Origin of the sequence: Paenarthrobacter sp. NPDC089675 (genome assembly GCF_044749185.1) — a bacterium.
GTDB lineage: Bacteria > Actinomycetota > Actinomycetes > Actinomycetales > Micrococcaceae > Arthrobacter.
Genome location: NZ_JBIVHM010000001.1, coordinates 742,160 through 799,830 on the forward strand (window position 1 = coordinate 742,160; position 57,671 = coordinate 799,830).

The following is a 57,671-nucleotide window of genomic DNA, read 5'->3' on the forward strand; positions in this document are numbered from 1 at the left end:
CAAGTCACTCCCGGAACTGTCGGAGCAACCGCTCCTCCAACCCTCAGGACAGCTCCAACCCACAGGCCTCCTGCAACCTACAGGACAGGGATGGCTGAAGAATGCCAAACTCATGCTGGAAGTCGGCAAGGAAATCATGTCCTCAAGCGGGCAAGGAGCCGCAGACCTGGCCAAACTGCTGTCCAACACAGAAGCGCTCGCTGACAAATGCCGCATGGACCCGGTCAGTGACATGGGCTGGAAACGTCCTGTTGTCCCCGAAGCCTCGATCATCGGAATAAACCAGCATCCAATGATCGAACTGACCCAACGCTGCGAAGCAGGTATCACCAAAAGATTCCCCGGAATCAAAGGAAAAGAATATGAGGTGATGCGCTCGCGGTTGGAGCACGAACTGGAAATCATCAAGGGGTTGGGTTTCGCCTCCTACTTCCTGACGGTGGCTGAAGTATCAAAAATGATCCTGGAGATGGGTGTGCGGGTAGCAGCACGCGGCTCAGGGGCCTCAAGCCTGGTCAATTACCTCATCGACATCAGCCAGGTGGATCCCCTCAAGCACGATCTCATTTTCGAGCGGTTCCTCTCAGGCCACCGCTCCACCCTTCCGGATATCGACATTGACGTCGAAAGCGCAGAACGCCACAACGTTTACCGCAAGATTTTTGACCGTTTTGGTGCCGAACGGGTCACGCTCATGAGCATGCAGAACGGCTACCGTGCCAGGGGTGCCGTCCGTGATGCAGGGTTGGCCTTGGGGATGGATGAAGGCGAAATCGGCGAGATCGCCAAACAGTTATGGCGCTTCTCTGCCCGGAAGTTCCGCGAGGCGCTGGTGGAGAAACCGGAGCTCCGCGACTTCGCCCAACGTGTTGAAACGGGCAGGGACCGGATGGGGGAGAGCCAGCAGCTGGACCTGTTGGTTGACCTCACTGAGCGTCTGGACCGCTTGCCGCGGCATATCTCCATGCATCCTTGCGGAGTCATCCTGGGGGACGCCACACTCTTGGACAGGACGCCTGTACAACCGAGCGGCTTGGGCCTTCCCATGAGCCAGTTCGACAAGCACGACATGGACCCCATGGGAATGCTGAAGCTGGATGTCCTGGGAGTGCGGATGCAAAGTGCCATGGCATTTGCCGTGCGCGAGGTCATCCGGCTCCATCCAAGCAAGGCCGAGGTGGTGGAAGCAGGCGGACATCCTGCGGGACCGGGGGGAGCGGGACCTGGCTACATCAACGAGGAGGGGCGGATTGACCTGAACGCTGTGCCCTTCGATGACGAAGCAACATTCGAACTGATCAGGAGCACCCACACCCTCGGTTGCTTCCAGATCGAGTCGCCCGGCCAGCGCGAGCTGATCGGCAAGATGGCGCCGCGGGAGTTCAACGATCTCATCATCGATATCTCACTCTTCAGGCCCGGACCCATGAAGTCGGACATGGTCAGGCCGTTCCTGGAGCACAGGCATGGATTTGCTCCTGAGATCTATCCCCACCCGGACCTTAAGCCCGTCCTGGAGGAAACCCATGGAGTGACCGTCTTCCATGAGCAGATCCTGAAGACCTTCAACGTCATGACCGGGTGCGGGCTGGCCAAGGCCGATGAATTCCGGAGGGCTTTGGGTGACGAAGCCCGGGAACCCGGTGTGGAGGCGTACTTCCGCAAAGAAGCCATCAAGAAGTATTCACCCGAGGTGGTGGACAAGGTCTGGGGGACACTGAAAGCCTTCGGCAGCTTTGGTTTCTGCAAAGCCCACGGTGCTGCCTTCGCTGTTCCCACCTACCAATCCGCTTGGCTGAAAGCCCACCATCCGGAGGCCTTCCTGGCTGGGCTGTGGGAACACGATCCTGGAATGTACCCCAAAAGGTTGCTTGTGGCTGAGGCGCGCAGGCTGGGCATACCCATCCTTCCCTTGGATATCAACAGAAGCCAGGCCGAATACCGGGTGGAAAAGATCGCAGAGGGGCTTGACCGCGGAAAGTTGGGAATCCGGTTGAGCCTGAACGGAATCTATGGGTTATCCGGGGCGGAACTCAAACGGATCGTTGCCGGCCAACCCTTTGATTCCCTCGCCGATCTCAGGGCCAGGGCCAGGGTCAGCAAGCCAAATATCAAAAGGCTTGCCCAGCTTGGCGCTTTTGACCGCCTGCATCAGGATTCCGGAGGGAAAGCGAACAGGGCTGACCTGGTCCAGCATCTCCAAGCGATGCAGAATTCACCGGCCAGGAAAGCCGTCGATGTGGTGGATGGCCAGTTGTCGTTGCCGATCGGTGATGTTGAGCTGCGGAACCTTGCCCCCAATCTGCCTGAACCGACCAGAGTGGAAACCGTCAGGGCTGAACTGGACCTCATGGCAATGGATGTCAGTGAACACCTCATGGAAAGCCACCGGCCTCTGTTGGACAGCTTGGGTGTCACCACGGCAGATAAGCTCCTTGGTCTCCGCAACGGCACGGAAGTCCTGGTTGCCGGAGTGCGGGTGGCAACACAGACGCCACCCATGCGTGGCGGGCGCAGGGTGGTATTCATTAGCATCGACGACGGCACCGGCTGCGTGGACAGCGTCTTCTTCCACGAAGCGCAGGAAGAATCAGGTTCCCTGCTGTTCGGCACACGCCTTCTGCTGATCCGGGGAACAACCCGCAGGACCGGCCCCAAAGGAATCAGCCTCAGCGCGAGCAAGGCCTGGGACCTCAGCCGTACCGAAACCCTGCCTTACGCTGAAATCCTGCCTCCCGGCGTCGTCATTCCCGACCACATGGCCCAGGCCGGGCCGCTTAGCGGGATCAGCCGGAACCTTGCCATTACGGGCCTGGGTAGCTGAGCTCCCGGCCGGTTCCGGACCCGGCGCGCTGCTTTGGCCGCCCCCGCGGGAACGGATACGATTGACGGTGGCTGGCTGTGGTCCCCGTACGCCACAAGCTATGAAGCCTTCACTATGAATAGGAGACACCCGTGTCAGATGCCCAACAGATCACCCTCATCGTCGATGGCGAAGAGACCAAGGTGACGGAGGGGACAACCGGCGCGGAACTCTTCTTCGAGCGCCGCGACGTCGTTGTGGCCCGTGTTGACGGCGTGCTCAAGGACCTTGACCAGCCCCTCGCCGACGGTGCGAACATTGAGGGCGTCACCATTGAATCGCCGGACGGACTCAACGTCCTCCGCCACTCCACGGCCCACGTCATGGCCCAGGCGGTGCAGCAGCTACGCCCGGACGCCAAGCTGGGCATCGGTCCGTACATCACCGACGGTTTCTATTTCGACTTCGACGTCGCCGAACCGTTCACCCCGGAAGACCTGCGCCAGCTGGAAAAGATGATGCAGAAGATCATCAACCAGAACCAGAAGTTCGTCCGCCGGGTGGTCACCGAAGAAGAAGCCCGCCAGGCCATGGCCAACGAGCCGTACAAGCTCGAATTGCTCGGCAAGAAAAACGATGCCGCAGACGCCGCCGAAGGTGTCAACGTGGAGGTCGGCGCCGGCGACATCACTATCTACGACAATGTGGACCGCAAGAGCGGTGACAGCGTCTGGTGCGATCTTTGCCGTGGCCCCCACCTGCCCAACACCAAGATCATCTCCAACGCCTTCGCGTTGACCCGTTCGTCGTCCGCCTACTGGCTGGGCAACCAAAACAACCAGCAGCTGCAGCGCATTTACGGAACTGCATGGCCCACCAAGGAAGCACTCAAGGCCTACCAGGAGCGCATCGCCGAGGCAGAGCGCCGCGACCACCGAAAGCTCGGTGTCGAGCTGGACCTCTTCTCCTTCCCTGATGAGCTTGGTTCGGGCCTCCCCGTGTTCCACCCCAAGGGTGGCATCATCCGCAAGGAGATGGAGGACTACTCGCGGCAGCGTCACGTGGATGCAGGCTACGAGTTCGTCTACACCCCCCACATCACCAAGGGCCACCTCTACGAGGTCTCGGGCCACCTTGACTGGTACAAGGACGGCATGTTCCCGGCGATGCAGGTGGACGCCGAACTCAACCCGGACGGCACCGTGCGCAAGCCGGCCCAGGACTACTACCTGAAGCCGATGAACTGCCCCATGCACAACCTGATCTTCCGTTCGCGTGGCCGCTCATACCGCGAACTGCCCCTGCGGTTGTTCGAGTTCGGCTCCGTCTACCGGTACGAGAAGTCCGGCGTGGTACACGGCTTGACCCGTGTCCGTGGCATGACACAGGACGACGCCCACATCTACTGCACCCGCGAGCAGATGAAGGACGAGCTGACCACCACGCTGAACTTCGTCCTTGGCCTCCTGAAGGACTACGGCCTGGATGACTTCTACCTGGAGCTTTCCACCAAGAACGAGGAAAAGTTCGTCGGCGACGACGCTACCTGGGAGGAAGCCACCCGCACCCTTGCCGAGGTGGCGGAGGCGTCCGGCCTGGAACTGGTTCCGGATCCGGGTGGAGCGGCTTTTTACGGTCCCAAGATCTCCGTGCAGGCGAAGGATGCCCTGGGCCGTACCTGGCAGATGTCCACCATCCAGCTTGACTTCAACCTGCCTGAACGGTTCGAGCTCGAGTACCAGGCCGCAGACGGCACGCGCCAGCGCCCGGTCATGATCCACCGAGCCCTCTTCGGTTCGGTGGAGCGCTTCATGGGCGTGCTCACGGAGCACTACGCCGGTGCCTTCCCGGCATGGCTGGCACCGGTCCAGGTGGTCGGTATTCCCGTCGCCGAAGCCTTCAACGATTACATGTTCGACGTCGTTGACCAGCTCAAGGCGGCCGGCATCCGGGCCGAGGTGGATATCTCTTCGGACCGCTTCCCCAAGAAGATCCGCACCGCCAGCAAGGACAAGATTCCCTTCGTCCTGATCGCAGGAGGCGAAGACGCCGAGGCCGGGGCCGTTTCCTTCCGCTTCCGCGACGGCAGCCAGGACAACGGCGTGCCGGTCTCCGAAGCAATTCGCAGGATCGTGGACGCAGTCAAGAACCGAGAGAACTGACGGAACGGAAATCCCACGGTGCAGGAGAACACAGGCGCTGACTATCAGGGCGATACCGAAGTAACCGACGACTTCGGCCTCGCCGGCGTTCCCGACGCTTTTCAGCGCCTGTGGACTCCGCACCGCATGGCCTACATCAAGGGCGGCCAGGACCAGTTCAAGAACAAGGATGACTGCCCGTTCTGCGTCGGTCCATCCCGGACGGACGAGGAATCACTCATCGTCCACCGCGGCAAGACCTGCTACGTGGTGCTCAACCTGTTTCCTTACAACCCGGGACATTTGCTCATTTGTCCCTACCGGCACGTTCCCGACTACACGGACATCACTGTTGAGGAGACCGCCGAGTTCGCGGACCTGACCCAAACAGCGATGCGAGTGCTGCGGAAGGTATCGAATCCCAGCGGTTTCAACCTTGGGATGAACCAGGGGGTCACCGGCGGTGCAGGGATAGCGGCGCACCTTCACCAGCACGTTGTGCCGCGTTGGGGTGGGGACGGGAACTTCTTCCCGATCATCGCCCAGACCAAGGCCATCACGCAGACGCTGGACGAGGTCCGCAAGTTGGTGGCTGAAGCCTGGCCAGGGGAGTCGAATGCTGAATAGGCACGCCCGCGGCTTTTTCACGTCCCTCTTCACACCCCTTGCACGTTGGCTCCTCAAACTAGGCGTTTCTCCGGACGCCGTCACGATCGTGGGGACCGCCGGAGTGATCTTCGGCGGGCTGGTCCTCTATCCCCTGGGCCACCTGTGGTGGGGCTCTGTGGTGATCGCTGTCTTTGCGTTTTCCGATGTTGTGGACGGCATTATGGCAAGGCTCCAGGAGCGCAGTGGCGGCTGGGGGAACTTCCTTGATTCCACTCTCGACCGCTTGGCGGACGGGGCCATCTTTGCCGGCATCACCATCTGGTTCTTCACCGGCGGGAGGGACTCGGCGATCGCGGCAGCGGCCGTGGTTTGCCTGGTCCTCGGCATGGTGGTTTCCTATGCCCGCGCCAAGGCCGAGTCGTTGGGGTACCACGCCAGCGTCGGCATCGCAGAACGGGCCGAAAGGCTGGCGTCCGTCCTGCTGGTCACGGGCCTCACGGGGCTCGGACTCCCGCCCGTAGTCCTCTTTGCCACGCTCGTCCTCCTGGCCATAGCGAGCGTGGTCACTGTGATCCAGCGGATGGCCACCGTGCACCGCCAAGCGCTGACTGGGGCCAAGGGAACTGGCATCTGACCAGACCTTGCACGGGGCGATTGTGCAGGTGACCTGCAATAGCGGCTTTTGCGGGTCCGTGGGCCGGTAATACAAGTACATCCACCCCGCCGGGTGCGACTACTATTACTAGTACTTGGTCACCTTGACCTGAAAACCCGGTGTGCGCTGAATGCGGTCCTCTGCTGTGCGTGCTGCCGGTTAGAAGGTCGTTTATCTACCCATAGGGGTTTTTGTGTCTACACCAGATGTAAGCAACGAAGCCGGTTCGTCCGCGAACAGCGTCACGGGCAGCAGCCGCGTTAAGCGGGGCATGGCGGAGATGCTCAAGGGCGGCGTCATCATGGATGTCGTTAACGTCGAGCAGGCCCGCATCGCCGAGGATGCCGGTGCCGTGGCTGTCATGGCGCTGGAGCGTGTGCCGGCTGATATCCGCGCCCAGGGTGGCGTGTCCCGCATGTCCGATCCGGACATGATTGATCAGATCATTGCCGCGGTGTCCATCCCGGTGATGGCCAAGGCCCGTATCGGCCACTTTGTCGAGGCCCAGGTGCTGCAGTCCTTGGGTGTGGACTACATCGATGAGTCCGAGGTCCTGACTCCGGCGGACTACATCAACCACATCGACAAGTGGAACTTCACCGTTCCTTTCGTGTGTGGTGCCACGAACCTGGGTGAGGCTTTGCGCCGTATCAACGAGGGCGCTGCGATGATCCGTTCCAAGGGCGAGGCCGGTACCGGTGATGTGTCCAACGCGACCGGTCACATGCGCAAGATCCGCGCCGAGATCGCCAAGCTCTCCTCGCTGCCCGAGGACGAGCTGTACGTTGCGGCGAAGGAGCTGCAGGCCCCGTATGAGCTGGTCAAGGAAGTTGCCGCGACGGGTAAGCTTCCGGTGGTGTTGTTCACTGCCGGTGGCATCGCGACCCCGGCTGATGCTGCGATGATGATGCAGCTCGGTGCCGATGGTGTGTTTGTCGGTTCGGGTATCTTCAAGTCCGGCAACCCGGCCCAGCGCGCCGCCGCAGTCGTCAAGGCCACCACCTTCCACGACGATCCCGACGTCATCGCCAAGGTCTCCCGCGGCCTGGGTGAAGCGATGGTCGGCATCAACGTCGACGAAATCCCCGAACCCCACCGCCTCGCAGAGCGCGGCTGGTAAAAGCATCCAATGACGCCGGATGGTCGCCGTGAACAAGGTGGCCATCCGGCGTCGTCGTTTAACCCGCGCCGTTCCTAATCGAGGCCCCGGCGCTTCAGGAGCGGCGCCAACCGTGCGTCACGGCCTCGGAATGACCTGAACGACTCCAGCGGATCCCGGCTGTTGCCCTTGGACAACAGCTCGGAGCGGAAGACGTCTCCGTTTGCCCGGGTCAGTCCGCCGTTTTCCTTGAACCACTCCACGGTGTCGGCGTCCAGGACCTCGCTCCAGATGTAGGAGTAGTAGCCAGCTGCGTATCCGGCACCGGCAAAGATGTGCTGGAAATAGCCGCTTCGGTAACGCGGCGGGATCAAAGGGTGGCCGATGCCGGCATCCGCCAGGGCTTGTGCCTCGAAGGACGTGACGTCAGCCGGGATGCTGTCCTGGCCAAGGACATGCCAGGCCACATCCAGCAGGGCCGCGCCCAGGTACTCCGTGGTGGCGAATCCCTCACCCCACAACTGTGAGTCATTGAGCTTTTGGACGACGTCCTGCGGCAATGGCTTCCCGGTGGAGTGGTGCTTGGCATAGTTGGCCAGGACTTCCGGCCACATGATCCACATTTCATTGACCTGCGATGGATACTCCACAAAGTCGCGGGGAACCGAGGTCCCGGAAAACCGGGGATAGGACACGTCAGAGAACAGTCCGTGCAGGGCATGCCCGAACTCGTGGAACACCGTCCGGACCTCGTCAAGGGAAAGGAAAGCCGGTTCGCCCGGGGCAGGCTTGGAAATGTTCAAGTTGTTGATCACCACGGCCTTGTTGCCGAGGAGGCGTGACTGCTCCACCAGGGAGTTCATCCATGCGCCCCCGCGCTTGGAAGGCCTGGTGAAGTAGTCACCGAGGAACAGGCCCAAACTGTCTCCGTCCTCGTTACGGACCTCCCAGATCCGGACATCCGGGTGATAGCCCTGGAGATCTTTCCGTTCGTGGAAAGTGATGCCGTAAAGTTTGTTCGCTGCATGGAAGACGCCGTTCACCAGCACGGACTCCAGCTCGAAGTAGGGGCGGATCGCTTGTTCGTCCACCTGGTACCGCTCCTTCCGTACGCGTGCCGAGAAGTAGGCCCAGTCCCACGGTTCCAAGCGGTGTCCGGCTTCCTTGGCCAAGGCTTCGGCTTCGGCCTGGGCGTTCCGCAGCGCGGGCGGAGCCAAACTGCCGAGCATATCCTGCACAGCGGCGAAGTCCGGCGCCGTTTGCTGGTCCACAACGAGTTCAGCGAAGTTGTCGAAGCCCAGCAGCGCAGCCTTTTCGGCCCGGAGCCGCACGGTTTCCAGAATCAGCGGCCGGACATCCAAGGGGCCGCCGGCCGTGCCCCTTGCCAATGACGCTTCGAGGAGGCGACGGCGGACGACCCGGTTCTCCAGCGAGGCCAACGCCGGCTGGTTGCCCGGCTGGATGAGGGTCAGCAGGTACTTGCCTTCTTGGCCCGCCGTGGTTGCCGCCTCGGCTGCGGCAGCAATGTCGGACGCGCTGAGACCTGCCAGGTCCGCGACGTCGTCCATCAACAGCGCAGCGGACTTTGTAGCTTCCTTGGCCCGTTGCCCGAATTCGGTGCCCAGGCGGGACAGTTCCGCATTGATCTCCCGGATCCGGGACTGGGCGGTGTCGTCGAGCTGTATGCCGGACTGCCTGAACTCCTTGAGATATTCCTCGACGAGGCGAGCCGATTGGGCATCGAGCCCGGACGGATCGATGGATTTGAACCGTTCGTAGAGTTTGCGGTTCAAGTAGACAGCGTCCTGGTGGGCAGCGAGTTTGGGCGAAAGGTCCGTCTCCAACGCCCGGATGGCTTCGCTCGCATCAGCGGAGACCAGCGTGAAGAAGGAAGCTGTGGCCCTGTCCAACAGTTGCCCCGATTGTTCCATGGCCACAGCCGTGTTGACGAAGGTAGCGGCTTCGGGATTTGCCGCAATCCGGGCCAGCTCGTCCAGATGCTCCGATATCCCTGCCTCGACAGCCTCCCGGTAGTGCTCGGTGGTGAGGCTTGCGAAGGGCGGTAAGCCGAAAGGCAACGGGCTGGGGCCGAACAGGGGATTGGTCATGAAGTGACTCTTTCACTTCAACTTCGTGTCATCAAGGCAGGCACGCCCCATTCCTGGAAAGCACGCCCTTAGGATGGGCCTATGGGGAAGGTCACACCTCTGAGGCGTCGCTTGTCCGCGGCCGGGCTCCGCGCTGTCGCGACAGCAAGCGGCCTGCTCCTGCTTCTCGGCGGCTGTGGGGTCATCGCGGAAACCGACGCAAGGAACACTGGCAGTTCGGCTGCTGTACCCGTCCCGGCGGCACCGGTTCCCACTCCCACGCCCATCCCCACTCCGGGGAAGGGGCCGGCTTGCCCCGAGCTCCGCTGTACATCGATCACCATCACGGGCGACATGCTGGTCCACACCCAACTATGGCAACAGGCCCGCGCAGATGCTGCTGCTGCCGGCCGGCCCGGTTACAACTTTGTGCCACTCCTGGAAGGACAGCGCCGCTACATCGGCTCAAGCGACCTTGCAATTTGCCATCAGGAAACCCCAGTGGCCAACCCCGAGGGGCCGTTCTCGGCCTACCCGTCCTTCAACGTGCCGCCACAGATCATCACGGCGTCCAAGGAAGTCGGGTACCAGGCCTGCACCACCGCGAGCAACCACACCATCGACCGCGGGACTGAAGGCCTCCTGCGCACGCTGGACGCGCTGGACGCCGCCGGTTTGAAGCACACGGGATCGTATCGCACGGAAGCGGAATCAAAGGAAATCCTGATGCTGAAAACCCCGGCGGCCTCCGTGGCGGTCATAGAAGGGACGTACGGCCACAACGGGCAGGTTCCGGAGTACCCCTGGTTGGTGGACGAACTCGATCCGGCGGTCATGATTGCCAAGGCGATCCGGGCCCGTGCCTTGGGCGCCGACATTGTCCTGGGAGTCATGCATGCAGGCGACGAGTATGCGAGCGAACCCAACGCGCAGCAACAGGACGTGGCCCATGCCTTGGTGGACAGCGGCCAGTTCACCATGGTTTACGGTCATCACACGCACTCAGTGCTGCCCATCGAGAATTACAAAGGCACCTGGATCGTCTACGGGCTCGGCAACGGGATCACTGAGTTGTCACCCTGGTACGTCGTCAACAACGAGGGCTTGCTGGTGCGGGCACAATTCAGCCAAAACAGCGCCGGCGCTTGGAGGGCCTCGGACCTTGCCTGGGCGCCGTCCGTGATCGTCCGGGACCCTTACCGCTGGTGCTCGGTGGCAAGCGACGCCCCGCAAGGTGTATGTGCTTCACCGGCCGCGGATGCCCAAACACACCAGCGCACCCAAGCGGTAGTGGAGTCCATGGGCGCCGCCGCGGCAGGCGCCCATGAACTGCTCATCACCAAGGACAAATAGCCTCTAGCGCGGCCTGCGTGCAGCGTGTTCGCGCGCGAGCCGGGCGTAGTCGTCGTCGGGCGCCCCGGGAACGAAGGTGCCGAACTTGCGCTCCGCGGCGGTCTTGATCAGGAAGTCGGCGATGGCCGGGTTCTTGGGCAGCAGCGAGCCATGGAGGTAGCTGGCCACCACGTTCCTGTAGCGGGCCCCCTCGTGGCCGTCCTTGCTGTTGTTGCCGGCACCCTTGGTCACGGTGCCGAGCGGTTCGACGCCCGGTCCCAGGGTGGTTTGGCCGCTGTGGTTCTCGTATCCCAGCACTTCGCCGAACTCGGCGGACTTGAGCGCGACATTGCCGATCAAGCGCTCGTCGGTACCGTGTGTTTCGACATCGAGGATTCCGATTCCCGGAATCACCGGCCCGGCGCTGGTCTTGAAGAACTTTCCGAACAGCTGGTACAGCCCGCAGATGACCAGCATGGGTGCGCCGTCGTCCGCCAGTCCGCGAAGGAGGTCGGCCCGGGTCTGGAGGTCGTCCTGGATCACGAGCTGGCCGCTGTCCTGGCCCCCGCCGCCCACAATGATGTCGACGTCCTCGGGGAAGGCATCGCCAACGTTGTATTCAAGCAACTCCGGGGTGTATCCGTGCCATTTGATGCGCTGCTGCAGGACCAGTGCGTTGCCCCAGTCGCCGTAGATGTTCATGTCCTTGGGATATAGCTGCAGGACCCGCAGGGTTCCCTTGCTTTGCGGGGTTTCCCGGACTTGTTCGGTGTGCTCGGTTTCCGAGGTCATGAGACCGCCTCAACAATGGTGATTTTGGCCAACTCGCGGCGGATGGCGAGCATGGCAGTGTAGGTGCAGAAGATGCGCTTGGGCTTTCCTCGGGAACCATCAATGAAGGTACGCAGTGCTGCCGTGATATCCGTTTCGACGGCGCCGAACGGAACTTCGTCGTACTGCAGGCGCAGGGCCATATCGTAGGCGCGCACACCCGTCAGGACCTCCACGCCGTTCCCGCGAAGGGACTCGAACTCGACGTCCCACAGCCAGGACATGTCCCTGCCATCGGCGTAGTTGTCATTGATGGCAATCATGGTGGCGTAGCCGCCGGCCGGGAAGGATTTGAGCCCCAACCGGAATCCGCTGGGATTCTTCACCAGCACCAGTTCCAAGGGTTGGCCATCCACCGTGAGGCTTTCACCACGGCCGAAGGCAGGTGCCACCTCACCGAGGGCCTTTACCAGCTTGGGGGTATCCACGGGGCCGGTGCCCAGGATTGACCGGGCCAGGGAAAGCGCGGCGGCGGCGTTGAAGATGTTGTACACGCCGCGCAGCCGCATATGGGTGGTGACGGTTTCGCCGTCGAACTCAAAGTCTGCGTCTTCGGCTCCCACGCGGCGGAGTACGACGTCGGCCTCAGGGACGGCGGGCACGTCACCGGCAGGGGTGGTACCGGGAGAGGCCGTGCCGGTGGCGGTGCGCATCTCGTCGTCGTTCGGGAAAGTGCTGCGCAATGATTCGTCGAGACCGAAATAGCGGATGGCGGGATGGTTGACCGCGTCCGGGCTAAGGAGCGTGTTGGAGATCCGGGCAACCCGGGGGTCCTCGCGGTTCAGGACCACTGTGTCCGTGGTCTTGGCGGCAATGTGTTCGAGCAAACGGGCTGTTTTGTCGATTTCGCCAAAACGGTCGAGCTGGTCGCGGAGGACGTTGAGGAGCAGGCTGTAGCGCGGGGACACCTTGTTCACGAAGTGGACCGCATGTGCCTCGTCCAGCTCCAGGACAGCTACATCGGCGTCGAGTTTTCCGCGCCAATCGACGTCCCCCAGCAACGACGCGGCCACGCCGCGGGTGAAGTTGCTGCCACTGCGGTTGGTGAAGACCTTCAGACCTTGGCTTTCGAGGAGTTCCACCACCATTTTGGTGGTGGTCGTCTTTCCGTTCGTGCCGCTCACAACCGCTACCCCGTGGGGCAGGGAAGCCAGGGTCCGCTGCATGAAGCCGGGGTCGATCTTCTCGACCACCAGGCCAGGAAATGCCGAGCCTCCGCCGCGTAGCCTGGACAGTCCGCGGACCAGCTTGCCGAGGGGGACGCTGTAGGAAAACATGCTCTGTAATATATCCCAGTCAGGGCATCAGGCCCGGCCCGTGGCCGGTCAGTCCCCGCGCGCCCACTATGATGGTTTGATGACCAAATCCCTTTCCGACGCTTCTTCGCGCGTGGGTGCAGGACTCCGGATCGGCGTGCTGGCGCTCCAGGGCGACTTCCGGGAGCACATCCATGCCGTGGAAGCCGCAGGTGCCTCCGGCGTGGGGATCCGTCGCCCCGCGGAACTCGACCACATTGACGGCCTGATCATTCCCGGCGGGGAGTCCACAACGATCGACAAGCTCGCGCGGATCTTTGAGGTGGCGGAGCCTTTGCGCAAGCGCATCCAGGAAGGCCTGCCCGTCTACGGTTCCTGCGCGGGAATGATCCTCCTGGCGAACGAGATCGCTGACCCGGCAACTGACCTGGACGGCAACCCGCAGCAGACGTTCGGGGGACTGGACATCACCGTCCGCCGCAACGCGTTCGGGCGCCAACGTGAATCCTTTGAGACCGATCTTGATTTCAAGGGCCTGGACTTCAGCGCAGGCGAGTCCGGCGTCGATCCGGTCCACGCGGTTTTCATCCGTGGTCCTTGGGTGGAACGGGTAGGGCCGGACGTTGAAGTCCTTGCCCAGGTTGATCCGGACCATGCAAGCCACACGGCCACTTTGCATGGATTGGCTAGAATTGTTGCAGTGCGCTCGGGCCAGCTGTTGGCCACCTCCTTCCATCCGGAAGTGACAGGCGAGAAGCGCGTGCATGAACTCTTTATTCGAATGATCAGAGGAGAAGCGTAAAGCATGTCAGGCCACTCCAAATGGGCGACCACCAAGCACAAGAAAGCCGTCATCGACGCCCGCCGTGCAAAGTCGTTCGCCAAGCTGATCAAGAACATCGAAGTCGCAGCGCGCATGGGCGGACCCGACCTCGCCGGCAACCCAGGCCTTGAACTGGCCGTCACCAAGGCTAAGAAGACCTCGGTGCCCAACGACAACATCGACCGCGCCATCAAGCGCGGCGCCGGCCTCACCGGCGAAGTGGTGGACTACACCGAGATCATGTACGAAGCCCGTGGCCCCCAGGGTTCGGCCCTCCTGATCGAATGTTTGACGGACAACAAGAACCGGGCAGCCTCCGAGGTGCGGCTCGCGATCTCCCGGAACGGAGGCACCATCGCCGATCCCGGTTCCGTCAGCTACCTGTTCACCCGCAAGGGCGTCGTGGTCCTGCCCAAGAACGGGCTTAGCGAAGACGACATCCTGATGGCGGTCCTCGAAGCCGGTGCCGAAGAAGTCAAGGACAGCGGAGACAACTGGGAGATCCACTCCGAGCCGTCCGACCTCCAGGCCATCCGTGACGCCCTGAAGGAAGCCGGCATCGAATACGAGTCGGACGAAGCTGAATTCGTTCCGTCAATGCAGGTGGACCTGGACATCGACGGCGCCAAGAAGTTCATGAAGCTCGTTGACGCGCTGGAGGACCTGGACGACGTCCAGAACGTCTACAGCAACGCTGATCTCAGCGAGGAAGTACAGGCGGCGCTCGACGCCGACTGAGTCGGCGTTACGAGGCTGCAGCGTATTCATTCACAAAGGAAGGCCCGGATTTGACTCTTCGCGTATTGGGAGTCGATCCGGGCCTTACCCGTTGCGGCATAGGCGTGGTGGACATCGAGCGGAACCGTCGCGCCACCATGGTGGCCGTGGGTGTGGTGGGCACCTCCGCCGCGCTGACCCTCGACCGGCGCCTGCTGGTGATTGCCCAGGCGATCGACGAATGGCTGGACCTCCACGAGCCGGACGTGGTGGCTGTGGAACGGGTGTTCTCGCAGATGAACGTCAGTACGGTCATGGGAGTGGCCCAGGCCTCCGGCGTGGTCATAGCAGCTGCGGCCCGGCGCGGCATCCCCGTAGCCCTGCATACTCCTTCGGAGGTCAAGGCGGCCGTGACAGGCAGCGGCAGTGCGAACAAGGACGCCGTCACCAAGCTGGTTACCAAGATCCTGCGGCTTGACGCGCCACCCAAGCCGGCGGACGCCGCTGACGCCCTTGCGCTGGCGCTCACCCATGCCTGGCGTGCCGGGGGCATGGGAGCGGTCTCCGGAAACGGCCAGTCCATGCAGACTCCGGCGCAGAAAGCCTGGGCGGAAGCCGAAGCGAAGGCGCGGCGCGCGCGGTGAATCGCCCGTGCCCTTGCTAGGGTATTCGTAGATATGTTCGGATAGTTACAGGAGTCGGTCTTGATCAGTTTCCTTCGTGGAACAGTCGCCCACGTGGGCTTGTCCACCGCCGTGATCGACCTCAACGGTGCCGGCATGAGCGTCTACGCCACGCCCCAGACCCTGAGCCACCTCAAAGTGGGTGAGGAAGCCAAGCTCTTTACGTCCTTGATTGTCCGCGAAGATTCCCTCACGCTGTTCGGTTTCGCCGACGACGACGCCCGCGAAGTCTTCGATGTCCTCTTGAGCGTGAGCGGCGTTGGTCCTCGGCTTGCCCTGGCTGTCCTTGCCGTCCACGAGCCGGAGGCCATCCGGGTAGCAGCACACACGGGGGACAACAAGGCTTTCACCAAGGTGCCGGGTATTGGCCCGAAGGTGGCCGGCAGGCTGGTCCTGGAGCTTTCCGGAAAGCTGGTGCCGCATGGCACGCGCCCCGTGAACGCGCCTGCAACGGAGGCCACGGCCGAATGGAAGCCCCAGGTGGTTGCCGCCATGACCAGCCTTGGCTGGTCCGAGAAAGACGCCACGGGCAGCATCGACAAAGCCATGGCCGACTCTCCCGAACTTGTTGAGGCGGGCAATGTGGCCCAGATCCTCAGGGCAACATTGCGCTGGCTGGGGCAGGACGGTGCCCGTGCAGGCAACCGCGTAGGCAGCCGTGGCTGAGCAGTCCCTTGTTTCCGGGGGAGAGGAACCGGAGGAGCGGGTCATCGAAGCCGCTCTCCGCCCCAAGAACCTGCACGACTTCGTAGGCCAGCACCGGGTACGCAAACAGCTTTCCCTGGTCCTCGAAGCATCACGCATGCGTGGCCGCAGCGCGGACCACGTGCTGCTGTCGGGTCCTCCCGGGCTGGGTAAGACCACCCTGGCCATGATCATTGCGGCCGAAATGAACGCTCCATTGCGGATCAGCAGTGGACCTGCAATCCAGCATGCCGGCGATCTCGCCGCGATCCTTTCCTCGTTGTCCGAGGGGGAAGTCCTGTTCCTCGACGAGATCCACCGCATGTCACGCCCTGCCGAGGAAATGCTGTACATGGCCATGGAAGACTTCCGTGTGGACATCGTGGTGGGCAAGGGTGCCGGTGCCACCGCCATCCCGCTCGAACTGCCACCCTTCACGCTGGTCGGAGCCACTACCCGGGCCGGTCTCTTGCCCGGGCCGCTGCGCGACCGGTTCGGCTTCACCGGACACCTGGAGTTCTATTCGGTGGCCGAGTTGGAACTGGTCCTCCGGCGTTCGGCCGGGCTGTTGGACCTCAAGGTCAATTCCGCGGGCTTTACCGAGATCGCCGGACGCTCACGCGGCACGCCCCGCATCGCAAACCGCCTGCTCCGCAGGGTCCGCGACTGGGCCTTGGTCCACGGAATCGAGCAGATTGACTCCCGCTCGGCTGCGGCGGCGCTCGATATGTACGAAGTGGACGCTCGGGGCCTGGACCGCCTGGACCGCTCCGTGCTGGAGGCTTTGATCACCAAGTTCAACGGTGGTCCCGTAGGCCTCTCCACCCTGGCCATCGCGGTGGGCGAGGAGCCGGAGACCGTGGAAACCGTGGCCGAACCGTACCTGGTTCGGGAGGGGCTCATGGGCAGGACACCACGAGGACGGATCGCCATGGCCTCCGCTTGGACCCATTTGGGCTTTGCCGTGCCCGCCGGGGTGTTCGGCCAAGAGCAGTTGGCGTTGTTCGATGATGAGGAAAACCACGCTGAGAGCGTAGACACCATCGGTTAACACGCTGCGTCCAGAATTTCCCTCTAGACTGGTATGACGCTCGGCACAGGATGTTGCCGTGAACAAAACGTAAGTACAGAACGGAACTTCCCTGTGGATCCAATGACCATATTGCTGTTCGTCATGCTTGGCCTCTTTGTCTTCATGATGTTCCGCCGCAACAAGAAGACCCAGCAGCAGCAGGCTGAAATGCAGTCCAAGTTCGCCCCGGGCGTGGAAGTCATGACCAGCTTTGGTCTCTTCGGCCGTATCGTTTCCATCGACGACGCCGAGAACAAGGTCGTCCTGGAGCTTTCCCCGGGCAACGTGGCCACGGTCCACCGCCAGGCAGTCACCAAGGTTGTCGACAAGCCCGAAGAAGAAGCCACGGTTGTACCGGACGACGCTTCTTCCCTCACGGTGGCCGAGGCTGACGCTCCTGCCGCTACCGAGACGCCCGAGGAAACCATTGCGCGCCTCAACAAAGAGGACAAGAAGGACAACTAGCATATTCAGCCGCGGGATCACCGCACAGGATAACTTCTACGGCAGCGGAGAGCCGCCGGCAGACGCTTACCAGCGTTGGCCGGCGGCTGTCCGGCGATAACAGGAAGATCGATAATGGCACGGACCGGCCCCAAAAACTCAGCCCGCAGGGTGCTGACCTGGCTTGGAGCAATTTTCGTTGTATTAACTGCAGTCCTGGGCGGTGGAGTCGTTTCCGGCCACGCCAGCTGGGCTCCCAAGCTCGCTTTGGACCTCGAAGGCGGCACCCAGATGATCCTGGCGCCGCGCGTTGAAGGTGCCAGCGACATCAATGAGGAGCAGCTCAACCAGGCAGTTGCCATCATTCGCCAGCGCGTGGATGGATCCGGTGTTGCCGAGGCTGAGATCAGTACCCAGTCGGGCCGCAACGTGGTTGTCAGCTTGCCGGGCACGCCCTCCAAGGAAACCCGGGACCTGATCCAGGCCTCCGCGGACATGAACTTCCGTCCGGTGATCCTGACGGGCGATCCCGCTGCAGTTCCTGCTGAGTCCCGCACCCCCGACGCCCAGTTGAACAAGCCGACGGCTGAGCCGACCAATGCCAGCGACCCGAACTGGATCACCCCGGAGGTCCAGAAGGAATACGAGGCACTGGACTGCGTCAACCCTTCGACGGAAAAGCGCGACCGCTCTGATCCCGCAAAGCCCTTGGTAACGTGCGAGGCTGCAACTGACAAGACTCCTGCGATCAAATACATCCTGGGTCCGGTCGAGGTCAAGGGCCAGGACATCGCCGACTCCACGTTCTCCCAGGTGCAGGGTGCCCAGGGTACCGTGACCAACTCTTGGGGCGTGAACATCATCTTCAACGGTGACGCCACGGAGAAGTTCAAGCAGGTTACCGAGCGGCTCCACCAGTACTACGCGGCCGCCCAGGCTCAGGGGACCGACGACCCCAAGGCACAGTTCGCCATTGTCCTTGACGACAAGGTGATCTCAGCGCCGCGGGCCCTCGCGGTGATCACCGACGGACGGCCCCAGATCACGGGTAACTTCACCCAGGCTACGGCCAAGGCGTTGTCCGACCAGCTGCGCTACGGTGCACTGCCGATCAGCTTTGAGATCCAGTCACAGGAACAGATTTCGGCCACCCTCGGTGGCGACCAGTTGAGGCTAGGCCTTCTGGCCGGCGTCATCGGCCTGGTCCTCGTTGTGGTGTACTCACTGTTCCAGTACCGCGCGCTCGGCTTCGTGACCGTTGCGTCCTTGGTGGTGGCAGGTGGCTTGACGTACCTGGCCATCGCCGTGCTGGGGTGGACGGAAAACTACCGTCTGTCATTGGCCGGCGTCGCCGGTTTGATCGTCGCGATCGGCCAGACGGCCGACTCGTTCATTGTCTACTTCGAACGCATCCGCGATGAGCTCCGCGAAGGCCGTGGACTCGTTTCCGCCGTCGAAAACGGTTGGAAGCGCGCCAAGCGAACCGTCCTTGCCTCCAAGGCCGTGAACCTTCTTGCCGCCCTGGTCCTCTACTTCGTGGCCGTAGGCAACGTCCGCGGTTTTGCCTTCACACTCGGCCTCACGGCCGTTGCCGACCTCATCGTCGTGTTCATGTTCACCCACCCGATGCTGCAAGTGCTTGCAAGGACCAGGTTCTTCGGCGAAGGACACCGATTCTCGGGTCTCTCGCCTGACCGGCTTGGCGCCGTCCCCCTCTACCGCGGTGCAGGGCGCCTCAGGACGCCGGCCGAAAAGCCCGCACCCGTCCGCAACCGCAACGCGGGCGCCGCAGCCGAAGCAGAGCGCCGCATGACCATCGCCGAACGGCGCCTTGCCGGGAAGGGCCAGCTTACGGGTTCTTCCAACGGCACCAAGGAGGAGAAGTAATGACCACCAGCTTCGCAACCTTTGGTTATGAGCTCTACACGGGCAAGCGCTCGTACAACTTTGTACGCTCCAAGAAAATCTGGTTCAGCATTGCGGCGGTAGCCGTGGTGCTCTCCATCCTCATTCCCGTCCTCAAAGGCGGCTTCAACCTCGGCATCGAATTCCGCGGTGGTTCGGAGTTCACCGTCTCCAACGTCAAGAGCACGGAAGCGGCCCTGGGTGAAAAGGCCGTCCACGACGTCGTCCCGGGTGCGGTTCCGCGCGTCGCAAACGTTGCGGGCAACACCATGCGCATCCAGACGGACCAGCTTTCGGATGACGAAACCAACCGGATCAAGGACGGCCTCACCGGCGCCTACGGCGTCACCCAAAACGAAGTTACCTCCAACTTCGTGGGTCCCACCTGGGGACAGGACGTCACCCGGCAGGCACTGATCGGCCTGGTGGTGTTCGTGGGCCTTGCCGCGGTGCTGATGGCCCTGTACTTCAGGACGTGGAAAATGTCGCTTTCCGCGCTCGTCGGGATGCTCGTCACCATGTTCACCACGGCGGGTGTATACGCGTTGAGCGATTTTGAAGTGACGCCGTCGGCAATTATCGGCTTCCTGACCGTCTTGAGCTATTCGCTCTACGACACCGTTGTGGTCTTCGACAAAATCCGGGAAAACACTTCGGATATTGCAACCTCGTCACGCCGCACTTTCGCCGAGGAAGTCAACCTCGCCGTCAACCAGACGCTGGTGCGTTCCATCAACACCATGATGGTCGCAGTGCTTCCGGTGGCCGCGATTCTCTTTATTGGTGCCGGACTGCTCGGTGCGGGTACTCTTCGGGACCTTTCCCTGGCACTCTTCGTGGGAATCCTGATTGGTACGGCGGCCACGATCTTCATCGCCGCGCCCTTGTACGCGTGGCTGCGGCAGGGTGAACCCGAACTGGTCAAACAGTCCAAAAAGGTCGCCCACCGCCGCGCAGAAGCTGCTGTCTCAGGCGCCTGAGGGACGGTCTGTTGAAAGAGCCGGGTCCCTGCCGTTCGGCAGGGACCCGGCTCTTTGACTTGCTGCTGTTTCCGTCATGTGCTCGCGGGTTGCGGAAGCATTCACTTGCGGGAATAGACTGGAAGAATTAAATCGGTCGTGAGGGGTACTTCTGTGGAAGAACGTGCGACGTCGGCACCGCCGGCGGGCGGGGAAGACGGTCACAGCTCAGTGGCGGTTCCAGCAACAAGCGTGGCTGGGCGGCCTGCCGCTGTCCCCGTTGATGCCCCGGGCGCGCGCCCGACCTTCCCGGGCCGTCGTGAGCGTACGCGGTCCCGTCTGGCCCGCCTCACCGGACGCGGGGTCGCACCCTATTCGCCCATCCTTGAGCCCTTGCTGCGCACGGTCCGGGCAAATAATCCCAAGGAAGACTTCGACCTGATCCAACGGGCTTTCGCCGTTGCTGAGCGGAGCCACCAGGGACAGAAGCGCAAGAGCGGTGATCCCTACATCACCCACCCCGTGGCAGTTGCCACCATCCTTGCCGAACTGGGCATGACCGGGACCACCTTGGCTGCGGCCCTGCTCCATGACACTGTGGAGGACACTCCCTACACGCTGGCCGACCTCACCAGGGATTTCGGACCGGAAGTCGCCATGCTGGTGGATGGCGTAACCAAGTTGGACAAGGTGAGCTTCGGGGAGGCCGCCCAGTCAGAAACCGTCCGCAAGATGGTTGTCGCCATGGCCAAGGACATCCGCGTCCTGATGATCAAGCTGGCGGACAGGCTTCACAACGCCCGGACCTGGCGCTTTGTTTCCGCTGAATCTTCATCGCGGAAGGCCCGGGAAACGCTGGAGATCTTCGCGCCGTTGGCTCACCGGCTGGGCATGAACACCATCAAATGGGAACTCGAAGACTTGTCGTTCGCGGCGCTTTATCCCAAGGTCTACGAGGAAATCGTCCGCATGGTCGGGGACCGGACTCCGGAGCGCGAAAAGAGCCTCAGCGTTATCCGTAACCAGATCGCCGACGACCTCAGGACGGCAAGGATCAAGGCCACCATTACCGGACGGCCCAAACACTACTACTCGATCTACCAGAAGATGATCGTCAGGGATAAGGACTTTGACGACATCAACGACCTCATGGGCGTCAGGGTCCTGGTCGATTCGGTCCGTGACTGTTACGCAGCGCTCGGAACGCTGCACTCCCGATGGAATCCACTGCCTGGGCGGTTCAAGGATTACATCGCGATGCCCAAGTTCAACATGTACCAGTCGCTGCATACGACCGTCATCGGACCCGGCGGCAAACCGGTCGAAATCCAAATCCGCACCCACGAGATGCATCGCAGGGCCGAGTACGGTGTTGCGGCGCACTGGAAGTACAAGGACCAGCCAAACCGCACGGCGGTAGGCCCGGGCAGCCCCCGCGACGGTGACATGGGGTGGCTGCGTTCCCTCGTGGACTGGCAGCAGGAAACATCCGATCCCGGGGAGTTCCTGGATTCGCTGCGCTATGAGATCAACGCCCGTGAGGTCTTCGTCTTCACGCCCAAGGGGGAGGTCATGGCCCTTCCTGCGGGATCCACGCCGGTTGACTTCGCCTACGCGGTGCACACGGAGGTGGGGCACAGGACCATCGGTGCCCGCGTCAACGGCAAGCTCGTTCCATTGAACAGCGAATTGAACCACGGCGACTGGGTGGAAATTTTCACCTCGAAGGCCGAAGGTGCAGGTCCCAGCCAAGACTGGCAGCATTTTGTGAAGTCTGCGCGTGCGCGCAACAAGATCCGGCAGTGGTTCACCAAGGAACGCCGCGAGGAAGCCATCGACCGCGGCAAGGACATGCTCACCCGCGCCATGCGGAAGCAGAACCTTCCGCTGCAGCGCCTGATGACACACGATGCTTTGTCTTCGGTTGCAGAGGACTTCCACTACGTCGACATCTCCGGACTCTACGCGGGGGTTGGTGACGGCCACACCTCGGCGCAGTCCGTCATGGAAAAACTCATGGAGCAACTCGGCGGCCATGAAACTCCTGACGAGGACCTGGACGAGGTCAGCATCCCCACGCAGGTGGCCAAGTCCAAGTTCTCCGATTCCGGCGTGATCGTCCGTGGCGTGGGAGACGTGTGGGTCAAGCTTGCCCGGTGCTGCACCCCCGTTCCTCCGGATCCGATCCTCGGTTTCGTGACGAGGGGTTCAGGTGTTTCCGTACACCGGACCGACTGCACCAACGTTGCGGGGCTTAGGGACCAGCCGGACAGGATTGTCGAAGTGGAATGGGCCCCCACCCAGTCCAGCGTCTTCCTGGTGGAAATACAGGTGGAGGCCTTGGACCGGAAGTCACTGCTCTCGGACGTTACCCGGGTTCTCTCCGACAACCATGTCAACATCCTGGCTGCCTCGGTCCATACCTCGAGCGACAGGGTTGCGATCTCCAAGTTTGCCTTCGAGATGGGCGATCCCAAGTACTTGCACCACGTCCTGAGCGCAGTTCGCCGCATCGATGGCGTTTTTGATGTCTACCGCACCACGGGGAACCGTCGCCGCAGCTAGGAATCGAGTTTGGCGAGCGTTGCCAAGGCCCGCCTTTTGTGGGGCAAGCGCGGCGATGCCTCCACCGCGAGGGTGAGCAGGCGCTGCCGGACTCCGAGCTCCGGCTTCTCTAGCATCGAGCGCAAGGCTGGCAGCGCATGCTCCTCTTCGACGTGCAATGCCACGTCCGCCGCCGTGCGCAGCGGACTGCTGACCAGCATTCCGCCAAGGCTGACAACATCGAGGCTGCCAAGACGGACTTCATGGAGACTGCACCCGCGGGCACCACGAAGGCTCGAAATCCGGTGTTTGGCATCCACCAGCAGTGATACCCGACCGGGAGCAGGGGCACAGCCATAGATCCACGCGGCAGTGAGCCTTCCGGCAACGACCTTGGTGCGCATTTTCGTCGGGACCGTCAGGGCTGCCGCACGCGCCCGCAACCGTGCTGTGACGGTGATACCAGGGGCCGCGTAGCTCTTCGCGAAGACCGGCAGGAGTATGCCATCCGAGGCCATGCTCTGCAGCTCAGGCCAGGTGAAGATCTTTCCGGCGGAGTAAAGCTCGTGGAGGACGGGTTCTTGTAATTGCGCGGCAGAAAGGGCTTGGGCTTGGACCATTCACTGATCATTTCCTTTGGCGTGGAAATGAGTACAGGCCCCGCGCCGGCTATGTGGATAAACCGGTACGGGGCCTGTTACAGCTCAGGAACGACTACGCGAGATCGCTGGCCGAACGCTGGATCTGGTCCAGCCATGCCTGGCGGGCTTCAAGCGCCTCACGTGCTGCGTTGATCTTGCGCTGGTCACCGGCCTTCTCGGCCTTCTCAAGGTCGTCCTTCAAGCCTGCAATCGCGGACTCAAGCTGGGAGAGGGCACTGTTGGTGCGGGCCTTGGTTTCCGGGTTGCTGCGGCGCCATTTCTCGTCCTCGGCCTCGCGGACCGCATCCTCCACCTTACGGAGACCGGCTTCGATCCGGCCCATGTCCGCACGCGGAACCTTGCCGGCATCTTCCCAGCGGTCGCGGATGGATTGCAGCGCCTTCTTGGCGGCATTGAGGTCGCTGATCGGCAGCAGTGCCTGGGCCTCTGCAACCAACTGTTCCTTCACGGCGAGGTTGGCCGTGTACTCCTGGTCAATCTGGTCGTTGGCCGCCTGGCGGTTGCTGAAGAACACGTCCTGCGCTGCACGGAAACGCGCCCAAAGTGCGTCGTCGTCCTTGCGGCTTGCCCGCGGAGTTGCCTTCCACTGGTCCATAAGCCGGCGGTATTCACCGGCGGCGTAACCCCAGTCCGTGGACGAGGACAAAGCCTCCGCCTCGGCGATGAGGGCTTCCTTGGCCGCTTTCGCGGCGGAATTGTTGCTGTCCAGCTGGCTGAAGTAGGCGCGGCGGTGGCGGTCGAAAACCGTACGTGCCGAGCGGAACCGCTTCCACAGGGCGTCCTCGTTGCTTCGTCCGAGCCGGATTCCGCTCTTCTGGGCGGCCTTCCAGGTTTCGAACAGCTCATTCATGCGCGCACTGGAAGTCTTCCACTGAATTTGTGCCGGATCCTGGCCCGCAATCGCTTCGGCCTCGGAAACGATGGCCTCCCGTGCGGCGAGTTCGTTGGCCCGGACGGCGTCATGCGCTGCCTTCTCGGACTTCTCGAGTTCCACGATCTGGGATGACAGGGTGTCCAAGCGTGCTTCGGCCGAGCGGATGTCGCCCACCATGTTGCGCTCTGCGAGCTGTTCGCGGAGGTGCGAAACGGTCTTCTGCATGTCGGTTGCAGGAGCCTTGGACTCCACACGGTGTTCCAGCAGCACTACTTGGGCGATGACGTCGTCGAACTTCCGGGCGAAGTAGCCCAAAGCCTCGTCGGGGCTCACGCCGGGGTACTGCCCTACAGCGATTTCCTCACCATCGAGCTTGAGGAAGACATGACCGTCACCCTCAGCGCGTCCCCACTTGGCAGCCTCGGCCAACGACGCGGCGGAAACTGCCGGAGCGGCAGGTACGACGGCGGCCGGCGCCTTGGGGCGGGCAGCGAAAGCTGCGGGGGAGGGGGCGGGGCGGGTTGCAGCGGGCTTGGCTTCTGCTTCGCGGGCAGGGGCCGTGGCTTCCGTTTCCGTGCCGTTTGTCTCGGCCGCTTCGACGGCTTCTTCGTTGCTCACTGCTGCTGTTTCGTCGGATTTCTGACTGTCTGTCACCGCTAAAAGTCTTTCGCTTGGAGGGACTGCTAAGGTAATGCACCCCGGGCCGGGGCCTGGAGCCGGTTACTTCAGTGAGAAAGAGTCTATCGTGACAGGTGCCACAGGGGCGCCGTCGTTGTTGGCTGCGCCGGCTTTCAAGCCTGCGGCCGCGATCTTCGTGACCACGTCCAGCCCACTGGTGACCTTGCCCACCACGGTGTAGCCGCCCGCCGAATCGGCGGGGATGGTGGTGTCCTTGTAGACAATGAAGAACTGGTGTCCGTTGCCGTAAGCGTCGTTCCCGGTCCGGGCAACGGCGATCGTTCCAGCGGGGTACTTGTTGTCGGCCGGAGTGTTCTCCAGGGGGCCCCACCGGTAACCGGGGTCGTCCGCGCCGTCCGCGCTCTTTGCGCCGCACTGCAGAAGGCCGAAGGTTTCGGCCGTAGTCAGTCGGTGGCAGGAAGCACCGTTGTAATACCCGGAGTCGCTGAGCGACTTGAGGACTGCCGCGGCCTGCGGCGCCGCAGATCCGTCCAGTTGCACGCCCACAACACCACTGTTGAGGGTGAGCTCGCCCGTGAAGGTCTTGCCGGCAGCGGTGTCGGCGCTGGGGACGTCCGCGCTGTTGGAAGCTGCCGGGGATGCCGACGGAGAGCTGAGTCCCGCCTGGGCGGCCGCGAATTCCGCTTCGGTGGGATTTGAGCTGAAGACGGTCAGCTGGAGGACGACGGCAAGGACCAACGCAGTGGCACCTGCGCCCGCTGCGAGCACGTTGTCGCGCTTGCGGCGCTTGCCTTGCTGTTGCCGCAATTCGCGCTTGGCTTCCATCTGCCGGATACGCCGACGGGCTTCGCGGTCATCCCGCGACCTTGTTGCCAAGAGTCCTCCTGATTGTGTCCACGATGAACGGCCGCCTGGCTGTCCGGGGCGTGCTGTATTAGAAGTGCACGCGAGGAAAGCATAAACTGGCTGCCGCACATAGTTTATGCATGACCGCCTGTGCTCCTGCCCAATAAACACTGAATGAACGTTTATTGCCGGCAACGCAGAATCGGCGGCCGGCTTTCTTCAAGGAGACAATCCCACCATGGCACGTACCGCCTCCCTGTCCGGATTCCCCGAGTGGCTTCCCCAGGAGCGGTTGGTGGAACTCCATGTACTGGATACGCTCCGGAAGACTTTTGAACTCCACGGATTTTCATCAATTGAAACCCGTGCGGTGGAGACCGTTGGACAGCTTTTGCGCAAAGGCGAAATCGACAAGGAAGTCTATGGCCTCAGCAGGTTGCAGGACGACGAAGGTGAACCGGCAAAGGCGGACCGGGCGGATCCGAATGCCCTGGCCTTGCATTTTGACCTGACGGTTCCCTTTGCCCGCTATGTAGTGGAGAACGCCGGGTATCTGGCATTTCCCTTCCGTCGGTACCAGATCCAGAAGGTCTGGCGGGGCGAGCGTCCGCAGGAGGGTCGCGCCCGCGAATTCACGCAGGCCGATATCGACGTTGTGGGTGACGGCGAGCTTCCCTTCCGTTATGACGTTGAAATCGCCTTGGTCATTGCCGAAGCACTGAGTGCCCTGCCGATTCCGGACTTCCGGTTGCGGATCAACAACCGCAAGTTGGCGGAAGGTTTTTATCGCGGAATCGGCCTGACCGACACCGCCGGGGTCCTGCGGAGCATCGACAAGCTCGAGAAAATCGGGGCAGAGAAGGTCGCGGAGCTGCTGAAGAGTGAACTTGGTGCCACTGACGAACAGGCGGCGCTTGCCCTGCAGCTTGCAACGATCCGCACCGAAGACACGTCGTTCGTTGCCGAAGTCAGGGCGCTGGGCGTAAAGGATGAACTCCTGGAGGAGGGCCTGGGTGAACTCGAACAGGTCATCGAGGCCGCTGTTCACCGTGTGCCCGGGAAGGTAGTGGCGGACCTCAGCATCGCCCGCGGCCTTGACTATTACACCGGCACGGTCGTGGAGACCGTCCTTGTTGGCCACGAGCAGCTCGGTTCGATTTGCTCCGGTGGCCGCTATGACGCGCTGGCTAGCAAGGGAAACCGGAAGTTCCCCGGCGTTGGCCTGTCCATCGGCGTGACGCGGCTTGTGTCCCGCATCCTGAGCCAGGAATTCGCCACGGCATCGCGTTCGGTCCCCACCGCCGTCCTGGTTGCACTGAACCACGACGACAGCTGGTCCGCCGCCCAGGATGTTGCCGCCCAGCTTCGCAGCCGCGGCATCGCAACCGAGGTGGCGGCCAAGGCCGAGAAATTCGGTAAGCAGATCAAGTTCGCTGACCGTCGCGGCATCCCCTTCGTTTGGTTTACGGATGAAGATGGCAAGCACCAGGTCAAGGACATCCGGTCAGGCGAGCAGGTGGACGCCGATCCAGCCGCCTGGACGCCGTCGGACGATGATCTGTATGTGCGTGTCACCACTGCCTGACATCCCGTAGACCGGGGCCGCCACGGGGGCGGGTAAACTCGGACGGGACGTCTTAGCGGACATCCCTCAAAAAATTCATGCTGAAAGGAATGCTGTGCTGCGCACACATGACCTCGGATCGCTTCGTTCCGAGCACATTGGAGAAACCGTTACCCTGGCCGGCTGGGTGGGCCGCCGCCGTGATCACGGTGGCGTCGCATTCGTCGACCTCCGTGACGCGTCCGGTGTGGCACAGGTGGTTGTCCGCGAAGAAGAGGTGTTCCACGGCCTGCGGAACGAGTACGTCCTCCAAGTGACCGGAACCGTCAGCAAGCGCCCCGAAGGCAACGAGAACCCGGCCCTGGCGACGGGCGAAATCGAGGTCATTGCCGAGAAGGTCGTGATCCTGAACACCTCGGACCCCCTGCCGTTCCAGATCGACGAACACGTCGAGGTGGGCGAGGAAGCCCGTCTGAAGCACCGTTACCTCGACCTCCGCCGTCCCGGCCCTGCACGCAACCTCCGTTTGCGTTCCGAGGCCAACCGCGTTGCGCGCGAACTGCTGCACCAGCGCGGCTACGTGGAGATCGAAACGCCCACGCTGACGCGTTCGACGCCGGAAGGCGCCCGCGACTTCCTGGTGCCGGCGCGCCTCGCGCCGGGTTCCTGGTACGCCTTGCCGCAGTCGCCGCAGCTCTTCAAGCAGCTGCTCCAGGTGGGCGGCTTTGAGAAGTACTACCAGATCGCCCGCTGCTACCGTGACGAAGACTTCCGCGCGGACCGCCAGCCGGAGTTCACGCAACTGGACATCGAGGCCAGCTTCGTTGACCAGGACGACATCATCGAGCTCGGCGAAGCCGTTGTTAGGGCCCTCTGGCAGCTGATCGACGTTGAGGTCCCCACGCCCATCCGCCGCATGACCTACCTGGACGCCATGGCCAAGTACGGTTCGGACAAGCCTGACCTGCGTTTCGGCCTCGAGTTGACGGAACTGACGGAATTCTTCAAGGACACCAACTTCGGCGTCTTCAAGGCTCCGTACGTCGGCGCCGTGGTGATGCCCGGCGGAGCCTCGCAGGCCCGCCGTGCCCTGGATGCCTGGCAGGAATGGGCCAAACAGCGTGGCGCCAAGGGCCTTGCGTATGTCCTTTTCAAGGAAGACGGCGAACTCGCCGGTCCGGTGGCCAAGAACCTTACCGAACAGGAACGTGCGGGTCTGGCCGACGCCGTCGGCGCCAAGCCGGGCGACTGCATCTTCTTTGCCGCCGGCGAGAAGACGGCATCCCGCGCACTCCTGGGCGCTGCCCGCGTGGAGATCGGCCACCGCACCGGCCTGATCGATCCCAAGGACTGGGCTTTCGTGTGGATCGTCGACGCCCCGATGTTCGAGCCGGCTGCCGCTGCGGTTGCTTCCGGCGACGTCGCCGTCGGCAGCGGCCAGTGGACGGCAGTCCACCACGCCTTCACATCGCCCAAGCCCGAGTTCCTGGACACGTTCGACCAGGATCCGGAATCGGCCCTGTCCTATGCCTACGACATTGTGTGCAACGGCAACGAAATCGGCGGCGGTTCCATCCGTATCCACCAGGCCGATGTCCAGGAGCGGGTCTTCAAGCTCATGGGCCTGGACAAGGAAGACGCCGAGACCAAGTTCGGCTTCCTCCTGGAAGGCTTCAAGTACGGCGCTCCTCCGCACGGTGGCATCGCCCTCGGCTGGGACCGCGTGGTTTCCTTGCTGGCCGGCGTCGACTCCATTCGTGATGTTATTGCCTTCCCCAAGTCCGGCGGTGGCTACGATCCGCTCACGGCTGCCCCCGCGCCCATCACGCCGCAGCAGCGGAAGGAAGCGGGCGTCGACTTCAAGCCGGAGTCCAAGCCTGCCGCCAAGCAGGACACCAAGTCCGAGTAAGCAACTTCGAAGGCTCCCCGTCGCATGCGGGGAGCCTTCGCCGTTGGCGCCAACCCTTTCGAGAAAGGTTTACCGGGGCATGCTGGATCAAGTGTTGATCGAGAACCTCATGGACTCGGCGTGGCCCGCCCGCGAACGGGAGGATGCAGACGGCTGGGTACTCAGGGCTTCGGAAGGTGTGACACAGCGGGCCAATTCCGTGTGGCCACGGGATATTTCCGCCGACGTCCCCGGAACCGAACTGGCCGGGTGCGTCCGCGAAGCGGCAGGGTGGTACCGGCGTCGCCGTTTGCCGCTCATCTTCCAGGTTTTCGATGACGCCCGCAGCGCCGGGTTGAACGGCGTCCTTGACGGTCTGGGCTTCACGCGCCAGTCCGAGACCCTCATCATGGTCCGCGGGACCGAGCACCTCCCGGCGGCGGGACGCGGGGTCGAAGGGGGCGGAGGCGTCGAGCTGTCCGGAGAGCCCACCGAGGACTGGCTCCGGCTGTGGTGGTCAGTGGACGGCCGGGGTGGCGAGCATGAACTGGATATTGCCCGCGGCATCCTTTCGGGTTGCCCTGCCGTCTACGCCCTGGTGAGGGACGACGACGGCCGGCCCGCCGCCGTCGGGCGCCTCGCCGTGGTGGACGGTTGGGGCGGACTTTACGGGATGGCGACGGCGGAAACCCACCGAAGGCGCGGCCTTGCCACTAAAGTGTTGGCTGCTTTGCTTAACGAGGGCAGCACTCTGGGCCTGAAGGGTTTCTGGTTGCTTGTCACTGCGGCAAACCACAACGCCCAAAGCCTGTACAGGCAGGCGGGTTTCGAAGAATACGGCAGCTATCTCTACCGCCAGGCGCCGTTGCAGAGAGCCCTTTCCGGCTGCTAGGTCCTGCCGGGACCATCCGTGACGGTGATCCGGATGGCGCAGGCGTCGGCGGCTGCCTTGGGCAGGACCCCGGTCCGGGGTTCCTGGACATCGAGGAATGCCAGCCTGGTCCGGCTGGCCCAGAACCGCGACGCCGGGGCGTTGAGCGCCTGGTCCACAAGTGCCCTGTCGCCCCCGGGCACGATGTACTCGATCCGGTGCCCGCCAAAGATCCTGGCCAGGTTTTCGGCTGCCGCATCCGCCAAGGCATCGGCCTGGTTGGAACGGCGCCGGGCGAAACGCTGCTGGGATTGCCCACCTGCTGATGTGCGCGACTGGACGTAACGGTTGCCGCTCTTTGAGGCCAGTACTTTACTTCCGGACGCAGCCGCGACCACATAGCCGCCGCGTCGGACCAACACCAGGCCAAGGCCGCGTTCCTGGCTTGCCAGCGAGGCCAGCCGTTCCAGTTCATTGGCGCCGCGTCCGGGCCGCCCATCGACGGGCCACGGTGCACGCAGAAGGGCGGTGGTACCGTCGGCGGCACGCAGGAGCAGCCCGTCCCCGTCGAAATCCTGCTCCGTGGGGCCGTGGCTGGCCTCGAAGCGCTCTGTCCAACCTTGGAGGCGGGCAGCGCCAACCAAGGCCGTGCGGCTGTTGTTACGCGGCTCGCCGGGTTGCGGGCTGGGGGTCTGCCGGACCACGTCGATGTCTCCTTTGCTGGAACTATGAGTAGCCTATCCATGTGGAAGATCTCTTTGGTTCCGGCGCGGCAGAGGACGAATCCGAGGATTCTCCTGCCACCGGGGCAGTCACGGATGCCGGCTGGATGGCATCCCAGCGAAGCCCGCTGGCCGTGCGGATGCGTCCGCGGACCCTCGACGATGTGGTGGGTCAGCAACACCTTCTGGGCCACGGTTCGCCGCTCCGGCAGTTGGCCGCAGGAGCGGAGGCATCCGGCCCGGCCGGTCCGAGTTCCGTTATTCTCTGGGGTCCCCCGGGTACCGGGAAAACCACCCTGGCCCATGTCATCGCCAGGGGGCCCGGCCGGAAGTTCGTGGAACTCTCGGCCATTACCGCCGGCGTCAAGGACGTGCGGCGGGTGATGGATGAGGCATTGACCGCCAGGGACCTCTATAAAAAGACCACTGTCCTGTTCCTGGATGAGATCCACCGCTTCAACAAGGCGCAGCAGGATGCTCTGCTGCCCGGCGTGGAAAACAGGTGGGTGGTGCTGGTGGCCGCGACCACGGAAAACCCGTCCTTCTCCGTGGTTTCGCCCCTTCTCTCGAGGTCGCTCCTGCTGACCCTCAAGCCGTTGACCGATGACGACATTTCCGGCCTGCTGCAGCGTGCCGTGGCCGACGCCCGCGGCTTGGGCGGCCGTGTGGAACTTAGCCAAGAGGCCCTGGAGCATCTGGTAAGGCTTTCCGGCGGCGACGCCCGCAGGGCGCTGACCGCGCTTGAGGCAGCGGCCGGCGTGGCTTTCGGCGACAGCGCCGCCGTCGAAGCGGGCGGCACCGACGACGGCGAAGCGGGACTTGCCGACGACGGCGCACGGGGACTTGCCGACGACGTCGAACCGGTGCTGGTGGAACTGCGGCATACCGAACGGGCGCTTGACGCGGCCGCCGTGCGGTACGACCGCGCCGGCGACCAGCATTACGACGTGGCCAGTGCCTTCATCAAATCGATCAGGGGTTCGGATGTAGACGCGTCCCTGCATTATCTGGCCCGCATGCTGGAAGCAGGGGAGGACCCGCGGTTCGTTGCCCGGCGGATCGTGATTTCGGCAGCCGAGGATGTGGGCATGGCGGATCCAACTGCACTGCAAACCGCTGTGGCAGCGGCCCAGGCCGTCCAGCTGATCGGCATGCCGGAAGGGCGGATCATCCTGGCCGAGGCCGTGGTCCACCTCGCAACTGCCCCGAAGTCCAATGCGGCATACCTGGGCATCAACAAGGCGATCGCGGACGTGCGGGCGGGTTTTGGCGGCAGCATTCCCATGCACCTGAGGGACTCCCACTATCCCGGGGCCAAGCAGCTCGGCCACGGGCAGGCCTACAAGTACGCCCACGACGAGCCCCATGGTGTGGCGACCCAGCAGTATCCGCCTGACGACCTCGTGGGACGTGACTACTACCAGCCCACAGCCAACGGTGCTGAGCGCGATATCGCCGCAAGGCTTGAGCGGCTCCGCAAGATCGTCCGGGGCCGGTAGCACGGCCGGTACGGCTCTCCCGCCCCCTCCTGCATGGTAGGATTGATCTTCGTCTGGCATGACCCGACGCACAATCCCAGTGAAGTTTCTTCAATGGTGCTGTGCCGTGGGCCAGTAGCAAGAGGCAGCGGTTGGCCGATGCTCTCCCTGATGGAGGCCAGTAACACTGACACACCGCAGTAATTGGAAGGACACAAGTGGCTAACAACACTCGTGCTCGCCGTACCGCACGCCTCTCGCGTGCACTCGGCATTGCTCTGACCCCCAAGGCCGCCAAGTACATGGAGCGCCGCCCGTACGGCCCCGGTGAGCATGGCCGTGCCCGCAAGAAGCAGGACTCCGACTACGCCGTTCGTCTGCGCGAAAAGCAGCGTCTGCGCGCCCAGTACGGCATCCGCGAAGCCCAGATGACCCGTGCCTTCGAAGAAGCACGTCGCACCAAGGGCCTGACCGGTGAAAACCTGGTTGAGCTGCTCGAAATGCGTCTGGACGCCCTGGTGCTCCGTGCAGGCTTCGCCCGCACCATCGCCCAGGCCCGCCAGCTGGTTGTGCACCGCCACATCCTGGTTGACGGCATCCGCGTGGACCGCCCCTCCTTCCGCGTCAGTGAAGGCCAGCTCATCCACGTCCACAGCCGCTCCGAGGTCATGGCACCGTTCCAGGCAGCAGCAGCAGGTGCACACGTCCTGGCAACCACGCCGGCTTACCTCGACGTCAAGATCGAAGCTCTGCAGGCACGCCTCGTTCGCCGCCCCAAGCGCTCCGAGGTCCCCGTGATCTGCGAAGAGCAGCTCGTCGTCGAATTCTACGCACGCTAAATTCCGGCAGCGTATCCAAAGAAGCCCGTGGCACCAGCCACGGGCTTCTTTGTCTTTGCGGCCCGCGCACATTCCAGGTGAGGCCGGGCTCCATTTGTCTGTAATGTACTTGGGGGAGGCCTTGGCCGTGCCGGATCCGGCGGGTACAGGCAGCGCAACGATCCTAGGAGATGAATTTCTATGTCTGGTGGCGACATCGCCGGCCTGATTGCCGCAGGGGTCTTCGCGCTCCTGGTGCTGTTGCTGGCCGTGCCTATCTTGAAGCTCGGCGGCGTCTTTGACGAAGTCCGCACGTCCATCCGCTCCATCAGCGACGGTGCGGCGCCCCTGATGGACGAGGTGACCGCTACGGTTTCCACCACCAACCAGCAGTTGAAGAAGGTGGATGGAATCGCCTCCAACGTCTCGGACGCTTCGGCCAACATTTCGGCGCTGTCCTCCTTGGTTGCAGCCACCGTTGGTTCCCCGCTTATCAAGGTTGCCGCCTTCAGTTACGGTGTCCGTTCGGCATTCGCCGGACGGCGTGCCCCTTCTTCCGGCCGCCGCAGCCGCTGACCTGACGGGAGAACAGGACTCATGAAGAGAATCGTGTGGATGGGCATCGGCGTCGCGATCGGCGTCATTGCTTTCAAGAAATTCAACGAAGCACAGGCGAACATAGGTCCCGACGGACTCAACCGGGCGGTGGGCCGCCTGGCCGACGGCTTGTTCGATTTCGCGGACGCTGTTCGGCTCGGCATGCACGAGCGTGAAGAGGACCTTCGGGCCGCCCTGGGCATCAACGAGGCCGGCAAGAGGTAACGCCGGGTTCGCCCCCGCGCCCGCAACAGGGCAGAATGGAAAGCTGCGGAACGGCGCCGGCCGGTACCGCGCACAACGCGTGCAGTAAATGAGAAGGGTAAGTAATCAGCAAATGAAGTCGCAGGAGATCACCAAGCGCTGGGTGGACTTTTTTGTCAGCAAGGGTCACACAGCCGTTCCCTCCGCGTCGCTCGTTTCCAGCGACCCGTCTCTTCTGTTCACCGTGGCCGGCATGGTGCCGTTCATCCCTTATCTCACGGCCCGCGAAGAGCCGCCCTACAGCCGGGCTACCAGTGTGCAGAAGTGCATCCGCACCGGCGATATCGAGGAAGTCGGCAAGACCGCCCGCCACGGCACGTTCTTCCAGATGTGCGGCAACTTTTCTTTTGGCGACTACTTCAAGGAAGACGCCATCAAGTTCGCTTTCGAGCTGCTCACCAAGAGCGTTGACGACGGCGGTTATGGACTTCCGGCCGAGCGCCTGTGGGTGACGGTCTACGAGGAAGACGACGAAGCCAAGGAACTCTGGCTGAAGAACACCGGCATTCCGGCCGAGCGGATCCAGCGCATGGGTAAGTCTGACAACTACTGGCACACCGGCCAGCCCGGCCCTGCAGGACCGTGCTCGGAAATCTATTACGACCGCGGTCCGGAATATGGGATCGAAGGCGGCCCCATCGCTGACGAAACCCGTTACATCGAGATCTGGAACCTCGTGTTCATGCAGTACCAGATCGAGAATGTCCGCTCGAAGGTGGACTTCGACATCGTGGGTGAACTGCCCAACAAGAACATTGACACCGGCCTTGGCATGGAACGCCTCGCGATGATCCTCCAGGGTGTGGAGAACATGTACGAGACCGACCAGGTCCGTCCCGTCATCGACAAGGCAGCCGAGTTGTCCGGCAAGGAGTACACCTCGGCCGAGACGGCTGAGGATCCGCACCACACGGACGATGTCCGGATGAGGGTCGTGGCCGACCACATCCGCTCGGCACTGATGCTTATTGCCGATGGCGTTGCCCCGTCGAACGAAGGCCGCGGCTACGTGCTGCGCCGCTTGATCCGCCGCGCTGTCCGGGCCATGCGCCTGCTTGGTGTCGAGTCGGCCTGCCTCCCGGAGCTGCTTCCCGTCTCGCGTGACGCCATGAAGGGCGTATACCCGGTAGTGGACACGGACTTTGCCCGGATCAGCCGCATCGCCTACGCCGAAGAAAAGGCCTTCCTGCGCACCATTGCCTCCGGTACCGCACGCCTCGAGGACGCAGTGGCGGAATCCAAGGCCGCTGGTGTGCCGTTGTCCGGTGCCGATGCGTTCACCTTGCACGATACTTACGGATTCCCCATCGACCTGACGCTGGAAATGGCTGAAGAAGCCGGGCTCAAAGTGGATGAGGCAGGATTCCGTGCCCTCATGCTGGAACAGCGCCAACGCGCCCAGGCCGACGCCAAGGGCAAGAAGGGCGGCCACGCCGACCTCGCCGCGTACCAGGAGCTGCTGGGCGAGGGCGACACCGTCTTCACCGGCTACGACGAATTGGAAGGCGAGTCACGGGTTCGCGGCATCGTCAGCGGCGGCCGCCGGATCAGTCATGCCTCCACGGGTGACGAGATCGAGCTCGTCCTCAACGAAACTCCGTTCTATGCCGAGGCCGGCGGCCAGTCAGCGGACACCGGCCTGATTACCGGCGATGGGTTCGTGGTGGAAGTCCTGGACGTCCAGCGTCCCGTCAAGGGCCTGAGCGTCCACAAGGCGATCGTCCGCGAGGGCGAGATCGCCGGCGACGCCCTGGTGCGTGCCGCCGTCGACCGTGAACGCCGCCACGCAGCAGAGCAGGCTCACACCGGAACGCACATTGTGCACGCCGCCCTCCACCAGATCCTCGGGCCGGAAGCCACCCAGCGCGGCTCCTTCAACAAGGCCGGGTACCTGCGCTTCGACTTCGCCTGGGGTGAAGGCCTCAGTGCCGCCACCCGCTCGGAAATCGAAGAAGTATCCAACATCGCCATCCGGAACAACTATCGGGTGGATACCAAGGTGATGGGCCTGGCAGAGGCCAAGGCGCTCGGCGCCATGGCACTGTTCGGTGAAAACTACGGCAGCGAAGTGCGCGTGGTGGAGATCGACGGCGCCTGGTCCCGTGAGCTTTGTGGTGGCACCCACGTGTCAAACACGTCCCTCATCGGCAGCCTGTCGCTGCTGGGGGAGCAGTCCGTTGGTTCCGGGAACCGCCGTGTCGAGGCGTTCGTCGGACTGGACGCTTTCCGCCACCTCGCTGCCGAACGTGCTTTGGTCACCGAGCTCACGGAGCTGCTCAAGGTTCCCTCCGGCCAGTTGGCCGACCGGATTTCCAGCACCTTGAACAAGCTCAAGGCCACGGAGAAGGAGTTGGACCGCCTCCGCAAGGAGCAACTCGCAGCTGCTGCCGCAAACCTTGTTGGAACTGCGCGCGATGCAGCCGGTGTGCGGGTCATCGCCCACGACGCCGGCCAGGTAGGTGGCGCGGACGATCTCCGGAACCTCGCCCTGGACCTGCGTAACCGATTGGGTTCCGAGGCTTCCACCGTGGCAGTAGCGGGTGTCAGCAACGATCGGCCGATCATCCTGGTCGCAACCAACGAGGCCGCACGTGAAATCGGCGTGAAGGCAGGTGCGCTGGTGAAAATCGCGGCCGGAATCCTCGGCGGGGGCGGCGGAGGCAAGGACGACGTCGCCCAGGGCGGCGGCACGGACGCCGGGAAGGTCACCGACGCCCTCTCCGCCGTCGTTGATGCGATAGGCAAGCGCTGACGGTGGGTTCCACTACTAACGCCGGCGTCTACCCCCGCGGCATCAAGCTGGGAGTGGACGTCGGCACCGTCCGGGTGGGGGTGGCAGTCTCCGACCCTGACGGCATCCTCGCCACGCCGTTGAAGACCATCGGACGGGACACAAAGAAGAACTCCGATATCGGTGTCCTCGTGAAGCACGCGGCGGAGCTCCAAGCCGTCCAGGTTTTTGTGGGCCTGCCGCGCACCATGAAAGGCGAGGAACGGGGGTCCGCGCAGATGGCCGGGGCCTATGCCGAACTGTTGGCAGAAGCCCTGCTTCGTGCCGGATTGGACGTCCTGGTCAACCTCGTGGATGAGCGTTTATCCACCGTTACGGCGCACCGCAACCTGCACGAAGCTGGCATGAGCAGCAAGAACCACCGTAAAGTGGTTGATCAGGTTGCTGCTGCAGGAATACTCCAGCACGCAATCGACATGCAAAAAGCCAGAGGAACGGACGTAGGCCGCCGCGTGCAGGCGCAGTCCGATGTACCCAGCAGCGCCCCAACGCCGCGGGACGCCTCCGGCAGTGAACCAGATTCTTCTACGAGGGGACTGCAACTGTGAGCCCGGTCAACAACGACCCCTCCAGCGGTGCGAGCAGCGGTGGCATGCCGCTGACCCGCAAGGAATTGCGTGCGCGGGAACGATTCCTCGCCACGCAGAACCAGAACGTGGTACCCGTTCCGGAGGCCACGCCAGGCGAAGCAGGTGCTCCCGCCGAGGCGGAGCCCGAACTGCCCCGTCCCGTGCCTGCGGTCCCCAATGCCGCAGGCGCGCAGCGTTCTTTTGCAGCGCCGCCTACCGTGGTGCCTCCTGTTCCGGACGCCGCCCCGGCCAGCGCTCCGGAGCCCGTCGCGGCAGAGTCCGAGGCAGCCCGGGAGCCCGTGGCCGCAACGGAAGACTCCACCACCCACATGCCCGCTGTGGTCCACGCATATGCCGGCCATATCGACGCCGGGACAGGCACGGGGAGCCGGATTCCCGACCATGGGCAGGACCCGTCCCACGGACCCGACCACCACCAAGGCCCAACGGAACAGGAAGTGGGCACGGTCCACGACGTCCACCAAGAACAGGCGGACCACGAGGTCCACCCTGACCTTGAGGTCCACGACGTCCACCCCGACCACGAGGTTCACGACGTCCACCACCCCGATCACGAGGTCCACGCGGACCACGGATTAATCCCCGCCGACGGGATCCACCCGGACCACGCCAGCCACTACGACTACGAAGAGCACCACGAGGTCCACCCCGAGGACCACCACGGGCTTGCCGAGGAGCATGAGCACGAGTTCCTTCCCGCAGTGGAGACGCCGGTGTCCAAGGCTGCTGCCCGCAAGGCCCGCCGTCGTCGTCGTATCCTCGCGCTGCTGATCACGCTGGGTGTCTTCGTTGCCGCGATCGCTATCGGGGCGCAGTTCCTCAAACCGCTTCTAGGCATGGACAAGGTGACTGATTACCCGGGTCCAGGTACAGGCTCAGTCACAGTCACAGTCCCCGAAGGCGCAGGTCCCAAGCAGGTTGCCGCCGATCTTGCATCGAAGAAGGTCGTTGCCGACGCCGACAGCTTCGTGAAGGCTTTCGTGGCCGAGGGTGGCGTTTTGTCGCCCGGGGACTTCACCTTCAAGACGGAGATGAAGAACTCCGATGCGGTCGCCATCCTCTCCAACAAGGACGCCTCCAAGGTCATCTACTTTGCCTTGAGCGCGGGCCTCCGGATCAATGAATCGCTGGATGCCATTTCCAAGGGGTCCGGAATCCCGATCCAGCAGCTCAACGCCCTCAACCAGGCGCCGGGACAGTTCGGGCTCCCGGCCAAGGCGAAGAACCTTGAGGGCTTCCTTGCCCCCGGTGAGTACCGTTTCCCGCTGGGAACCTCCGGTAAGGACATCATCCAGAGCCTGGTGAAGGCCACCTTGGATGAACTCAAGGCCCAGGGCGTCACGGACCCTGCAAAGCAATACGACGTCGTGACGATCGCCAGCATTGTCCAGGCGGAGGGCGGCCAAGCCGATTACGGCAACGTTGCGGGCGCCATCTACAACAGGCTCAAGCCGGACAACAAGGAGACCAACGGACTGATCCAGTCCGATGCCACGGTGACTTACGGGCTGGGCAAGAAATCCTTCCACCTGACCGACGAAGAGAAGGCCGACAAGTCGAACACGTACAACACGTACGCAAACGTGGGCTTGCCTGCCGGTCCCATCGGTTCTCCGGGCAAGACCGCAATCGATGCCGCGGCCAAGCCGACGCCGAACGACTACCTCTACTGGGTGACCATCAACCTCGATACGAAGGAAACCAAGTTCTCCAAGACGCTGGCCGAGCACAACACCTACGTTGAGCAGTACAACGCTTGGTGCGCGGCCAACGCAGGACGCTGCGTGTGAGCCGCCGGGCCGCGGTTCTTGGACACCCGATCTCCCACTCGAAGTCTCCGGCGATGCACACTGCCGCGTATGCGAAGCTCGGGGTGGACATCGAGTATTCGGCGATCGACCTGACCGCCGAAACGCTGCCTTCCTTCATGGAATCGGTCAGGCGCGATGCCGCATGGTGCGGGCTCTCGGTGACCATGCCGTTGAAGACCGCCATGGTCCGGGAGGTCGATGAGCTCCGTGGAGCCGCCGCCCACCTGGGGGTCCTGAACACGGTTGCATTTGAGGACGACGGCGGTTCGGTCCGTCGGGTTGGCTACAACACCGATGTTCCGGGCATCGTGGAGGCGGTTCGGCACGCGGGCCTTGCCTCGACGGCCCGGGCGGCCGTGCTCGGTGGGGGTGGTACTTCAGCCGCAGCGATCGCGGCTGTGCACGCGCTTGGGGCAGTCCACGTGGACGTCTTCGTGCGGGATGTAGCACGGGCCGCAGAAGCCCGGGACGCCGCTGCCGCCGTCGGACTTTCCTTGTCGGTAAGGCCGCTGGCCGAGGCGGCTACCGCCGTGGCAGCCTGCGACCTGGTGGTTTCGACGTTCCCGCCGCGCGCGGCGGATGCCTTGGCGGAGGAGATTTCAGCACTTCCGAACACCGCGGGCGGCGTCTTGCTCGATGTTGCCTATGATCCATGGCCCAGCCGACTGGCAGAGGCATGGCAACGGCACGGCGGAAAAGTGGTTCCCGGGCTGGAGATGCTGATGTACCAAGCGGCGGAGCAGATCCGTCTCTTTACCGGACGCGAAGTGGATGCCGCCGTCATAGATGTGATGTGCGACTCAGTCGGGCTTCCCCGGCGGGTGTTCTAGAGGCCTTACATGGCAGGATTGGTTATATGTTGCGTTGGTTGACTGCCGGTGAATCCCACGGTCCGGCTTTGATCGGAATTGTTGAAGGTGTGCCCGCTGGTGTTGAACTCACCAGTGGGCAGATTCGCGACGCCCTGGCGCGCCGTCGCCTGGGGTACGGCCGTGGTGCCCGCATGAAGTTTGAGCAGGACGAGGTCACCATCATGGGTGGCGTGCGCCATGGGATCACCCAGGGCGGCCCTGTGGCCATCCAGGTAGGAAACACCGAGTGGCCCAAGTGGGAGCAAATCATGTCTGCCGACCCCGTGGACGAAGCGCTCCTTGCGGACCAGGCCCGGAACGCTCCGCTGACCCGACCGCGTCCCGGACACGCAGATTTCACCGGTATGCAGAAGTACGGATTCGATGAGGCCCGTCCGGTCCTGGAACGGGCAAGCGCCCGCGAGACCGCTACGCGCGTGGCGCTCGGCACCGTCGCTGCACAGTTCCTGAAGCAGCTTGGAGTCGAGCTCGTCAGCCACACAGTCTCCATCGCCAGCGTGGCTGTCCCGGAAGGCCGTCCGTTGCCCTTGCCCGGCGACGTGATCGCCCTGGATGCGGATCCGCTGCGCTGCTTTGACCGTGAAACCTCCGATGCGATGGTGGCCGAGGTGGATGCCGCGCATAAGGAAGGCGAAACCCTGGGCGGCGTCGTTGAGGTCCTGGCCTACGGGCTGCCCCCGGGACTGGGCAGCTATGTCCACTGGGACCGCAGGCTCGACTCGCGCCTGGCGGCAGCTCTCATGGGCATCCAGGCGATCAAGGGCGTTGAGGTTGGCGATGGCTTCCTGACCGCAGCCCGCCGCGGTTCTGCCGCCCACGACGAAATCGTCAAGGATGATGACGGCCGGATCGTTCGCCAAACCAACCGTGCCGGCGGCATCGAAGGCGGCATGAGCATTGGCGAGGTCCTGCGCGTCCGTGCCGCCATGAAGCCGATCGCCACAGTCCCGCGTGCTCTGCGCACCATTGACGTCAGCACGGGCGAGCCCGCGAAAGCCCACCACCAGCGTTCGGACGTTTGTGCCGTACCCGCCGCCGGCGTGGTCGCCGAAGCAATGGTGGCCCTGGTGCTGGCCGAGGCCATCACAGAGAAGTTCGGTGGCGACTCCGTCGCCGAGACAGCACGCAACCTGCAGAGCTACCTGGACAACATCCCGGCAACCCTGGACACGGTCGGCCGGTAGTGGCCCCCGTGATTCCGGGCGGCAGGATAGGCCGGCCCGTTGTCCTCGTGGGTCCAATGGCGGTGGGAAAGTCCGCCATTGGCCTGCAGTTGGCACAACAGCTCGATGTTCCATTCGTGGACACCGACGCCGTTGTGGTTGCTGCGCACGGCAGCATCGCGGACATCTTTGCCGGGCGCGGGGAACATGCATTCCGTGAGATCGAAGCCCGTGCGGTGGCCAAGTCGGTCGAATCCGCCAAGGAAGAGCCCGCCATCATCTCCCTGGGCGGAGGCGCGGTGTTGGACTCCGGCACACAGCAAATCCTGGGGGAGTGCATCGTGGTGTACCTGGAATGCGATGCCGAAACCGTGGCGGACAGGATCGCGCGGAATACCGGCCGGCCGTTGCTGCAGGGGGACGCCATGTCCCGTTGGGAAACCCTGTTTGCTGCCAGGCGGCCGGTCTACGAGCGCCTCGCGGACATTGTCCTGGATGTCAGGACCGGTTCCGTGGCGGAAATCGCCCTCCTGCTGGAGGAGCGGCTGCGCGAGCACGCAGCCTTGAAAGAGGAAGTTGAAAAGTGAGCAACGAAGCAACTGTCATCAAGGTCACCGGGCAATCTCCCTCTGACAATTACGATGTCGTCGTGGGTCGAGGACTCCTGGAGTCCCTGCCGGCGCGGCTCGGTGAACGTGTGCGCCGTGTTTTGGTCATCCACCCCCGCGCCCTGCGACTGACCGGCGATACCGTCCGTGACGAACTGGAGTCCGCGGGCTTCACTGCGCTCACTGCCGAGATCCCGGACGCCGAAGAGGGCAAGCACATCCAAGTTGCGGCGTTCTGCTGGCAGGTCCTGGGGCAGAACGATTTCACTCGATCCGACGCCATTGTGGCTGTCGGCGGAGGTGCCGTCACGGACCTGGCAGGCTTCGTTGCGGCCACTTGGCTGCGCGGCGTCAAAGTCATCCACATGCCCACGAGCCTGCTGGGCATGGTGGACGCTTCTGTTGGCGGCAAGACAGGGATCAACACCGCGGAAGGGAAGAACCTCGTGGGTTCGTTCCACCCGCCGGCAGCCGTCCTCGCCGATTTGGACACGTTGCAGACGCTCCCGAAAAACGAGCTCATTTCCGGCATGGCCGAGGTCATCAAATGCGGATTCATTGCAGACCCGGCCATTCTGGACCTCGTGGAGAAGAACACCGACGCAGTGTCCGACCCCGGTTCCGCAGTTATCCGTGAACTGATCGAGCGGGCCATTGCGGTGAAGGCCAATGTGGTCTCGCAGGACCTCAAGGAATCCGGACTCCGGGAAATCCTGAACTACGGACATACGCTCGGCCATGCCATTGAGCTGGTCGAGCGTTACTCATGGCGGCATGGAGCGGCCGTTTCTGTCGGCATGATGTTCGCCGCCGAGCTTTCCCGAAGCGTCGGGCGGCTGTCCGATGCCGACGCCGACCGCCACCGCACGATTTTGGAGAGCCTCGGGCTGCCCATCACCTACCGCAAGGACCGGTGGCAGGGCTTGCTGGACGGCATGCGCCGTGACAAGAAGTCGCGCGGGGACCTCCTTCGCTTCGTTGTCCTGGACGGTGTTGCAAAGCCCGGCATCCTCGACGTTCCCGATACGTCGCTGCTCTTTGCCGCATACCAGGAGATCGCATCATGACGGCCACTGTGGGAGAAGGCGTCAGCGACTGGCCAACAGCGGGCTTCCCCGGTGTCCGGATGAACCCGGACACGCTGTTGCCTGTCGTGGTCAACGAGGACGCCCTCGAGTCGGCCCTTGCGGCCTCCGAAGATCCGGCCGACCGGATAATGGCCCTGTTGCTGGAAAACCAGCCGAAAGAGGCCGCCGAGCTGTTGGCCGAGGCACGCTATAAGGACCCCGAGTCCTTCCGCCTCAGGATTTTTGAGGCTGAGGTCCATCGCGCAACCAACCGGCACGACCGCGCGGTCCAGTTGTTCCGGCAACTGCTCCACGAGGTGCAGGGCACCACCAAGGAAGCTGTCGTCCACCAGTACCTTGGCCGCGCTTTCTTTGTGAGCGGCAACGCCTTGGCTGCCTCGGAGGAGTTTGCCAGGGCCTTGGACCTGAGGGTTGCCATGGCCGCCGACGCTGCGTTGATCTACTCTTCGGCCGTTGCCTTGCAGCGCGCCCGGGACGTGGTGGAAGTCGCGTCCTAGCAGGGCCTGGAGGCCCCGGTCGCAAGCCTTCCGGCAATTGCCGGTAGAATGGTTCTTGGATTTTTGATAAATACGCGCTGGCTGGCCGTTTGGCATGCCGGCTTGGCATATGGCTGGACACTTAAAAAGCCGGCTTGGACAGTGCGAGAGACCAGAGGATACGAGTGGCAACCACAAACGACATCAAGAACGGAACCGTACTGAAGCTCGAGGGCCAGCTGTGGAACGTCATTGAGTTCCAGCACGTCAAGCCCGGCAAGGGTGGCGCCTTCGTCCGCACCAAGATGCGCAACGTCATGTCCGGCAAAGTAGTGGATAAGACCTTCAATGCCGGCCTGAAGATCGAGACCGCCACGGTAGACCGCCGCGATTACCAGTACTTGTACCAGGACGGCGAAGACTTCGTCTTCATGGACACCAGCGACTACGACCAGATCCACGTTTCGGGCGCGACGGTCGGCGACGCAACCAACTTCATGCTGGAGAACCAGATGGTGAACATCGCCATCCACGAAGGAACTCCGCTTTACATCGAACTCCCGCCGAGCGTGGTCCTCGAGATCACCTACACCGAACCTGGCCTCCAGGGCGACCGTTCCTCCGCAGGCACCAAGCCTGCAACTGTTGAGACCGGCTACGAAATCCAGGTACCGCTGTTTGTTGAACAGGGCACCAAGGTGAAGGTGGACACCCGCGACGGCAGCTACCTGGGCCGGGTCAACGACTAGTGAGTGCCCGCGGTAAGGCCCGTAGCAGGGCCCTGGAAGTACTTTTCGAAGCGGAACAGCGTTCCGTCTCGGCTTTCGATGCGCTGCGTGCGCGCCGGGAGAAGACAGACATTGTGATCAACCCCTACACGGTGGAAATCGTGGAGGGCGTGGTGTCGTTGCAGCCGACCATCGACGAATTCCTGGAAACCTACGCGCAAGGCTGGACGCTGGAACGGATGCCGTCCGTGGACCGCATCATCCTGCGCATCGGAGCCTGGGAACTGCTCTACAACGACGACGTACCTGACGGCGTCGCCGTGAGCGAAGCCGTGGCCTTGGCCAAGACCATGTCCACGGATGAATCCCCGGCCTTCATCAACGGATTGCTCGGGCGTTTGCAGAAGCTCAAGCCTTCGCTGCTGGCCTAGCCGGCACGCCGAAGCACCAAACGTTTAAACCCGCTGCCGCAGGAGACTGTGGCAGCGGGTTTTCCTATTGGAGGACGGCCGATCGCAGCGCCGGGATGCCTTGCAATTGCTCGAGCTCGTCCTGTTGGTGCAACTGCACGTCGCGGCCGCTCAGGATGCGTTGCCGGGTAAAGGCCAATGCTGTTGCGCCGCGGATTAAGGCCCGCATTTGCGCAGCCCGTCCGCGCGACGCCGCCCAGCGGTGCGCTTGTCTCCGGCCGTGGGCGGTCGCCAGCATTTCCACTTCCGCCGGGGTGAACCAGCCGGCTCGTGCATACTCCAGCAGCCGCTGCCGCGTAAGCTTTCCCTCCGCGAGGCGAAGGAGGACAATACCCAGGGCTGCGACCAGGAAGATGGGCACCTGGACCACGAAGTACTCTGCGAGGAAGTCCTGGCCCATGCTGTTCCAGCGATTATGCAGGAACATGGCCGGGACAAGGCCGACGAAGAACGCAAGAACTGCATAGCCGGCATGCCACTTCCGAGCCGCGAACCCCATCACCAGGCCCGTGGTGCCAGTAAAGATGGCGTGGGCAAACGGAGACATGACGCCGCGGAGGATGAAGATGCGCAGGAAATCAGGTCCGGGCTCCGACGACGATGCGATTTCCCGTCCGAAGTAGAGGATGTTCTCGGTGAAGGCGAAGCCAGCCGCAATGGTGAAGGCAAAAACAACGCCGTCCACCGGTCCGTCGAAGTATTTCCTCGCAGCCAGGAGCAGCAGGAGCAGCCCCAGGGATTTACTGAACTCCTCAACGACCGGGGCCTCGACTGTGGCCATGAAATATGCGAAGGCGTCCTCGCTGGTCCGCGGAGCGGCAAGGGCGAACACCGGCTGGATCAGGAGCGTTGCAGCGACGGATACCGCAGCACCCCACGTGAAGGCGAACCACAGCAGCCTGCGCGGCTCCGGTTCCCAGCGGTCGATGAGCCTGACTGCCAGCAGCACCGCCGTCAGTGGAACCAGCGACGCGATGAATCCGATGGCGAAACCTGCGACCCCGGTATTGCCCAAAAGGAACGGAACCACCAGAACAAGGCTTCCTAAGACCAGCACACCACCGGCCAAGAGCAAGGGAAGCAACCCCCACTGCCGGCGTGCGGGGGAAGGCGCCGCCCAGTGCTGTCGCGGCAAGTCAACCGGGTTGCCCGGGGCAGGCTGGAAGTTGCCGGGCTGGACCCGTCCAATCCACGTTGGGTTTGCGGCCGGTTCCAGATAGGGGCGTGGGTAAGGTTGCCGGCCATCGTTGGTGCTGCTCATTCTTCCGAGCCTAAGCCACCGTCCGTACCTGTGACCTTAAACTCACTCTTTGCCGCCGTCATCCCCTCAGGCCCCGCAACCTGCTGTGGTAGTTTTGAAGGGCAAATATTCCTTTTTTAATTCCGTCCCGTGAGGCGGGGAAAGGGGAGACGAGCGATGACTGAAGTTGCTTCAGCACAGGTTCCGTCGAGGGTTGTACTCAACCAGGCGGACATTGACCGTGCACTCACTCGTATCGCCCACGAGATCCTCGAGGCCAACAAGGGCTCCCAGGATCTTGTCCTGCTCGGCATTCCCAGCCGTGGCTACCCGCTGGCTGTCCGGCTCGCGAATAAGATCGCGGCCGCTGACCCCGCGGTGAATGCCGAAACAATCGTCGGCCAGTTGGATGTCACCATGTTCCGCGACGATCTCTCGCACCAGCCCACGCGGCCCCCCCACCATACGCGTCTGCCCCTTTCGGGTATCGACAACAAGGTCGTGGTGCTCATCGACGACGTCCTTTACTCAGGCCGGACCATCCGGGCCGCACTGGACGCTTTGGTGGACCTAGGCCGCCCCAGGATCGTCCGGCTGGCGGTCTTGGTTGACCGCGGCCACCGTGAACTCCCGATCCGCGCCGATCATGTGGGCAAGAATCTCCCCACGTCATCCGTGGAGAAAGTGCGTGTCCACCTGGAGGAAACCGACTCGGTCAACGGCACGCCGGTCAATGAGGTAGTCATCGAGGCGGGCAAATGAAGCATCTCCTTTCCACAGAGAACCTCAGCGCCCGTGATGCCATCCGCATCCTGGATACCGCCGAAGAAATGTCTGCCGTGGGGGAGCGCGAGGTAAAGAAGCTTCCCGCCCTGCGCGGACGCACGGTGGTGAACCTCTTCTTCGAGGACTCCACGCGCACCAGGATCTCCTTCGAGGCTGCAGCCAAGCGGTTGTCTGCCGATGTCATCAACTTCGCAGCCAAGGGATCCTCCGTGTCCAAGGGCGAGTCCCTCAAGGACACCGCCCAGACCCTGGCCGCCATGGGGGCCGACGCCGTGGTGATCCGCCACTGGGCCTCGGGTGCGCCGCATCGTTTGGCCGCCACGGACTGGATCGATGCCGCGGTGATCAACGCAGGCGACGGCACCCACGAACACCCCACCCAGGCGCTGCTGGACGCCTTCACCATGCGCCGCCACTGGTCGCAGATCAACGGCATTGCCTCCGCGGGCGCGAACCTCCAAGGCATGCGCGTCGCCATCGCCGGCGATGTGCTGCACTCCCGCGTGGCCCGCTCCAACGTGTGGCTCCTGAAGACCCTGGGCGCAGAGGTCACCCTCGTTGCGCCACCCACTCTGCTGCCGATCGGCGTCGAACACTGGCCCTGCAAGGTCAGTTACAACCTTGACCAAACCCTCGAAGCGGGTGTGGACGCGATGATGATGCTTCGCGTCCAGGGTGAGCGCATGAACGCTTCCTTCTTTCCGTCAACGCGCGAGTACTCGCGCCGCTGGGGTTTCGACGACGCACGCCTGAAAACCTTGGATGACTTGGGCATGAAGGACACGATCATCATGCATCCGGGACCGATGAACCGGGGCCTGGAGATCTCCTCGGCGGCCGCAGACTCGCCGCGCTCCACTGTCCTCGCCCAGGTGCGGAACGGTGTTTCCGTGCGCATGGCAGCCCTCTACCTGCTGCTCTCCGGGGATCCCCGCGAAGCCGCTACCACTGCAAGCAACCAGCCCACCAAGGAGAACAACTGATGGCCGGGAACACTTACCTGATCCGCGGGGCCGCCATTCTGGGCGGCGAAGCAGAAGACCTCCTGATTCGCGACGGCATCATTGCCGAACGCGGCAAGGACCTGGTGGACGACGAGGCAACCGTCATTGACGCTGCTGGCCTGGTTGCCCTCCCGGGCATGGTTGATGTCCACACCCACCTGCGGGAGCCCGGCCGTGAAGACGCGGAAACGGTGGAGACCGGCACCCGCGCCGCTGCCCTGGGTGGCTTCACCGCCGTGCACGCCATGGCCAACAGCAACCCGGTGGCAGACACCGCCGGTGTCGTGGAACAGGTGCACAGCCTCGGCCGCGCTTCGGGCTGGGTCGATGTCCGCCCTGTGGGAGCAGTGACGGTCGGATTGGCCGGCGAGCAACTCGCCGAACTGGGGGCCATGGCCGATTCGCGCGCCCAGGTCCGCATGTTCTCCGACGACGGCATCTGCGTCCACGATCCGGTCCTGATGCGCCGTGCCCTGGAGTACGTCAAAGCGTTCGACGGCGTGGTGGCCCAGCACGCACAGGAACCACGCCTTACTGCCGGTGCGCAGATGAATGAAGGCGCCGTGTCCGCCGTGCTCGGCCTGGCAGGCTGGCCGGCTGTTGCCGAGGAAAGCATCATCGCCCGGGATGTCCTGTTGGCCCAGCACGTGGGTTCCCGCCTGCACATTTGCCACGTCTCGACGGCCGGCAGCGTGGAAATTGTCCGCTGGGCGAAGGCCCGCGGCATCAACGTCACCGCAGAGGTGACCCCGCACCACCTCATCCTCACGGACGAGCTGGTCCGGAGCTACGACCCCGTCTTCAAGGTCAACCCGCCCCTTCGCACCGATGCGGACGTCCAGGCCCTCCGGGAGGGTCTCGCGGACGGCACTATCGACGTCGTTGGAACGGATCATGCGCCGCACCCGAGCGAGCACAAGGAATGCGAGTGGGCCCAGGCCGCCATGGGCATGACCGGCCTGGAGACGGCGTTGTCCGTGGTCCAGGAAACCATGATCGAAACCGGCCTCATGACCTGGGCGGACTTCGCCCGCGTCACGTCCTTCACGCCGGCGCTGATCGGCCGGGTGGCTGACCAGGGCCGCCCCCTGGAGGAAGGCGAGCCGGCCAACGTCATCCTGGTGGATCCGGCTGCGCGATGGACGGTGGACCCCCATAAGATGGCCACCATGGGCCGCAATTCACCGTTCAAGGGCAAGGAGCTGCCCGGATCCGTCGTGGCCACGTTCTTCAAAGGCCACCCGACCGTCCTGAACGGCCGGCTCAACACCCCTTACCGGTACCCCGGAATCCTCGAAACGCCCGCCGGGGCGGTCAGCGGCGCCTGATGGACACCCAGATGCTCTCAGCCCTCGTCACTGTAGCCCTGATCGTCGTCGTTTTGACGATGATCGGGCTGGGGTGGCGGAGCAGGCTCCGGCGCCAGTCCGACGTCGAACGCCTCCCGGAGGTGCCGCAGCACTTGTCACCGGCCACAGTCGCAGCGGAAGGCCAGTACGTAGCCACCACGACTGCCGGGGACTGGCTGGATCGGATCGCTGTCCAGGGCCTGGGCCTCCGGACCAACGCGGAACTGAGTATCCATGCCGAAGGCGTCCTGTTCGACCGGCCAGGAGCAGCCCCGGTGTTCATCCCGCGCGCAGCGGTGACGGACAGCAGACAGGCCGCGGGCATGGCCGGAAAGTTCGTCGAAAAGGACGGACTCCTGGTCATCAGTTGGATGCTGGGGAGCCGTGAACTCGATACCGGTTTCCGATCCAGGCGCTCCGCAGACCAAAAACTCCTTCTCCAAGCCCTTCAAGAATTGACCTCCGCAGCCCCTCAGGCAGATGCCGATAGTGGAAAGTAATAAAGTGACGGAAAGCAACGCAGCCACCACACCAACCCCCTCAGCAGCCGTATTAGTGCTGGAAGATGGCCGGACGTTCCGCGGCCGCAGCTACGGCGCCCAGGGCACTGCCCTCGGTGAAGCCGTCTTCGCCACCGGCATGACCGGCTACCAGGAGACCATCACGGACCCCTCCTACGCCCGCCAGCTGGTAGTGCAGACTGCTCCGCACATCGGAAATACCGGCGTCAACAGCGAAGACGCTGAGTCCCGAAAGATCTGGGTTGCGGGCTACATCGTCCGCGACGCCGCCCGCCGTCCCTCGAACTGGCGCTCGGAACGCAGCCTCGACGAGGAACTGGTGGAACAGGGCATCGTGGGCATCCAGGGTGTGGACACCCGTGCCATCACCCGCCACCTTCGCGAGCACAAGACCATGCGTGCCGGCATCTTCTCCGGTGAGGCAGCCAAGGCTACGGACAAGGAGCTGCTGGACGTCGTCCTGGCCAGCGCACCGATGGAAGGTGCGGCCCTCGCCGAGGAAGTCAGCATCGATGAAGCCTACGTCGTGGAGCCCAAGGACCACGGCTGGGACGGCGAACCGCGGTTCTCGATTGCCGCCGTCGACCTCGGCATCAAGGCGATGACCCCCGTCCGTTTCGCTGAGCGCGGCGTACGCGTCCACGTGTTGCCGGCCACCGCTACGGTCGATGACGTCAACGCAGTCAACCCGGACGGCTTCTTCATGTCCAACGGCCCCGGCGACCCCGCCACGGCTGACCACCAGGTCAAGCTCCTCCGTTCGGTCCTGGACGAGAAGCTGCCGTACTTCGGCATCTGCTTCGGCAACCAGATCCTCGGCCGCGCGCTCGGCTTCGGCACCTACAAGCTGCGCTACGGCCACCGCGGAATCAACCAGCCGGTCATGGACCGCCGCACCGGCAAGGTGGAGATCACCTCGCAGAACCATGGGTTCGCCGTTGATGCGCCCATGAACGGTGCGAGCGTGGCCCCCGAAGAGCGGTACGGCCGCGTCGAGGTCAGCCACGTCTCGCTGAATGACGACGTCGTTGAAGGGCTCGCCTGCCTCGACATCCCGGCCTTCTCGGTCCAGTACCACCCCGAGGCGGCCGCGGGACCGCACGACGCCGCCTACCTCTTCGACCGCTTCATCGACCTCATGGCCGATACGAAAGCGGCCGCCGCAAAGAACACCGAAACCAAGACTGAGGACCAGAAGTAATGCCCAAGCGTACAGATCTCAAGAGCGTCCTTGTCATCGGTTCCGGCCCCATCGTCATCGGCCAGGCGGCCGAGTTCGATTACTCGGGAACCCAGGCCTTGCGCGTCCTCAAGGACGAAGGGCTTCGGGTCATCCTGGTCAACTCCAACCCGGCCACCATCATGACGGACCCCGAGTTCGCCGATGCCACCTACGTGGAGCCGATCACGCCCGAGGTGGTCGAGAAGATCATCGCCAAGGAGCGTCCGGATGCCGTGCTTCCCACCCTTGGCGGCCAGACTGCACTGAACACCGCAATCGCCCTGGACAAGAACGGCGTGCTGGAGAAGTACAACGTCGAGCTGATCGGCGCCAACATTGCGGCAATCGAACTCGGCGAAGACCGCGAGAAGTTCAAGGGTGTCGTTGAGCGTTGCGGGGCGGAGTCCGCCCGCAGCCACATCATCCACACCATGGATGAGGCCTTCAAGGCGGCCGAGGACCTCGGCTACCCGATGGTCGTCCGTCCGTCCTTCACCATGGGTGGCCTGGGCTCGGGCCTGGCCTACAACGAGGACGACCTGCGCCGCATCGTAGGCCAGGGCCTCCAGTACAGCCCCACCACCGAGGTCCTGCTCGAAGAGAGCATCCTTGGCTGGAAGGAATACGAGCTGGAGATGATGCGCGACAAGAACGACAACGTCGTTGTTGTCTGCTCCATCGAGAACTTCGATCCCGTGGGCGTCCACACCGGTGACTCCATCACGGTTGCACCGGCTTTGACGCTGACGGACCGCGAGTACCAGAAGCTGCGCGACGTCGCCATCGCCGTGATCCGCGAAGTCGGCGTGGACACCGGTGGCTGCAACATCCAGTTCGCCATCAACCCGGACACGGGACGCGTCGTCGTTATCGAGATGAACCCGCGTGTCTCCCGCTCCTCCGCGCTGGCTTCCAAGGCAACCGGCTTCGCGATCGCCAAGATCGCCACCAAGCTGTCCCTTGGCTACACGCTGGATGAGATCCCGAACGACATCACGCAGAAGACCCCGGCCTCCTTCGAGCCGACGCTCGACTACGTGGTGGTAAAGGTCCCGCGCTTCGCCTTCGAGAAGTTCCCCGCTGCGGACAACACACTGACCACCACCATGAAATCCGTGGGCGAAGCCATGGCCATGGGCCGCAACTTCACCGAGGCCCTGCAGAAGGCCCTGCGCTCCCTGGAGCAGAAGGGCTCGCAGCTGGACTTCAGCTCCGTACCGGAGTACGAAGTGGCCGAGCTGATCGAGAAGGCCAAGCGCCCCACCACGGACCGCCTCTACCAGGTCCAGCGCGCCCTCCTTGGCGGCGCCACGGTGGAGGACCTCTATGAGGCCACCAAGATCGATCCTTGGTTCCTGGACCAGCTCCAGCTCCTCAATGAAACGGCCCAGGAGATCCGCAAGGCCGGCGTCCTCACCGAGGACATGCTCCGCAACGCCAAGCGCCACGGCTTCTCGGACGAGCAGATCGGTGCCCTGACGCACAACTCCGAGGCCGTTGTCCGTGGCGTCCGCCAGGCCCTTGGCATCCGCCCGGTCTACAAGACGGTGGATACATGTGCCGCGGAATTCGCTGCGTACACCCCGTACCACTACTCGGCGTACGACGAGGAAGACGAAGTCGGCCTGCACTCCAAGCCGTCCGTCATCATCCTTGGCTCCGGCCCCAACCGCATCGGCCAGGGCATCGAGTTCGACTACTCCTGCGTCCACGCCTCCATGGCGTTGCGCAAGGCCGGCTACGAGACCGTAATGGTCAACTGCAACCCGGAAACCGTCTCTACCGACTACGACGTCTCCACGCGCCTCTACTTCGAGCCGCTGACCCTTGAGGACGTCCTCGAAGTCATCGCCGCTGAAGAGCGCACCGGTGGAGTCATGGGCGTCTTCGTCCAGCTCGGTGGCCAGACTCCGCTGAAGCTCGCCCAGCAGCTTGCCGACGCCGGCGTACCGATCCTTGGCACGTCGCCGGAAGCGATCGACCTCGCCGAACACCGCGGTGCTTTTGCCCGCGTCCTGGATGAGGCCGGCCTGACCTCCCCGAAGAACGGCACCGCGGTTTCCTTCGAGGATGCCAAGAAGATTGCCGACGAGATCGGCTACCCGGTCCTCGTACGTCCGTCCTACGTTCTTGGCGGCCGCGGCATGGAGATCGTCTACGACGAAGCCAACCTGTCCCGGTACATCGCAAATGCCACGGAAATCACCCCGGACCACCCGGTGCTGATCGACCGCTTCCTGGAGGACGCCGTCGAAATCGACGTCGATGCCCTCTTCGACGGCACCGACATGTACCTCGGCGGCATCATGGAACACATCGAAGAGGCCGGTATCCACTCCGGTGACTCCGCGTGTGTCCTGCCCCCGATCACCCTCGGCAACAACGTGATCGAGCGTGTTCGCGAGGCTACCCGGGCCATCGCCGAGGGTGTTGGCGTCCGCGGCTTGATCAACATCCAGTTCGCGCTGGCATCGGACGTCCTGTACGTACTCGAAGCCAACCCGCGTGCCTCCCGGACGGTGCCGTTCGTCTCGAAGGCAACCGGTGTACAGATGGCCAAGGCCGCGGCGCTCATCGGTACCGGCGTGACCATCAACCAGCTGCGCAGCGCCTACAAGATGCTGCCCGAGACCGGCGATGGCTCCACGCTCCCGCTGGATGCCCCGGTCGCGGTGAAGGAAGCCGTGCTTCCGTTCAGCCGCTTCCGTACCCCCGAGGGCAAGGTCGTTGATTCCCTCCTGGGCCCGGAAATGCGTTCGACGGGTGAAGTCATGGGCATCGACAAGCACTTCGACACCGCGTTCGCCAAGAGCCAGTCCGGTGCCAACAACGCTCTGCCCACCGGCGGCAAGATCTTCGTCTCCGTGGCAAACCGTGACAAGCGCTCGGTGATCATGGGCGTCAAGCGCCTCTCCGACCTCGGCTTCGAAATCGTTTCCACCGGTGGAACGGCCGACGTCCTGCGCCGCAACGGCATCCAGGCCACCCCGGTCCGCAAGGTCGCCGAAGGCAGCAGTGCCGAAGGCGAGGGCACCATTGCCGACCTCGTTGTTGCCGGCGAGATCGACATGGTGTTCAACACGCCTTCCGGCGGCGAGGCCCGCAGCGACGGCTACGAACTCCGCGCGGCAGCAACGTCCATCGGAATTCCCTGCATCACCACCGTGGCGGAGTTCAACGCCGCGGTCCAGGCCATCGAAGCACTCCGCACCTACGAGTGGTCGGTGACCAGCCTTCAGGAGCACGCAGCCAACCTGGTATCTGCAACGGAAGCGGCCAATGCCTGAGTCCGGCACCGAGTATGAAACACAGCAGCCTGCCCGGGAGTCTTTCGGCTCCCGGCTGGCTGCGGCCATGGACTCCCGTGGTCCGCTGTGCGTCGGCATCGATCCCCACCCCCAGCTGCTGGCGGACTGGGGATTGAACGACGACGTCGCCGGGCTGGAGCGCTTTTCGCTCACCGTTGTGGAGGCCGTGGCTTCCCTCGCTGCCGCGGTCAAGCCGCAGGTGGCCTTGTACGAACGCCATGGCTCTGCCGGTATGGCGGTGCTGGAACGGACCCTTGCCGCTTCGACGGAAGCCGGAGTGCTCAGTATCGCGGACGCAAAGCGTGGCGACATCGGTTCCACGATGGCCGCCTACGCTGATGCCTGGCTCCGCGATGGTTCAGCCCTCGCCGCGGATTCCGTGACGTTGAGCCCGTACCTTGGCTTTGAGTCGCTTCGACCTGCCTTGGACCTGGCAGCGGAGTACGGCAGGGGAGTGTTCGTGCTCGCCTTGACGTCCAATCCCGAGGGCAAGAGCGTCCAGCACGTTGGCGGCGCCGATTCAGTTGCGCGCAGGATCGTGGTGGAAGCCGCGGCTGAGAATGAGCGGTATGGGGGATCCCTGGGCTCAGTGGGCGTGGTGGTGGGAGCCACCATCGGTTCCGCCTTGGACGACCTCGGCATTGACCTCGGTCCGCTGCGGGGCGCCATCCTTGCCCCCGGGCTGGGTGCGCAAGGTGCCACCCCCGCTGACCTGCGGAAAACGTTCGGGGCCGCCTATCCGGCGGTCCTGGCAACCTCCAGCCGGGGTATCCTCGCGGCAGGGCCTTCCGTGGCAGGATTGCGCAACGCCACCGAGGAAACCCTGGGCGGCTTGCGCGGCTAGGCCGCTGCCGGTAGGTTCAGCATCAGCCGCGTGTTCCGTGTCACAATTCCGACCTGACGGGAGTTTGGCGATGGCCCTGAAAGAGCTGACACCACAGGAGCGTTCCGACGCCTTGGAAAAGGCCGCTAAAGCACGGGCCATCCGTGCTGCAGCCAAGGAGCGGCTCAAGCGTGGTGAAGTCAGCATCGCCGAGCTTATCTCCACGGGGGCAACTGATGAGGCCATTGCGCGGATGCGTGTCATCGAATTGCTCGAGGCTCTTCCCGGCATAGGACCAGTTAGGGCCGCCGCGATCATGGCAGACATAGGTATCGCCGGATCGCGGCGGATCCGGGGGCTGGGAATCCACCAGGCCCGCGCGCTGGTAGATTTTATGGATACCCAGCAAAGCGATTAAGCATCACCCGAAGGAATCCGTGAGCACGAAACCTGGACTGACTGTCCTTGCAGGCCCAACTGCTGTTGGCAAGGGAACCGTATCCACCTACATCAGGGACAACTATCCAGAGGTTTGGCTGTCCGTTTCAGCCACTACCCGCGCCGCCCGCCCGGGCGAGACGGATGGCGTCCACTACTTCTTCAAGTCCGCCGAGGAATTCGACTCCCTGGTTGCGGAAGGGGAGTTCCTGGAATGGGCGGTAGTGCACGGGCACAACCGGTACGGCACCTTGCGGAGCACCGTGGACGCGGCAATTGCCGAGGGCAAATCGGTGCTCCTGGAGATCGACCTGCAGGGAGCACGCCAAGTGAAAGCAGCCGTCCCGGACGCGAAATTCGTCTTTTTGGCTCCGCCAAGCTGGGATGAAATGGTGCGTCGCCTGGTGGGCCGGGGCACCGAAACAGCCGAGGAACAGCAGCGCAGGCTGGAAACCGCTAAACTGGAACTTGCTGCTGAACCGGAGTTTGACCACACCGTCATCAATGACGACGTTCGCCGGGCAGCGGACGAGCTTGTTTCACTCATGGGGCTTACCCCGCACGAGCGCTAAGCGCTTGCACCTGTCGGCCCGCTAGAATTTGGAGATTTCGTGTCCACGAACCTTGAAGGCATCATCAACCCGCCGATCGACTCGCTGCTTGAGGCCGCCGATTCCAAGTACGGCCTGGTGATCTTCGGCGCCAAGCGTGCCCGCCAGATCAACGCCTACTACGCACAATTGCACGAGGGCCTCTTTGAGTACGTCGGTCCGCTGGTCGACACCAAGCTGAACGAGAAGTCGCTCTCGATCGCCCTGCGCGAGATCAATGAAGGCCTCCTGGTTTCCACGCCGATCGAGCCCGCAGAATAAAACAGACTGCCTGTTGACGGAGGTCACGTGCGCATAGTCCTCGGAGTCGGGGGAGGGATCGCAGCCTACAAGGTTGCATCGCTCCTCCGGCTTTTTACTGAAGCCGGCCACAAAGTGACGGTCATCCCCACGGAGGCGGCTACCCGTTTCGTCGGCGTTGCCACGTGGGAGGCCCTTTCCGGCAACCCGGTCAGCAACAGCGTCTTCGATGACGTGGAGAAGGTCAACCACGTCAGGCTGGGGCATGAGGCCGACCTGATCGTCGTGGCACCGGCAACAGCGGACCTGCTTGCAAAGGCGGCTACGGGGCAGGCGGGGGACCTTCTCACCAACACCCTGCTGATGGCCCACGGGCCCGTCCTCTTTGCTCCCGCAATGCACACTGAGATGTGGCAGCACGCAGCTACGCAAGCGAATGTCGAAACTTTGCGCAGCCGTGGAGTCACTGTGCTGGAACCTGCCAGCGGCAGGCTCACCGGTGCCGATTCGGGGCCGGGACGGCTTCCGGAGCCTGAGGCAATCTTCGCCGCGGCCATGGCTTTGGCCGGCGGGGACACCACGTCAGGTGCAGATGATCGGCCGGGTCCGCTGGCCGGCCGTCTGGTGACGATTTCCGCCGGCGGTACCAGGGAGGCGCTGGACCCCGTCCGCTTCCTCGGCAACCGCTCCTCGGGCAAGCAGGGTGCTGCCTTGGCTGCCGCTGCCCTCGCGGCCGGTGCTACCGTTCGTTTCCTCGCCGCCCATATGGACGTCGAGCCGCCGGCCGGCGTCGAACTGGTCCGCGTCGAGTCGGCCCTTGAGCTGCGCGAGGCTGCGCTCAAAGCGGCAGCCGATGCCGACGTCGTTATCATGGCGGCCGCTGTTGCGGACTTCCGCCCGGCCGAAGTCTCCGACACCAAGATCAAGAAGGTCGACGGCGAAGAAGCCCCGGTTGTCCGGCTGGTCCGCAACCCGGACATCCTGCATGAGCTCGTCGAGCGTCGCAATGCCGCCGGCAGCCAGCAGCTGATCGTGGGTTTCGCGGCCGAAACGGGCGACGCGCAGGGCGACGTCCTGGAACATGCAACGGCAAAGCTGAAGCGTAAAGGCTGCGATCTCCTGGTGGTGAACCAAGTGGGCGTTGGAAGGGTCTTCGGGCAGGACGAAAACTCCGTTGTCATCCTTTCGGGGCATGGCGCTGAACCGCAGTCGGCCACCGGATCCAAGGCTGATGTTGCCGCCGCCGTCGTGGACAGGGCCGTCGTCGAACTCTCCCGGTCCCATCCGGCCCGCTAGCGCAAGCGCAGGCAACGTAACTCTTAGCATGGGGACACACGGCAAATACCGCCGCCCCTCAACCCAGTAAGGTGGTCGAGTGACTTTACCGCTGCACCATGAACACCATGGCAACCCGTCCAAGCTCCGGCTCTTCACTTCCGAGTCGGTTACTGAAGGGCACCCGGACAAGATCTGCGACCAGATCAGCGACTCCATCCTCGATGCGCTACTCGCCGCAGATCCTGAGTCCCGGGTGGCCGTCGAGACCATGGCCACCACAGGCTTGGTGCACGTGGCCGGCGAGGTCACCACGGATGCCTACGTAGAGATTCCGCAGATCGTCCGCGAAACCATCCTCGGCATCGGCTATGACTCGTCCGCCAACGG

At 63.4% G+C, this 57,671-nt stretch carries 52 protein-coding genes (2 of these 52 running past the window's edge); 44 read left to right on the forward strand and 8 right to left on the reverse strand.

Annotation, left to right across the window (positions count from 1 at the left end; all coding sequences use genetic code 11):
* From ACIPY2_RS03560 to pdxS, 5 genes are all read left to right on the forward strand, one after another.
* On the forward strand, nucleotides 1–2,824 hold the 3' portion of the coding sequence (locus ACIPY2_RS03560; protein ID WP_400264971.1) for a DNA polymerase III subunit alpha. Its footprint begins 719 nt before the window's first position; 2,824 of the gene's 3,543 nt are visible here — the last part of the coding sequence; its start codon lies beyond the left edge, outside the window; it ends in the stop codon at nucleotides 2,822–2,824.
* Between the two features lie 131 nt (nucleotides 2,825–2,955).
* Nucleotides 2,956–4,965 (forward strand): threonine--tRNA ligase, encoded by a 2,010-nt coding sequence (thrS, locus tag ACIPY2_RS03565; RefSeq protein WP_400264972.1) that lies wholly within the window; start codon nucleotides 2,956–2,958, stop codon nucleotides 4,963–4,965.
* Between the two features lie 18 nt (nucleotides 4,966–4,983).
* Nucleotides 4,984–5,571: an HIT family protein gene (locus tag ACIPY2_RS03570; protein WP_400264973.1), complete on the forward strand. Its 588-nt coding sequence runs from the start codon at nucleotides 4,984–4,986 to the stop codon at nucleotides 5,569–5,571.
* Nucleotides 5,561–6,187: a phosphatidylinositol phosphate synthase gene (gene pgsA / locus ACIPY2_RS03575; protein WP_400264974.1), complete on the forward strand. Its 627-nt coding sequence runs from the start codon at nucleotides 5,561–5,563 to the stop codon at nucleotides 6,185–6,187. The genes ACIPY2_RS03570 and pgsA overlap by 11 nt, the downstream gene beginning before the upstream one ends.
* A 214-nt stretch (nucleotides 6,188–6,401) precedes the next feature.
* Nucleotides 6,402–7,328 (forward strand): pyridoxal 5'-phosphate synthase lyase subunit PdxS, encoded by a 927-nt coding sequence (gene pdxS, locus ACIPY2_RS03580; RefSeq protein WP_364157705.1) that lies wholly within the window; start codon nucleotides 6,402–6,404, stop codon nucleotides 7,326–7,328.
* Nucleotides 7,329–7,402: 74 nt separating this feature from the next.
* On the opposite strand, the gene ACIPY2_RS03585 is transcribed toward pdxS, so the two are convergent.
* Entirely contained in the window at nucleotides 7,403–9,415 is a 2,013-nt protein-coding gene (locus tag ACIPY2_RS03585) for a M3 family metallopeptidase (protein WP_400264975.1), read from the reverse strand.
* 81 nt (nucleotides 9,416–9,496) lie between these two features.
* Here ACIPY2_RS03585 and ACIPY2_RS03590 point away from each other — a divergent pair, with 81 nt between their 5' ends.
* A complete protein-coding gene (locus ACIPY2_RS03590; protein ID WP_400264976.1) occupies nucleotides 9,497–10,747 on the forward strand; it encodes a CapA family protein in 1,251 nt (416 codons plus the stop codon).
* 3 nt (nucleotides 10,748–10,750) lie between these two features.
* Here ACIPY2_RS03590 and ACIPY2_RS03595 read toward each other — a convergent pair whose 3' ends face one another.
* Both ACIPY2_RS03595 and ACIPY2_RS03600 read right to left on the reverse strand, forming a co-directional pair.
* Entirely contained in the window at nucleotides 10,751–11,518 is a 768-nt protein-coding gene (locus tag ACIPY2_RS03595) for a type 1 glutamine amidotransferase (protein ID WP_400264977.1), read from the reverse strand.
* Complete coding sequence (locus ACIPY2_RS03600; protein WP_400264978.1) at nucleotides 11,515–12,834, reverse strand: MurT ligase domain-containing protein; 1,320 nt, start codon at nucleotides 12,832–12,834, stop codon at nucleotides 11,515–11,517. Before ACIPY2_RS03600 ends, ACIPY2_RS03595 begins: the two co-directional genes overlap by 4 nt.
* A 79-nt stretch (nucleotides 12,835–12,913) precedes the next feature.
* Between ACIPY2_RS03600 and pdxT the strand changes: the two genes are divergently transcribed.
* The 9 genes from pdxT (at nucleotide 12,914) to ACIPY2_RS03645 (ending at nucleotide 22,665) form a co-directional block, all read left to right on the forward strand.
* A complete protein-coding gene (gene pdxT / locus ACIPY2_RS03605) occupies nucleotides 12,914–13,615 on the forward strand; it encodes a pyridoxal 5'-phosphate synthase glutaminase subunit PdxT (protein ID WP_400264979.1) in 702 nt (233 codons plus the stop codon).
* A 3-nt stretch (nucleotides 13,616–13,618) separates the two neighbouring features.
* The gene (locus ACIPY2_RS03610; protein ID WP_400264980.1) at nucleotides 13,619–14,374 is read left to right on the forward strand and encodes a YebC/PmpR family DNA-binding transcriptional regulator; all 756 of its coding nucleotides are present in this window, start codon (nucleotides 13,619–13,621) and stop codon (nucleotides 14,372–14,374) included.
* Nucleotides 14,375–14,424: 50 nt separating this feature from the next.
* Nucleotides 14,425–14,997: a crossover junction endodeoxyribonuclease RuvC gene (gene ruvC, locus ACIPY2_RS03615; protein WP_400264981.1), complete on the forward strand. Its 573-nt coding sequence runs from the start codon at nucleotides 14,425–14,427 to the stop codon at nucleotides 14,995–14,997.
* 60 nt (nucleotides 14,998–15,057) lie between these two features.
* Complete coding sequence (ruvA, locus tag ACIPY2_RS03620) at nucleotides 15,058–15,702, forward strand: Holliday junction branch migration protein RuvA (RefSeq protein WP_400264982.1); 645 nt, start codon at nucleotides 15,058–15,060, stop codon at nucleotides 15,700–15,702.
* Nucleotides 15,695–16,771: a Holliday junction branch migration DNA helicase RuvB gene (gene ruvB, locus ACIPY2_RS03625; RefSeq protein WP_400264983.1), complete on the forward strand. Its 1,077-nt coding sequence runs from the start codon at nucleotides 15,695–15,697 to the stop codon at nucleotides 16,769–16,771. The genes ruvA and ruvB overlap by 8 nt, the downstream gene beginning before the upstream one ends.
* A gap of 102 nt (nucleotides 16,772–16,873) precedes the next feature.
* Nucleotides 16,874–17,257, forward strand: a complete 384-nt coding sequence (yajC, locus tag ACIPY2_RS03630; RefSeq protein WP_400264984.1) for a preprotein translocase subunit YajC — start codon at nucleotides 16,874–16,876, stop codon at nucleotides 17,255–17,257.
* Nucleotides 17,258–17,371: 114 nt separating this feature from the next.
* Nucleotides 17,372–19,123 carry a protein translocase subunit SecD gene (secD, locus tag ACIPY2_RS03635; RefSeq protein ID WP_400264985.1) on the forward strand — a complete coding sequence of 584 codons (1,752 nt, stop codon included), beginning with the start codon at nucleotides 17,372–17,374 and terminating at the stop codon, nucleotides 19,121–19,123.
* Nucleotides 19,123–20,121 (forward strand): protein translocase subunit SecF, encoded by a 999-nt coding sequence (gene secF / locus ACIPY2_RS03640; RefSeq protein ID WP_400264986.1) that lies wholly within the window; start codon nucleotides 19,123–19,125, stop codon nucleotides 20,119–20,121. Before secD ends, secF begins: the two co-directional genes overlap by 1 nt.
* Before the next feature lie 153 nt (nucleotides 20,122–20,274).
* Nucleotides 20,275–22,665: a RelA/SpoT family protein gene (locus ACIPY2_RS03645; protein ID WP_400265111.1), complete on the forward strand. Its 2,391-nt coding sequence runs from the start codon at nucleotides 20,275–20,277 to the stop codon at nucleotides 22,663–22,665.
* Here ACIPY2_RS03645 and ACIPY2_RS03650 read toward each other — a convergent pair.
* From ACIPY2_RS03650 to ACIPY2_RS03660, 3 genes are all read right to left on the reverse strand, one after another.
* Nucleotides 22,662–23,264: a hypothetical protein gene (locus ACIPY2_RS03650; RefSeq protein ID WP_400264987.1), complete on the reverse strand. Its 603-nt coding sequence runs from the start codon at nucleotides 23,262–23,264 to the stop codon at nucleotides 22,662–22,664. The two genes, ACIPY2_RS03645 and ACIPY2_RS03650, sit on opposite strands and share 4 nt — an antisense overlap.
* Before the next feature lie 94 nt (nucleotides 23,265–23,358).
* Nucleotides 23,359–24,834, reverse strand: a complete 1,476-nt coding sequence (locus tag ACIPY2_RS03655) for a DUF349 domain-containing protein (protein ID WP_400264988.1) — start codon at nucleotides 24,832–24,834, stop codon at nucleotides 23,359–23,361.
* A 66-nt stretch (nucleotides 24,835–24,900) separates the two neighbouring features.
* Nucleotides 24,901–25,695: a peptidylprolyl isomerase gene (locus ACIPY2_RS03660; RefSeq protein ID WP_400264989.1), complete on the reverse strand. Its 795-nt coding sequence runs from the start codon at nucleotides 25,693–25,695 to the stop codon at nucleotides 24,901–24,903.
* 208 nt (nucleotides 25,696–25,903) lie between these two features.
* Between ACIPY2_RS03660 and hisS the strand changes: the two genes are divergently transcribed.
* From hisS to ACIPY2_RS03675, 3 genes are all read left to right on the forward strand, one after another.
* Complete coding sequence (gene hisS, locus ACIPY2_RS03665; protein WP_400264990.1) at nucleotides 25,904–27,250, forward strand: histidine--tRNA ligase; 1,347 nt, start codon at nucleotides 25,904–25,906, stop codon at nucleotides 27,248–27,250.
* 94 nt (nucleotides 27,251–27,344) lie between these two features.
* Entirely contained in the window at nucleotides 27,345–29,138 is a 1,794-nt protein-coding gene (gene aspS / locus ACIPY2_RS03670; RefSeq protein ID WP_400264991.1) for an aspartate--tRNA ligase, read from the forward strand.
* Nucleotides 29,139–29,217: 79 nt separating this feature from the next.
* Nucleotides 29,218–30,009 (forward strand): GNAT family N-acetyltransferase, encoded by a 792-nt coding sequence (locus tag ACIPY2_RS03675; RefSeq protein WP_400264992.1) that lies wholly within the window; start codon nucleotides 29,218–29,220, stop codon nucleotides 30,007–30,009.
* Here the strand turns inward: ACIPY2_RS03675 and ACIPY2_RS03680 are convergent.
* Nucleotides 30,006–30,692, reverse strand: a complete 687-nt coding sequence (locus ACIPY2_RS03680; RefSeq protein WP_400264993.1) for an acVLRF1 family peptidyl-tRNA hydrolase — start codon at nucleotides 30,690–30,692, stop codon at nucleotides 30,006–30,008. The genes ACIPY2_RS03675 and ACIPY2_RS03680 overlap by 4 nt on opposite strands.
* 41 nt (nucleotides 30,693–30,733) lie before the next feature.
* Between ACIPY2_RS03680 and ACIPY2_RS03685 the strand changes: the two genes are divergently transcribed.
* From ACIPY2_RS03685 to nusB, 14 genes are all read left to right on the forward strand, one after another.
* Complete coding sequence (locus ACIPY2_RS03685) at nucleotides 30,734–32,209, forward strand: replication-associated recombination protein A (RefSeq protein WP_400264994.1); 1,476 nt, start codon at nucleotides 30,734–30,736, stop codon at nucleotides 32,207–32,209.
* 197 nt (nucleotides 32,210–32,406) lie between these two features.
* A complete protein-coding gene (gene rpsD / locus ACIPY2_RS03690) occupies nucleotides 32,407–33,027 on the forward strand; it encodes a 30S ribosomal protein S4 (RefSeq protein WP_400264995.1) in 621 nt (206 codons plus the stop codon).
* Between the two features lie 180 nt (nucleotides 33,028–33,207).
* Nucleotides 33,208–33,582, forward strand: coding sequence for a DUF948 domain-containing protein (locus tag ACIPY2_RS03695; RefSeq protein WP_400264996.1), 375 nt, complete (start codon nucleotides 33,208–33,210; stop codon nucleotides 33,580–33,582).
* 21 nt (nucleotides 33,583–33,603) lie between these two features.
* The gene (locus tag ACIPY2_RS03700) at nucleotides 33,604–33,828 is read left to right on the forward strand and encodes a DUF6167 family protein (protein ID WP_400264997.1); all 225 of its coding nucleotides are present in this window, start codon (nucleotides 33,604–33,606) and stop codon (nucleotides 33,826–33,828) included.
* 112 nt (nucleotides 33,829–33,940) lie between these two features.
* Nucleotides 33,941–36,619 carry an alanine--tRNA ligase gene (gene alaS / locus ACIPY2_RS03705; RefSeq protein WP_400264998.1) on the forward strand — a complete coding sequence of 893 codons (2,679 nt, stop codon included), beginning with the start codon at nucleotides 33,941–33,943 and terminating at the stop codon, nucleotides 36,617–36,619.
* 2 nt (nucleotides 36,620–36,621) lie between these two features.
* A complete protein-coding gene (gene ruvX, locus ACIPY2_RS03710; protein ID WP_400264999.1) occupies nucleotides 36,622–37,206 on the forward strand; it encodes a Holliday junction resolvase RuvX in 585 nt (194 codons plus the stop codon).
* Entirely contained in the window at nucleotides 37,203–39,038 is a 1,836-nt protein-coding gene (gene mltG / locus ACIPY2_RS03715) for an endolytic transglycosylase MltG (protein ID WP_400265000.1), read from the forward strand. Before ruvX ends, mltG begins: the two co-directional genes overlap by 4 nt.
* Entirely contained in the window at nucleotides 39,035–39,889 is an 855-nt protein-coding gene (locus tag ACIPY2_RS03720) for a shikimate dehydrogenase (protein ID WP_400265001.1), read from the forward strand. Before mltG ends, ACIPY2_RS03720 begins: the two co-directional genes overlap by 4 nt.
* A 26-nt stretch (nucleotides 39,890–39,915) precedes the next feature.
* Nucleotides 39,916–41,115 (forward strand): chorismate synthase, encoded by a 1,200-nt coding sequence (aroC, locus tag ACIPY2_RS03725; protein WP_400265002.1) that lies wholly within the window; start codon nucleotides 39,916–39,918, stop codon nucleotides 41,113–41,115.
* A gap of 56 nt (nucleotides 41,116–41,171) precedes the next feature.
* Nucleotides 41,172–41,681 (forward strand): shikimate kinase, encoded by a 510-nt coding sequence (locus ACIPY2_RS03730; protein ID WP_400265003.1) that lies wholly within the window; start codon nucleotides 41,172–41,174, stop codon nucleotides 41,679–41,681.
* Nucleotides 41,678–42,769 (forward strand): 3-dehydroquinate synthase, encoded by a 1,092-nt coding sequence (gene aroB, locus ACIPY2_RS03735; RefSeq protein WP_400265004.1) that lies wholly within the window; start codon nucleotides 41,678–41,680, stop codon nucleotides 42,767–42,769. The genes ACIPY2_RS03730 and aroB overlap by 4 nt, the downstream gene beginning before the upstream one ends.
* Complete coding sequence (locus tag ACIPY2_RS03740; protein ID WP_400265005.1) at nucleotides 42,766–43,287, forward strand: tetratricopeptide repeat protein; 522 nt, start codon at nucleotides 42,766–42,768, stop codon at nucleotides 43,285–43,287. Before aroB ends, ACIPY2_RS03740 begins: the two co-directional genes overlap by 4 nt.
* Before the next feature lie 164 nt (nucleotides 43,288–43,451).
* Nucleotides 43,452–44,015: an elongation factor P gene (gene efp / locus ACIPY2_RS03745; RefSeq protein ID WP_021470603.1), complete on the forward strand. Its 564-nt coding sequence runs from the start codon at nucleotides 43,452–43,454 to the stop codon at nucleotides 44,013–44,015.
* Nucleotides 44,015–44,425: a transcription antitermination factor NusB gene (nusB, locus tag ACIPY2_RS03750; RefSeq protein WP_400265006.1), complete on the forward strand. Its 411-nt coding sequence runs from the start codon at nucleotides 44,015–44,017 to the stop codon at nucleotides 44,423–44,425. Before efp ends, nusB begins: the two co-directional genes overlap by 1 nt.
* Before the next feature lie 64 nt (nucleotides 44,426–44,489).
* Here nusB and ACIPY2_RS03755 read toward each other — a convergent pair whose 3' ends face one another.
* Entirely contained in the window at nucleotides 44,490–45,725 is a 1,236-nt protein-coding gene (locus tag ACIPY2_RS03755) for a PrsW family intramembrane metalloprotease (RefSeq protein WP_400265007.1), read from the reverse strand.
* 156 nt (nucleotides 45,726–45,881) lie between these two features.
* On the opposite strand from ACIPY2_RS03755, the gene pyrR reads away from it, so the two are divergent.
* The 12 genes from pyrR to metK form a co-directional block, all read left to right on the forward strand.
* The gene (gene pyrR, locus ACIPY2_RS03760) at nucleotides 45,882–46,466 is read left to right on the forward strand and encodes a bifunctional pyr operon transcriptional regulator/uracil phosphoribosyltransferase PyrR (protein WP_400265008.1); all 585 of its coding nucleotides are present in this window, start codon (nucleotides 45,882–45,884) and stop codon (nucleotides 46,464–46,466) included.
* Nucleotides 46,463–47,473: an aspartate carbamoyltransferase catalytic subunit gene (locus ACIPY2_RS03765; RefSeq protein WP_400265009.1), complete on the forward strand. Its 1,011-nt coding sequence runs from the start codon at nucleotides 46,463–46,465 to the stop codon at nucleotides 47,471–47,473. The genes pyrR and ACIPY2_RS03765 overlap by 4 nt, the downstream gene beginning before the upstream one ends.
* Nucleotides 47,473–48,822, forward strand: coding sequence for a dihydroorotase (locus ACIPY2_RS03770; protein WP_400265010.1), 1,350 nt, complete (start codon nucleotides 47,473–47,475; stop codon nucleotides 48,820–48,822). Before ACIPY2_RS03765 ends, ACIPY2_RS03770 begins: the two co-directional genes overlap by 1 nt.
* Nucleotides 48,822–49,343, forward strand: coding sequence for a hypothetical protein (locus tag ACIPY2_RS03775; protein ID WP_400265011.1), 522 nt, complete (start codon nucleotides 48,822–48,824; stop codon nucleotides 49,341–49,343). The genes ACIPY2_RS03770 and ACIPY2_RS03775 overlap by 1 nt, the downstream gene beginning before the upstream one ends.
* Nucleotides 49,324–50,565, forward strand: coding sequence for a glutamine-hydrolyzing carbamoyl-phosphate synthase small subunit (gene carA / locus ACIPY2_RS03780; protein ID WP_400265012.1), 1,242 nt, complete (start codon nucleotides 49,324–49,326; stop codon nucleotides 50,563–50,565). The genes ACIPY2_RS03775 and carA overlap by 20 nt, the downstream gene beginning before the upstream one ends.
* Nucleotides 50,565–53,873 carry a carbamoyl-phosphate synthase large subunit gene (gene carB, locus ACIPY2_RS03785; RefSeq protein WP_400265013.1) on the forward strand — a complete coding sequence of 1,103 codons (3,309 nt, stop codon included), beginning with the start codon at nucleotides 50,565–50,567 and terminating at the stop codon, nucleotides 53,871–53,873. Before carA ends, carB begins: the two co-directional genes overlap by 1 nt.
* Nucleotides 53,866–54,738 carry an orotidine-5'-phosphate decarboxylase gene (pyrF, locus tag ACIPY2_RS03790; protein WP_400265014.1) on the forward strand — a complete coding sequence of 291 codons (873 nt, stop codon included), beginning with the start codon at nucleotides 53,866–53,868 and terminating at the stop codon, nucleotides 54,736–54,738. The genes carB and pyrF overlap by 8 nt, the downstream gene beginning before the upstream one ends.
* A 70-nt stretch (nucleotides 54,739–54,808) precedes the next feature.
* Nucleotides 54,809–55,135: an integration host factor, actinobacterial type gene (gene mihF / locus ACIPY2_RS03795; protein ID WP_400265015.1), complete on the forward strand. Its 327-nt coding sequence runs from the start codon at nucleotides 54,809–54,811 to the stop codon at nucleotides 55,133–55,135.
* 19 nt (nucleotides 55,136–55,154) lie between these two features.
* Entirely contained in the window at nucleotides 55,155–55,727 is a 573-nt protein-coding gene (gene gmk / locus ACIPY2_RS03800) for a guanylate kinase (RefSeq protein WP_400265016.1), read from the forward strand.
* Between the two features lie 39 nt (nucleotides 55,728–55,766).
* Nucleotides 55,767–56,027 carry a DNA-directed RNA polymerase subunit omega gene (gene rpoZ / locus ACIPY2_RS03805; RefSeq protein ID WP_017197559.1) on the forward strand — a complete coding sequence of 87 codons (261 nt, stop codon included), beginning with the start codon at nucleotides 55,767–55,769 and terminating at the stop codon, nucleotides 56,025–56,027.
* Between the two features lie 27 nt (nucleotides 56,028–56,054).
* A complete protein-coding gene (gene coaBC, locus ACIPY2_RS03810; RefSeq protein WP_400265017.1) occupies nucleotides 56,055–57,302 on the forward strand; it encodes a bifunctional phosphopantothenoylcysteine decarboxylase/phosphopantothenate--cysteine ligase CoaBC in 1,248 nt (415 codons plus the stop codon).
* 79 nt (nucleotides 57,303–57,381) lie between these two features.
* Nucleotides 57,382–57,671, forward strand: the start of a protein-coding gene (metK, locus tag ACIPY2_RS03815) for a methionine adenosyltransferase (protein WP_347107571.1). It continues 940 nt past the right edge of the window; the window shows 290 of its 1,230 coding nt (coding positions 1–290); its start codon is at nucleotides 57,382–57,384; its stop codon lies beyond the right edge, outside the window.

What these genes read in the sequence shown, in the direction of transcription:
- ACIPY2_RS03585 (WP_400264975.1), bottom strand. Translation starts at nt 9,415, where the DNA reads ATGACCAATCCCCTGTTCGGCCCCAGCCCGTTGCCTTTCGGCTTACCG.
- ACIPY2_RS03600 (WP_400264978.1), bottom strand. Translation starts at nt 12,834, where the DNA reads ATGTTTTCCTACAGCGTCCCCCTCGGCAAGCTGGTCCGCGGACTGTCC.
- carB (WP_400265013.1), top strand. Translation starts at nt 50,565, where the DNA reads ATGCCCAAGCGTACAGATCTCAAGAGCGTCCTTGTCATCGGTTCCGGC.
- pdxT (WP_400264979.1), top strand. Translation starts at nt 12,914, where the DNA reads ATGACCAAATCCCTTTCCGACGCTTCTTCGCGCGTGGGTGCAGGACTC.
- ACIPY2_RS03740 (WP_400265005.1), top strand. Translation starts at nt 42,766, where the DNA reads ATGACGGCCACTGTGGGAGAAGGCGTCAGCGACTGGCCAACAGCGGGC.
- pyrR (WP_400265008.1), top strand. Translation starts at nt 45,882, where the DNA reads ATGACTGAAGTTGCTTCAGCACAGGTTCCGTCGAGGGTTGTACTCAAC.
- ACIPY2_RS03590 (WP_400264976.1), top strand. Translation starts at nt 9,497, where the DNA reads ATGGGGAAGGTCACACCTCTGAGGCGTCGCTTGTCCGCGGCCGGGCTC.
- ACIPY2_RS03730 (WP_400265003.1), top strand. Translation starts at nt 41,172, where the DNA reads ATGGCGGTGGGAAAGTCCGCCATTGGCCTGCAGTTGGCACAACAGCTC.
- ACIPY2_RS03765 (WP_400265009.1), top strand. Translation starts at nt 46,463, where the DNA reads ATGAAGCATCTCCTTTCCACAGAGAACCTCAGCGCCCGTGATGCCATC.
- hisS (WP_400264990.1), top strand. Translation starts at nt 25,904, where the DNA reads ATGGCACGTACCGCCTCCCTGTCCGGATTCCCCGAGTGGCTTCCCCAG.
- ACIPY2_RS03695 (WP_400264996.1), top strand. Translation starts at nt 33,208, where the DNA reads ATGTCTGGTGGCGACATCGCCGGCCTGATTGCCGCAGGGGTCTTCGCG.
- aroC (WP_400265002.1), top strand. Translation starts at nt 39,916, where the DNA reads ATGTTGCGTTGGTTGACTGCCGGTGAATCCCACGGTCCGGCTTTGATC.
- ACIPY2_RS03755 (WP_400265007.1), bottom strand. Translation starts at nt 45,725, where the DNA reads ATGAGCAGCACCAACGATGGCCGGCAACCTTACCCACGCCCCTATCTG.
- secF (WP_400264986.1), top strand. Translation starts at nt 19,123, where the DNA reads ATGACCACCAGCTTCGCAACCTTTGGTTATGAGCTCTACACGGGCAAG.
- ACIPY2_RS03675 (WP_400264992.1), top strand. Translation starts at nt 29,218, where the DNA reads ATGCTGGATCAAGTGTTGATCGAGAACCTCATGGACTCGGCGTGGCCC.
- ACIPY2_RS03595 (WP_400264977.1), bottom strand. Translation starts at nt 11,518, where the DNA reads ATGACCTCGGAAACCGAGCACACCGAACAAGTCCGGGAAACCCCGCAA.
- ACIPY2_RS03700 (WP_400264997.1), top strand. Translation starts at nt 33,604, where the DNA reads ATGAAGAGAATCGTGTGGATGGGCATCGGCGTCGCGATCGGCGTCATT.
- alaS (WP_400264998.1), top strand. Translation starts at nt 33,941, where the DNA reads ATGAAGTCGCAGGAGATCACCAAGCGCTGGGTGGACTTTTTTGTCAGC.
- carA (WP_400265012.1), top strand. Translation starts at nt 49,324, where the DNA reads ATGCCGATAGTGGAAAGTAATAAAGTGACGGAAAGCAACGCAGCCACC.
- ACIPY2_RS03650 (WP_400264987.1), bottom strand. Translation starts at nt 23,264, where the DNA reads ATGGTCCAAGCCCAAGCCCTTTCTGCCGCGCAATTACAAGAACCCGTC.
- ACIPY2_RS03775 (WP_400265011.1), top strand. Translation starts at nt 48,822, where the DNA reads ATGGACACCCAGATGCTCTCAGCCCTCGTCACTGTAGCCCTGATCGTC.
- ACIPY2_RS03770 (WP_400265010.1), top strand. Translation starts at nt 47,473, where the DNA reads ATGGCCGGGAACACTTACCTGATCCGCGGGGCCGCCATTCTGGGCGGC.
- secD (WP_400264985.1), top strand. Translation starts at nt 17,372, where the DNA reads ATGGCACGGACCGGCCCCAAAAACTCAGCCCGCAGGGTGCTGACCTGG.
- pgsA (WP_400264974.1), top strand. Translation starts at nt 5,561, where the DNA reads ATGCTGAATAGGCACGCCCGCGGCTTTTTCACGTCCCTCTTCACACCC.
- yajC (WP_400264984.1), top strand. Translation starts at nt 16,874, where the DNA reads ATGACCATATTGCTGTTCGTCATGCTTGGCCTCTTTGTCTTCATGATG.
- ACIPY2_RS03610 (WP_400264980.1), top strand. Translation starts at nt 13,619, where the DNA reads ATGTCAGGCCACTCCAAATGGGCGACCACCAAGCACAAGAAAGCCGTC.
- pyrF (WP_400265014.1), top strand. Translation starts at nt 53,866, where the DNA reads ATGCCTGAGTCCGGCACCGAGTATGAAACACAGCAGCCTGCCCGGGAG.
- mihF (WP_400265015.1), top strand. Translation starts at nt 54,809, where the DNA reads ATGGCCCTGAAAGAGCTGACACCACAGGAGCGTTCCGACGCCTTGGAA.